Origin of the sequence: Duganella sp. Leaf61, from assembly GCF_001421905.1 — a bacterium.
GTDB classification, from domain to species: Bacteria; Pseudomonadota; Gammaproteobacteria; order Burkholderiales; family Burkholderiaceae_D; genus Rugamonas; species Rugamonas zoogloeoides.
Genome location: NZ_LMLM01000012.1, coordinates 574453 through 632123 on the forward strand (window position 1 = coordinate 574453; position 57671 = coordinate 632123).

General features: G+C 64.7%; 44 protein-coding genes and 1 tRNA gene (2 of these 45 only partly in view). 25 read left to right on the forward strand and 20 right to left on the reverse strand.

The window, feature by feature from the left end; genetic code table 11:
* Positions 1 to 311 carry the 3' end of a hypothetical protein gene (locus ASF04_RS11470; protein WP_156368609.1) on the forward strand. The gene continues 2620 nt to the left of window position 1, outside the view, so only the last 311 of its 2931 coding nucleotides appear in the window; the start codon falls outside the window, past its left edge; the stop codon is at positions 309 to 311.
* Here the strand turns inward: ASF04_RS11470 and ASF04_RS11475 are convergent.
* Positions 293 to 1540 carry an O-antigen ligase gene (locus ASF04_RS11475; RefSeq protein ID WP_162241436.1) on the reverse strand — a complete coding sequence of 416 codons (1248 nt, stop codon included), beginning with the start codon at positions 1538 to 1540 and terminating at the stop codon, positions 293 to 295. The two genes, ASF04_RS11470 and ASF04_RS11475, sit on opposite strands and share 19 nt — an antisense overlap.
* A gap of 51 nt (positions 1541 to 1591) precedes the next feature.
* Between ASF04_RS11475 and ASF04_RS11480 the strand changes: the two genes are divergently transcribed.
* The 4 genes from ASF04_RS11480 to ASF04_RS11495 all read left to right on the forward strand — a co-directional run bounded on the left by ASF04_RS11480 (position 1592) and on the right by ASF04_RS11495 (position 4914).
* Positions 1592 to 2407, forward strand: a complete 816-nt coding sequence (locus ASF04_RS11480) for a glycosyltransferase family 2 protein (protein ID WP_056141344.1) — start codon at positions 1592 to 1594, stop codon at positions 2405 to 2407.
* Positions 2404 to 3504: a glycosyltransferase family 2 protein gene (locus ASF04_RS11485; RefSeq protein ID WP_082488703.1), complete on the forward strand. Its 1101-nt coding sequence runs from the start codon at positions 2404 to 2406 to the stop codon at positions 3502 to 3504. The genes ASF04_RS11480 and ASF04_RS11485 overlap by 4 nt, the downstream gene beginning before the upstream one ends.
* Positions 3505 to 3506: 2 nt before the next feature.
* A complete protein-coding gene (locus ASF04_RS11490; protein WP_056141349.1) occupies positions 3507 to 4595 on the forward strand; it encodes a glycosyltransferase family A protein in 1089 nt (362 codons plus the stop codon).
* Positions 4596 to 4680: 85 nt separating this feature from the next.
* The gene (locus ASF04_RS11495; protein ID WP_056141351.1) at positions 4681 to 4914 is read left to right on the forward strand and encodes a DUF6139 family protein; all 234 of its coding nucleotides are present in this window, start codon (positions 4681 to 4683) and stop codon (positions 4912 to 4914) included.
* A gap of 119 nt (positions 4915 to 5033) precedes the next feature.
* Here the strand turns inward: ASF04_RS11495 and dnaE are convergent, their stop codons facing one another.
* On the reverse strand, positions 5034 to 8582 hold the full coding sequence (gene dnaE / locus ASF04_RS11500; RefSeq protein ID WP_056141353.1) for a DNA polymerase III subunit alpha: 3549 nt from the start codon (positions 8580 to 8582) through the stop codon (positions 5034 to 5036).
* 141 nt (positions 8583 to 8723) lie between these two features.
* On the opposite strand from dnaE, the gene ASF04_RS11505 reads away from it, so the two are divergent.
* Entirely contained in the window at positions 8724 to 9635 is a 912-nt protein-coding gene (locus ASF04_RS11505; RefSeq protein ID WP_056141355.1) for a sulfurtransferase, read from the forward strand.
* Between the two features lie 15 nt (positions 9636 to 9650).
* Here the strand turns inward: ASF04_RS11505 and ASF04_RS11510 are convergent, their stop codons facing one another.
* Both ASF04_RS11510 and ASF04_RS11515 read right to left on the reverse strand, forming a co-directional pair.
* Positions 9651 to 10295: a response regulator transcription factor gene (locus tag ASF04_RS11510; RefSeq protein ID WP_056141357.1), complete on the reverse strand. Its 645-nt coding sequence runs from the start codon at positions 10293 to 10295 to the stop codon at positions 9651 to 9653.
* Positions 10282 to 11898 (reverse strand): ATP-binding protein, encoded by a 1617-nt coding sequence (locus ASF04_RS11515; protein WP_229205017.1) that lies wholly within the window; start codon positions 11896 to 11898, stop codon positions 10282 to 10284. Before ASF04_RS11515 ends, ASF04_RS11510 begins: the two co-directional genes overlap by 14 nt.
* A 275-nt stretch (positions 11899 to 12173) precedes the next feature.
* Here ASF04_RS11515 and ASF04_RS11520 point away from each other — a divergent pair, with 275 nt between their 5' ends.
* Positions 12174 to 13130 (forward strand): VirK/YbjX family protein, encoded by a 957-nt coding sequence (locus ASF04_RS11520; RefSeq protein WP_056141359.1) that lies wholly within the window; start codon positions 12174 to 12176, stop codon positions 13128 to 13130.
* A 30-nt stretch (positions 13131 to 13160) separates the two neighbouring features.
* Here ASF04_RS11520 and ASF04_RS11525 read toward each other — a convergent pair whose 3' ends face one another.
* The 4 genes from ASF04_RS11525 to ASF04_RS11540 all read right to left on the reverse strand — a co-directional run bounded on the left by ASF04_RS11525 (position 13161) and on the right by ASF04_RS11540 (position 18878).
* A complete protein-coding gene (locus ASF04_RS11525; protein WP_229205018.1) occupies positions 13161 to 14486 on the reverse strand; it encodes a TolC family outer membrane protein in 1326 nt (441 codons plus the stop codon).
* Entirely contained in the window at positions 14487 to 15848 is a 1362-nt protein-coding gene (locus ASF04_RS11530; RefSeq protein WP_056141360.1) for an HlyD family type I secretion periplasmic adaptor subunit, read from the reverse strand.
* The gene (locus tag ASF04_RS11535; protein WP_056141362.1) at positions 15845 to 17635 is read right to left on the reverse strand and encodes a type I secretion system permease/ATPase; all 1791 of its coding nucleotides are present in this window, start codon (positions 17633 to 17635) and stop codon (positions 15845 to 15847) included. Before ASF04_RS11535 ends, ASF04_RS11530 begins: the two co-directional genes overlap by 4 nt.
* Positions 17636 to 17846: 211 nt before the next feature.
* The gene (locus tag ASF04_RS11540) at positions 17847 to 18878 is read right to left on the reverse strand and encodes a hypothetical protein (protein WP_056141366.1); all 1032 of its coding nucleotides are present in this window, start codon (positions 18876 to 18878) and stop codon (positions 17847 to 17849) included.
* Between the two features lie 210 nt (positions 18879 to 19088).
* Here ASF04_RS11540 and ASF04_RS11545 point away from each other — a divergent pair, with 210 nt between their 5' ends.
* The 11 genes from ASF04_RS11545 to ASF04_RS11595 all read left to right on the forward strand — a co-directional run bounded on the left by ASF04_RS11545 (position 19089) and on the right by ASF04_RS11595 (position 33062).
* Positions 19089 to 20342: a tetratricopeptide repeat protein gene (locus tag ASF04_RS11545; protein ID WP_056141370.1), complete on the forward strand. Its 1254-nt coding sequence runs from the start codon at positions 19089 to 19091 to the stop codon at positions 20340 to 20342.
* A gap of 163 nt (positions 20343 to 20505) precedes the next feature.
* Positions 20506 to 21300: an ABC transporter permease gene (locus tag ASF04_RS11550; RefSeq protein WP_056141373.1), complete on the forward strand. Its 795-nt coding sequence runs from the start codon at positions 20506 to 20508 to the stop codon at positions 21298 to 21300.
* Entirely contained in the window at positions 21300 to 22616 is a 1317-nt protein-coding gene (locus tag ASF04_RS11555; protein WP_056141375.1) for an ABC transporter ATP-binding protein, read from the forward strand. Before ASF04_RS11550 ends, ASF04_RS11555 begins: the two co-directional genes overlap by 1 nt.
* On the forward strand, positions 22616 to 23644 hold the full coding sequence (locus tag ASF04_RS11560) for an FkbM family methyltransferase (protein ID WP_056141378.1): 1029 nt from the start codon (positions 22616 to 22618) through the stop codon (positions 23642 to 23644). The genes ASF04_RS11555 and ASF04_RS11560 overlap by 1 nt, the downstream gene beginning before the upstream one ends.
* Positions 23641 to 24834, forward strand: coding sequence for an FkbM family methyltransferase (locus ASF04_RS11565; RefSeq protein ID WP_056141380.1), 1194 nt, complete (start codon positions 23641 to 23643; stop codon positions 24832 to 24834). Before ASF04_RS11560 ends, ASF04_RS11565 begins: the two co-directional genes overlap by 4 nt.
* A 3-nt stretch (positions 24835 to 24837) precedes the next feature.
* A complete protein-coding gene (locus tag ASF04_RS11570) occupies positions 24838 to 27957 on the forward strand; it encodes a glycosyltransferase (protein WP_082488705.1) in 3120 nt (1039 codons plus the stop codon).
* On the forward strand, positions 27954 to 28964 hold the full coding sequence (locus tag ASF04_RS11575; protein ID WP_056141381.1) for a glycosyltransferase family 2 protein: 1011 nt from the start codon (positions 27954 to 27956) through the stop codon (positions 28962 to 28964). Before ASF04_RS11570 ends, ASF04_RS11575 begins: the two co-directional genes overlap by 4 nt.
* Positions 28957 to 29385 carry a GtrA family protein gene (locus ASF04_RS11580; protein WP_229205019.1) on the forward strand — a complete coding sequence of 143 codons (429 nt, stop codon included), beginning with the start codon at positions 28957 to 28959 and terminating at the stop codon, positions 29383 to 29385. The genes ASF04_RS11575 and ASF04_RS11580 overlap by 8 nt, the downstream gene beginning before the upstream one ends.
* Positions 29382 to 30239 (forward strand): GNAT family N-acetyltransferase, encoded by an 858-nt coding sequence (locus tag ASF04_RS11585; protein WP_056141386.1) that lies wholly within the window; start codon positions 29382 to 29384, stop codon positions 30237 to 30239. The genes ASF04_RS11580 and ASF04_RS11585 overlap by 4 nt, the downstream gene beginning before the upstream one ends.
* A complete protein-coding gene (locus ASF04_RS11590; RefSeq protein WP_056141389.1) occupies positions 30229 to 30993 on the forward strand; it encodes a PIG-L deacetylase family protein in 765 nt (254 codons plus the stop codon). Before ASF04_RS11585 ends, ASF04_RS11590 begins: the two co-directional genes overlap by 11 nt.
* A gap of 5 nt (positions 30994 to 30998) precedes the next feature.
* Positions 30999 to 33062, forward strand: coding sequence for a hypothetical protein (locus ASF04_RS11595; protein ID WP_056141391.1), 2064 nt, complete (start codon positions 30999 to 31001; stop codon positions 33060 to 33062).
* A 19-nt stretch (positions 33063 to 33081) separates the two neighbouring features.
* On the opposite strand, the gene ASF04_RS11600 is transcribed toward ASF04_RS11595, so the two are convergent.
* Positions 33082 to 35121, reverse strand: a complete 2040-nt coding sequence (locus ASF04_RS11600) for an acyltransferase family protein (protein WP_056141394.1) — start codon at positions 35119 to 35121, stop codon at positions 33082 to 33084.
* 125 nt (positions 35122 to 35246) lie between these two features.
* Complete coding sequence (locus ASF04_RS11605) at positions 35247 to 36845, reverse strand: DEAD/DEAH box helicase (protein ID WP_373922133.1); 1599 nt, start codon at positions 36843 to 36845, stop codon at positions 35247 to 35249.
* Between ASF04_RS11605 and ASF04_RS28490 the strand changes: the two genes are divergently transcribed.
* Together ASF04_RS28490 and ASF04_RS11610 are read left to right on the forward strand one after the other, a co-directional pair.
* Positions 36839 to 36973: a hypothetical protein gene (locus tag ASF04_RS28490; RefSeq protein ID WP_255360911.1), complete on the forward strand. Its 135-nt coding sequence runs from the start codon at positions 36839 to 36841 to the stop codon at positions 36971 to 36973. The genes ASF04_RS11605 and ASF04_RS28490 overlap by 7 nt on opposite strands.
* Positions 36974 to 37399: 426 nt before the next feature.
* The gene (locus ASF04_RS11610) at positions 37400 to 40459 is read left to right on the forward strand and encodes a diguanylate cyclase (RefSeq protein WP_229205020.1); all 3060 of its coding nucleotides are present in this window, start codon (positions 37400 to 37402) and stop codon (positions 40457 to 40459) included.
* Here ASF04_RS11610 and ASF04_RS11615 read toward each other — a convergent pair.
* The 5 genes from ASF04_RS11615 to ASF04_RS11635 all read right to left on the reverse strand — a co-directional run bounded on the left by ASF04_RS11615 (position 40456) and on the right by ASF04_RS11635 (position 50051).
* Entirely contained in the window at positions 40456 to 42534 is a 2079-nt protein-coding gene (locus ASF04_RS11615) for a TonB-dependent siderophore receptor (protein ID WP_056141399.1), read from the reverse strand. The genes ASF04_RS11610 and ASF04_RS11615 overlap by 4 nt on opposite strands.
* Positions 42535 to 42641: 107 nt before the next feature.
* Positions 42642 to 44354: a methyl-accepting chemotaxis protein gene (locus tag ASF04_RS11620; RefSeq protein ID WP_056141402.1), complete on the reverse strand. Its 1713-nt coding sequence runs from the start codon at positions 44352 to 44354 to the stop codon at positions 42642 to 42644.
* 179 nt (positions 44355 to 44533) lie between these two features.
* Positions 44534 to 46768 carry a TonB-dependent receptor gene (locus tag ASF04_RS11625; protein WP_056141404.1) on the reverse strand — a complete coding sequence of 745 codons (2235 nt, stop codon included), beginning with the start codon at positions 46766 to 46768 and terminating at the stop codon, positions 44534 to 44536.
* Positions 46769 to 46877: 109 nt separating this feature from the next.
* On the reverse strand, positions 46878 to 49175 hold the full coding sequence (locus ASF04_RS11630; RefSeq protein WP_229205021.1) for a bifunctional diguanylate cyclase/phosphodiesterase: 2298 nt from the start codon (positions 49173 to 49175) through the stop codon (positions 46878 to 46880).
* A gap of 270 nt (positions 49176 to 49445) precedes the next feature.
* A complete protein-coding gene (locus ASF04_RS11635) occupies positions 49446 to 50051 on the reverse strand; it encodes a LysE/ArgO family amino acid transporter (protein WP_056141407.1) in 606 nt (201 codons plus the stop codon).
* A gap of 86 nt (positions 50052 to 50137) precedes the next feature.
* Between ASF04_RS11635 and ASF04_RS11640 the strand changes: the two genes are divergently transcribed.
* Positions 50138 to 51034, forward strand: coding sequence for a LysR family transcriptional regulator ArgP (locus ASF04_RS11640; RefSeq protein WP_056141409.1), 897 nt, complete (start codon positions 50138 to 50140; stop codon positions 51032 to 51034).
* 155 nt (positions 51035 to 51189) lie between these two features.
* Here the strand turns inward: ASF04_RS11640 and ASF04_RS11645 are convergent, their stop codons facing one another.
* Both ASF04_RS11645 and ASF04_RS11650 read right to left on the reverse strand, forming a co-directional pair.
* Positions 51190 to 51882: an SOS response-associated peptidase gene (locus ASF04_RS11645; protein WP_056141412.1), complete on the reverse strand. Its 693-nt coding sequence runs from the start codon at positions 51880 to 51882 to the stop codon at positions 51190 to 51192.
* A gap of 3 nt (positions 51883 to 51885) precedes the next feature.
* Positions 51886 to 52248, reverse strand: coding sequence for a DUF5710 domain-containing protein (locus ASF04_RS11650; RefSeq protein ID WP_056141415.1), 363 nt, complete (start codon positions 52246 to 52248; stop codon positions 51886 to 51888).
* Between the two features lie 85 nt (positions 52249 to 52333).
* On the opposite strand from ASF04_RS11650, the gene ASF04_RS11655 reads away from it, so the two are divergent.
* Positions 52334 to 52999 carry a hypothetical protein gene (locus ASF04_RS11655; protein WP_056141418.1) on the forward strand — a complete coding sequence of 222 codons (666 nt, stop codon included), beginning with the start codon at positions 52334 to 52336 and terminating at the stop codon, positions 52997 to 52999.
* Between the two features lie 15 nt (positions 53000 to 53014).
* Here ASF04_RS11655 and ASF04_RS11660 read toward each other — a convergent pair whose 3' ends face one another.
* Positions 53015 to 54115, reverse strand: coding sequence for a Gfo/Idh/MocA family protein (locus tag ASF04_RS11660; RefSeq protein ID WP_056141421.1), 1101 nt, complete (start codon positions 54113 to 54115; stop codon positions 53015 to 53017).
* Between the two features lie 162 nt (positions 54116 to 54277).
* On the opposite strand from ASF04_RS11660, the gene ASF04_RS11665 reads away from it, so the two are divergent.
* From ASF04_RS11665 to ASF04_RS11675, 3 genes are all read left to right on the forward strand, one after another.
* Entirely contained in the window at positions 54278 to 54925 is a 648-nt protein-coding gene (locus tag ASF04_RS11665; RefSeq protein ID WP_056141423.1) for a M17 family peptidase N-terminal domain-containing protein, read from the forward strand.
* A 49-nt stretch (positions 54926 to 54974) separates the two neighbouring features.
* Positions 54975 to 55451, forward strand: a complete 477-nt coding sequence (locus ASF04_RS11670) for a DUF3016 domain-containing protein (protein ID WP_056141425.1) — start codon at positions 54975 to 54977, stop codon at positions 55449 to 55451.
* Between the two features lie 101 nt (positions 55452 to 55552).
* Positions 55553 to 55789, forward strand: a complete 237-nt coding sequence (locus ASF04_RS11675) for a hypothetical protein (RefSeq protein WP_229205022.1) — start codon at positions 55553 to 55555, stop codon at positions 55787 to 55789.
* Between the two features lie 61 nt (positions 55790 to 55850).
* On the opposite strand, the gene ASF04_RS11680 is transcribed toward ASF04_RS11675, so the two are convergent.
* Positions 55851 to 55929 (reverse strand) — tRNA-Ile (locus ASF04_RS11680).
* A gap of 104 nt (positions 55930 to 56033) precedes the next feature.
* Positions 56034 to 57671, reverse strand: partial view of an RNA polymerase sigma factor RpoD gene (gene rpoD / locus ASF04_RS11685; RefSeq protein ID WP_056141426.1) — the 3' portion only. Its footprint extends 618 nt past the window's final position; the window shows 1638 of its 2256 coding nt (coding positions 619-2256); its start codon lies beyond the right edge, outside the window — the gene reads right to left on this strand; the stop codon is at positions 56034 to 56036.

The window sequence follows — 57671 nt, forward strand, 5'->3', positions numbered from 1 at the left end:
TTGCCACCAATGTGCAGGCGGCCCATCCGGACTGGCTGTTCGACCTGCCCGGCAATCCGCTGCCGGCCGGCACCCGCATCAACTTCACCACGTCCAACGGCCGGCTGCTGTCGGCCGCCAGCGCCGTGGTGCAGAACACCGTGTCGCCGGACGCGGCCGGCTGGATCTACAGCGTGCAGATGGTCAGCGATGCGTCCAGTTCGGTCGGGACCAGCCTCTGCTCCAACGACGTCACCAGCGGTACGCTGACCATCACGGTCACCACCCCGAACGGTGTGGTCAGCAGCGTCTCCTACCCGGTCACCGACTGACGGGGCGCGGTCAGGCACAGGCCGGCCAGCATGAACAACATCAGCGCATAAAACACGCTGCTGTGGATGGTCCAGAAAATCACTTCGGTCAGGCCAAAGCCGAAGTAGCAGACCACCAGCAACATGCCAGCCAGCGCCGGCGCCGTGACATCGCGGCGCTGTGCCCTGCCACGGTGCAACTGACGGCGGAAGAACAGGAACGGCAGCAGCAGCGTGCCGGCCCAGGCCAGCAGTCCTACCACGCCGCCGAACACGGTGGCGTGCAGCGCGTCGTTGTGGAAGTGGTCGAATTCGAGCACGTATGGCGGCGCTTCGCCACGGGCCACCATGGCCTGCTTGGCGCGGTCCACCGCCGCCACGCTGCGGCCCAGCCACGGGTGCTCGGAGATCAGCTCGGTGGCGGTGTGCCACAGCTCCAACCGCACGCCCATATTGGTAAACGTGTTACCACCTGCGAAATATTGCTCGACATCGGCCACGCCCTGCATGGCCCGTTCGCGCGCACCGGTTTGCGGCACCAGGAACGACATCGCCAGCAGCACCGGCACCAGCAGCGCTGCGCCCTTGCGGTAGCGGCCACCCAGCACATTGCCATAGCGCAGCAACAGCAGCACGGCCAGGATTGCGGCTACCCAGCCGCCACGGGTGCCGGTAGCGACCGAGCCGATCAGGCCCGCCAGCGCGCCCAGCACGGGCCACAGCACGGCGCGGCCGTGGAAGTCGCGCGAGGCCGCCAGGCACATCAAGCCCATGCACAACGAAATATCACCGAAGGTAATTGCGTTGATCAGGCCGCCGGGGCGATCCATGCCCAGCACCCAGCGCTGATAGCTGATGAACACCGCGCCGGCGACCGCGCCGGCAATCAGGCCCCACCACAAAAAGCGGCGCGATGGCCGCCACACCAGCACCACCAGCAGCGCAGCAGCGGCAGCCAGCGAGCGTACCGGGCGCTCGAGGTCGCGCAGCCGCACTTCGGGGTCGAATACGTAGTATCCGAGGGCCAGCAACAGGGGAAAAGCAAAGGCCAGCAGCAGCGGTGCAACCTCGCGTATGTGCGGTGTGGCAACAGTACGGACGGCGCGCCAGCTGGCGACGGCCACCAGCAAGTAGACCAGGCTGAACAAGCCGGTACCGCCGCGTGCGATCAAAAACAGGAATGGTGGCGCAAACAACAGGCTGTTGAAAAAGACAGTGCTGACAGGCTTTTGCGATAAGGTATTATGCATCATTCTTCTTGTGGTTCTTTCCGCGAGAGATCACCCTGCCCGCCTCCATTCATGCAACAAACAATCAATATTTCAGTCGTCATTGCGACCTACAATCGCCCGGATGCACTGCGCGCAGTCATCGAGGCATTCTTTCTCCAGGACGAGAAAAATTTCGAGCTCATTGTCGCCGATGACGGCTCGACCGACAACACGCGTGCCTGCGTGGCGGAGCTGCAAGCGCGCTCACCGGTACCGCTGCGGCACATCTGGCAAGAGGATGTCGGCTTCCGCCTGGCGCGGGTGCGCAACCTCGGTATCGCGGCAGCCAAAGGTGACTATCTGATCTTCCTCGACGGCGACTGCATCCCGCAAAGCAGCTTTATCAGCCAGCATCGGCGCTTGGCCGAGCCAGGCTGCATGGTAACCGGCAGTCGCATTTTGCTCAGCGAAGCGCTGACTGCGCAGGTGCTGGCGGGCGCGATTCACCCGCTGCAACTGTCGCCGTGGGGCCAATTGAAGCTGCGTTTGAATGGCGGGATGAACAAATTGTTACAACTTTGGTGGCATTTTCCAGACATCAAGCGCACATCGGACCGCTTTACCTGGCGCCGCATCAAGGGCTGCAATATGGCGGCGTGGCGCAGCGACATCGAACGCATCAACGGTTTCGACGAAAGCTTTACCGGCTGGGGCCACGAGGATGCCGATATCGTGCTGCGCCTGTTTAACGCCGGCATCCTGCGCAAGGATGGCGCGTTTGCCACCGAAGTGCTGCACCTGTGGCACCGCGAAGCCGTGCGCGACCAGGCCAGCAGCAACAAGGCGCGAGTGGAAGCACGCATGCTCGATAAAACCGTGCGCGCCACGGTGGGGCTGGCGCAATGAACGGAACCCTCAGATTGAGCATCGTGGTGCCTGCCTACAATGTGCAGGACTTTATCGTTGAAACGCTCGATTGCATCCTGCCGCAAATGCGCGACGGCCACGAACTGGTGCTGATCGACGACGGCTCCACCGACGCCACCGTCGAGCGCGCGCGCGGTGTGTTTGCCGCGTGGCCGCAATGCGCGGCGCGTATCGTGCAGCAGACCAATGCCGGCGTGGCCGACGCCCGCAACAACGGCGTGGCGCAGGCGCGTGGCGACTACATCCTGTTCGTCGATAGCGACGACCTGTTGCAGCCAGGCGCGCTGGACGGCATCGACGCTGCCATCGCCCAGTATGCGCCGGACGTGATCGCCACCGATTTCTGCATCTGGTACCCGGGCCGTACCGCCAAGCCGCTCGAATACCACCATTTGGGCTATCCCCCCAACGTGGTGGTGGAAGGCCCCGAAGCGATCCTGTCCACGTATTTCGCCGACCGCCACATGTATGTGTGGTGCAAGATCATCCGGCGCGACATCTACCTGCAACTGGGGCTGCCGCTGTTCCCGTCGGGCCGGCTGTTCGAGGACATGGCCATCGTGCCGCGTCTGCTGGCCGCCTGCCGCACGCTGGTATACGTGCCGCTGGTGCTGCTGCATTACCGCCAGCACCCGGTCAGCATCACGCGCGTGATCACGCCGCAGTGGTGTACCGATTTCGTGCTGGCGCTGGCCTCGGCCAGGCCATACCTGGAAAGTGCCGGCGCAACCGACAGCGCGGCCATGCGCGCCGAGTTCGATGGCGCCGCGACCCTGTTCTACCTGTGTGCCATCAAGACCTCGTTCCAGTTGCCGGCCTCGGCCAAGCCGGACCAGGTGCGCGCCGACGTGCGCAAGATTTACCTCGGCAGCCTGTTCGGCACAGTGGAAAAAACGCTGCACAACCTGGAAGCTGGCCAACTGGCGTCGGTCACGCTGCGCAACGGCCGCCGCTGCGCGCGCCAGGTGCGCCAGGCGCTGGCCGACAGCACCGTGTTCAAGTGGCGCCAGACCATCAACCGCGCCTACAAAACCTGGCAAATGGCCAGGCAACAACGCCTTAGCAAAACCAACTGACCATGTCCGCCCCGTTTTCCATCAGCATCATCGTCCCCGCCTACAACGCTGCCGGTTTCATCGACGAATGCCTGGCCCACATCGTGCCGCAAATGGGGCCGGCCCATGAACTGATCGTGATCGACGACGGTTCGCGCGACGACACTGCCGCCCGCGTGCAGGCGCACGCCGCCGCTGCGCCGCAATGCGCGCTGCGGCTGATCCGGCAAGCCAACCAGGGCCTGGCACAAGTGCGCAACGTGGGCCTGCAGGAGGCGCGCGGCGACTACATCCTGTTCATCGACAGCGACGACCTGCTGCAACCCGGCATCCTGGCCCGGCTCGACGCGATAATCGCCAGCCATCATCCCGACGCGATCGCACTGGACTTTGCCATGTGGCACCCCGACCGGCCCGACAAGAACCGCGCCGTGCGCATGGGCTACACGCCCGACACGCTGATCACCGACGCCGACACTATCTTGGGCGTGTTCTTTGCCGACCGCCACCTGTACGCGTGGGCGCGCGTGATCCGGCGTGACATTTATGCGAGCTTCGAGCAGCCGCTGTATCCCACCAAGCGCCTGTTCGAGGACGTGGCCGTCACGCCGCGCCTGCTGGCGCGCTGCCGCTCGCTGTATTACCTGCCGCAGCAGTTGCTGGCCTATCGCCAGCACCCGGTCAGCATCACCAAGTCGGTCAGCGCCGACTATTGCCGCGATTTTACGGCCGCACTGGGTCTGACCAAGCCGGCGCTGGAACAGGCTACCGTCAGTGCCGGCGTGCGCGATCACTTCGATGCCGTGGTCAGCTATTTCTATATCGGTGCGGTGAAGAACTCCTACCAGTTGCCAGCGGCGACCGGGCGCGTGGTGCGGCGCGAGTTGAAAGAGATTTACCGGGCCACGCTGTTCGGTACGCCTGAAAACGTGCTGGACAAGATGGAACAAGGCAGCCTGCGCTCGACCAGCCGCCGCGACGACCTGCGCGCCGCGCGCCAGGTCCGGCAGGCATTGGCCAACAGCCTGGTGTTCCGCTTCAAGCAGACGCTGAGCCGCAAGGTCAAACTGTGGCAGCGCCAGGCGCGGGTACGGGCCCTGGGGAAAGCATAATTTCCTTACTGCACCTGGACTTTAAGCGGACGCGCCGGGTAGGAAAAATCCGCTACCATGGGTTTTTGGCCCAAGGAGGTTACTCATGCGTGTAGATATTTATTACCGAGACGAAGCAGAAGGCAAACACACCTACCTGGCTGTACCGGAAGGAAAAACCATTCCGGAAGAAGCGACCAGCACCGACTGGCATGTGGAAGCCGAGAAGGTCGAGGTCGATGACGACAACGGCGACCTGTCCCGTTACCATATCGCCGATCCGCTCGCGCAGATCGGCTCGAAAGGTTACGCCATTACCAGCGTGACCGCGCAACTGTAAGTTCTCGCCTACCTGCCACGCGGCCAGTTACCGCCGAACCGAAGCTCAGCGTACTGTCGTACGCCGGTGCTCCCCAAGGCGGTATCGGGCCGCTCGCTGCCGTGTTGCGAGGTGCCTGGTCAATACTCGATCAGCACGTCCTGCGCGCCCAACTGCTGGCGCAGCGCCTGCTGCAAGTCGTCCGACGGCGCCACGCGCCACCCTTCCCCCAGTTGCACCGTGCACGCCACGCCCTGTGGCATGATGCGTGCCGACACCGGCAAGCCATCGGCATGGCGGTGCGGCGCCAGGACTTCCGCCATCTTGCGCACATCGAGCGTGGCAGGCAGCGCCATTGCCAGCTGCTTGCCGTGCTTGACGCGGGCGCTGACGATATCGAACACTTTTTCCGCCGAGATGCGCAAGCCGCCCGAGAAGCGGTCTTCCGAGACCTTGCCGATCACGGCCAGGAACTCGTCTTCCTTGATCATGTGCTTGCACTCTTCGAACACCTCGGCGTACACCGTCACTTCCACCACCGCGCTCTTGTCGTCCAGCGTGACGATCAGGAGTTTACCGCGCTGTGTCATCTGCGGGCGGATGCCGGTGATCACGCCGCACAGGATGCGCGGATCGCGCGACGGTTCCAGGTCGGCCAGCTTGGTGCGCGAAAAGCGGCGCGCTTCGGGTGCGAACGAATCGAACATGTGGCCGGACAGGTAAAAGCCCAGCGCCATCTTTTCCTCGGCCAGGCGCTGGCGGTCGGTAAAGATATCGGCCTTGACGTAGTCCGGTGGCGGTTCCAGGTCGCTGTCGTCGCCGCCGAACAGGCTGACCTGGTTGGCCGATTTCAGTTGCTGGTCGGCGTACTCCATGGCGAAGCTGACCGATGCCAGCAAGATCGCGCGATCGACGTTCAGGCAATCGAACGCGCCGGCGCGGATCAACGATTCGATGGTGCGGCGGTTGATCTGTTTTTTATCGACACGCTTGCAGAAGTCGAACAGGCTGACAAACGGACCATCGGCCTTGCGCGCGGCGATAATCGCCTCGATGGCGTTCTGGCCCGCACCCTTGCAGGCGCCGAGGCCGTAGCGGATCTGCGTGACTTTTTTACCGGTAACCGACGGCGCCGGGCCGTCCGGCACGAAGCGGTAGTCGGACTTGTTGATATCGGGCGGCAGGATAGTCAAACCGCAGATATCGATCGCGTCTTCGACCAGGATTTTTACCTTTTCCGTGTCTTCCATCGCCAGCGACATATTGGCTGCCATGAACGCGGCCGGATGGTGGGCCTTTAAATACGCGGTGTGGTACGACAGCAGTGCGTACGCGGCGGCGTGCGATTTATTGAAACCGTAGCCCGCGAACTTTTCCATCAAGTCGAAGATCTCGTCGGCCTTTTGCGCCGACAGGCCATCCTTGGCGGCGCCGGCGCGGAATATCTCGCGGTGCTCGGCCATCTCTTCGGCCTTCTTTTTACCCATCGCGCGGCGCAGCATGTCGGCGCCGCCCAGCGAGTAGCCGCCGACGATCTGCGCCATCTGCATCACCTGCTCCTGGTACACCATGATGCCGTAGGTTTCGGACAAAATGGACTCGGTACGCGGATCGGGATAGTCGAATTTTTCGCCGTGCTTGCGCTTGCAGAAGTCCGGGATCAGGTCCATCGGGCCCGGGCGGTACAAGGCCACGAGCGCGATAATGTCCTCGAAGCGGTCGGGCCGCGCATCTTTCAACATGCCCTGCATGCCGCGCGACTCGAGCTGGAATACCGCGACCGTCTTGGCCTTGGTGAGCAGCTCGTACGACGGCCGGTCGTTCAGCGGCAGCTTGGCCAGGTCGAAATCTTTTTCGACCGGGTCGAGCGCCTTGATGTAGCGGACCGCGCGGTCGAGAATGGTCAGCGTGGTCAGGCCCAAGAAGTCGAACTTGACCAGGCCCACGGCCTCCACGTCGTCCTTGTCGTACTGCGACACCACGCCGCCGTCGCCACCCTGGGTGTACAGCGGGCAGAAGTCGGTGAGCTTGCCCGGGGCGATCAGCACGCCACCGGCGTGCATGCCGATGTTACGGGTGATGCCCTCGACCTGCTGCGCCAGGTCCAGCAGTTGCGAGACTTCTTCCTCGTTCTGCTGGCGCTCCTTGAGCATCGGTTCTTCTTCGATGGCCTCGGCAATCGACACCGGCTTGCCCGGCTTGAACGGGATCAGTTTCGAGACGCCATCGCAGAAGTTGTAGCCGAAGTCCATCACGCGGCCCACGTCGCGGATCGCGCCCTTGGCCGCCATGGTACCGAACGTGGCGATCTGCGAGACCGCATCGCGCCCGTACAGGTCTTTCACGTGCTGGATCACCAGCTCGCGCTTTTCCTGGCAAAAGTCGATATCGAAGTCGGGCATCGAAACCCGTTCCGGGTTCAGGAAACGTTCGAACAGCAGGTTGTACTTGAGCGGGTCGAGGTCGGTAATTTTCAGTGCATACGCGACCAGCGAACCGGCGCCCGAACCCCGGCCCGGGCCGATCGGCACATCGTTGTTCTTGCCCCACTGGATGAACTCGGCCACGATCAGGAAGTAGCCGGGGAACTTCATGTTGATGATGGTCTTGTTCTCGAAGTCGAGCCGCTCCTCGTAGCGCGGCCGCTCTTTTTCGCGCCGCACCGGATCGGGATACAGCTGCTCGAGCCGCTCTTCCAGCCCCTTCTTGGTTTCGGCGATCAGGAACTCGTCGATGGTCATGCCGGGCGTGGGGAAGTTGGGCAGCTGCGGCTTGCCCAGCGTGAGCGTCAGGTTGCAGCGCTTGGCGATTTCCACCGAGTTGTGCAGCGCGGCCGGCAGGTCGTGGAACAGCTCGCGCATCTCCGCTTGCGTAAGGAAACGCATCTGCTCGTTGAACTTGCGCACGCGCTTGCCGTTGGCCAGCATTTCGCCCTCGGCAATACACACGCGCGCCTCGTGGGCGATGAACTCGTCCTTGGAAATGAACTGCACCGGGTGCGTGGCCACCACGGGCAAGCCCAGCTTGGAGGCCAGCGACACCGCGTGGCGCACCTGCGCTTCCTGGTTGGCCTGGCCGGCGCGCTGGATTTCGATATAAAAATGGCCGGGGAAAATCCTGGACCATTTTTGCGCGTTCTGCTCGGCCAGTTCCGGGTTGCCGTGTTCAATCGCCATGCCGACGTCGCCAAAATGGGCGCCGGACAGGGCGATCAGGCCATTGGCAGGCGAATCGCCGGGCAGCAATGCGTATTGCTGGTTGACCAGGTTGGCCAGCCACTCGGTGCGGATCTCGGCGCGGCCCTTGTACTGGTTGGTGAGCCAGGCTTGCGACAGCAGTTCGCACAGCTGCAGGTAGCCCATGCGGTTCTTGGCCAGCAGCATCAACCGTGACGGCTTGTCGCGGTTGTCGTCGTTGGTAATCCACACATCGACACCGACGACCGGCTTGATACCCTTGCCGCGCGCCGCCTTGTAGAACTTGACCATGCCGAACATATTGGACAGGTCGGTGACGGCGAGCGCCACCTGCTTGTCCTTGGCGGCGCTCTTGACCAGGTCGTCGATGCGCACCAGGCCATCGACGATCGAGTACTCGGAGTGGACCCGCAGGTGCACAAAAGCCGGCCCGGCAGGGACTACCGCGCCCTCGTCAGGAGCCACCACTTGTTCGTTTGCTACCATGTTCATACGCTACTCGATGCTGGTTCAGTAACCTGCTATTTTACCGCGCAACGCCCTGGCCCGGGCGGCGCCTGTGCTTGTCGTCCGGCATTTTGCGTATAATGTCGCCTTCCCTCTTTTTTGATCCTGAACCGATCGATAACCACCATGTCCGCTAATACTGCTTTACAAGCTGAAGCGCATGCTGGCGCTCCTGTCGCCGCTGCCGCTGTCGCTACCGATCTCGCTCCCCACGTCAATATCGCTGCCTATAAATTCATCACCTTCGACGATACCGAAGCGATGCGGCCGCAATACCAGGACATCTGCGCGCGCCTGGGCCTCAAGGGCACTATCCTGTTGACCCCGGAAGGCATCAATATGTTCCTCTCCGGCCCGCGCGCCAACATCGACGAGTTCCTGGCATGGGTGCGTAGCGATGCCCGCTTTGCCGACCTGGAAGTGAAAGAGAGTTTGTCTTCCGAGCAGTCGCACAAGCGCATGCTGGTCAAGATCAAAAAAGAAATCATCACCATGCGCATGCCGCTGATCAAGCCGGAAGAAGGCCGCGCGCCGTTCGTCGAGGCGCGTACGCTCAAGCGCTGGCTCGACAACGGCGTCGATGACCACGGCAAGCCGGTGGTGATGGTCGATACCCGCAACGATTTCGAAGTGGACGTGGGCACGTTCGACCACACGGTCGATTACCGCATCAAGAAATTCACCGAGTTCCCGGAACTGATCGCCGCCCACAAGGACGACTTCGAAGGCAAGACCGTGGTGACCTTCTGCACCGGCGGCATCCGCTGCGAAAAAGCCGCGATCCACATGCAGAATATCGGCTACGACAATGTGTACCAGCTCGAAGGCGGCATCCTGAAATACTTCGAGGAAGTGGGCGGCGCCCACTACACGGGCGACTGCTTCGTGTTCGACTACCGCACCGCGCTCAACCCGCAGCTGCAGCCGACCGAAACCGTGCAATGCTTCGTGTGCCGCGCCGTGGTCACCCCGCGCCAGCAACTGGCGCCGGAGTATGTATACGAAAAATCCTGCCCGGCCTGCTTCAAGGCCGAATAAGCGACAACGGTTCGGTCAGCTCTCGTTTTCGAGCATGCTGATGCGGACCAGGTCGGCGACATTGTCCACGCCCAGCTTGGCCATCAGGCGGGCTTTGTGGACTTCCACCGTGCGCACGCTGATACCGAGGGCCGGGCCGATTTCACGGTTGTGGCGGCCCAATACCACCAGGTCCATCACTTCGCGTTCACGCGGCGTCAGTTCGCCCAGCAGGCTGGCGTGACGGCTGCGGCGCTGCTGCTCGTGCTGTTCGCTGCGCGCGCGCGACAGCGCTTCGTCGATGGCGGCAATCAGCTTGGCGTCGTCGAACGGCTTTTCCAGGAAATCGACAGCGTCGGCCTTGAAGGCGGCGCGCGCGGTGCCCACGTCGCCGTGGCCGCTCATGATGATGAAGGGAATGCGGCAGCCCTGCCGCGCCAGTTCCTGCTGCAAGGCCAGTCCGTCCATGCCCGACATGCGGATGTCGAGCAGCAGGCAGCCGCGCCAGTTGGGCCGCCAGGTTTGCAGGAATGCTTCGCCGCTGGAAAACACGGCGGTACGGTAACCGCGCACGCCCAACAGCAACCCCAGTGCGTCGCGCACGGACGGGTCGTCATCGACTATATAGACGGTCAGGTTGTGGGCGCTTTGTTCGAAGGCGTCCGGATTATGCAGCGACATGATGCTCTGGCTCCTCGGCGCGTGCCAACGGCAGCGCCATTTTAAATATTCCCTTGTCTCCAACCTCGGCCCACAGTGCACCGCCGTGGGCCTCCATGATGGCCCGGCTCAGCACCAGGCCCAGTCCCAGTCCGCTGGCCTTGGACGAGACGAACGGCTCGAACAGGCGCGCGGCCAATGCCTGCGACACGCCCTTGCCGCTGTCCTCGATCATCAAGTGCAGGCAGGCGCGCCGTTCCGATGCCTGGCGGCCCCTGGCGCCGCGCCCACCCTTGCCGGCCGCGTCCACCCGCCAGCCCGACACCGTGATGCGGCGCGCACCGGCCGGCTGTTCCTGCACCGCTTCCAGTGCATTGGCCAGCAGGTTGCGCAGCACCAGCTCGACCTGCAGCCGGTCCACCTGCACCTGCAAGGCCGGTACCGCCTCGATATTGAGCACCACCTCGCGCTCGCGCAACTGCGCCATGAACTGCTGGCTCACGCCCGCCACCAGGTGGCGCGCATCGACCGCCTCGAGCTTCATGGCGCCGGTGCGGAAAAAATCGCGCAGGCGCCGCACCACTTCGGCAGCACGGCTCGACTCGGCGATCATGCGCTGCACCACGCTCTTGAGCATGGCGCCGCTCTCGCCCCGTTCGAGCAGGAATTCGCAGGCCTTGCCGTAAGTCCCCAGCGCGGTCAGCGGCTGGTTCAGCTCGTGCGCCAGGGCGGCCGCCATTTCGCCGGCCGCCGCCAGCCGCAGCGACTGCTTCAAGTCGCTCGACACCTGGCGCAATTCATCGACCACGATGCCGATGGAAAAGCCCACCAGCGCCAGCACCGCGTCGAGCATTTGCAGTTCGTGCACGGCGATATCGCCGGCGTGGTTGAGCTTGACCAGCGCACCGATACCCGCCTGCAAGACGAACACCATCAGTGCCGTACCATACAGGCCCTGGCGCGACGCTGCCCACACGACCGGCAGGAACAGGAAATAGAAATCCTTGAATTCCGACGTCGCGATGCTGCCGAACACCAGGTACAGCACGCCGATCGCCAGCGCCAGGTAGCCCAATGTTTCCAGGTTCCACACCGTATCACGCAAGCGCTGACGGGTCGGTGCGCTGGCCAGCATCCAGATCAGCGGCATCGACACCACCACCCCCACCATGTCGCCGATGCCAAAGCGCAGCACTGCCGTGCTCCAGTTGCCGGCCGGGATCAGGCCGGTGGCGGACAGCAGGCTGATATACACGAGGTCGTTGAGCAGAGAGCCCACGGCCACGATCGCCACCCACTGGAACAGGCGCCCCCGGCTGTCGAACAGGCCGTCGCTGCCGAAGGTACGGCGCAGCGCTTCGCCCATCAGTCCGTAGCCTACTGTGAGCCACACCGACAGCAGCACCGTGAGCAGCAAGCCGGCCGGCATGCCGCGCACCAGGATTTCGCCGAGCGTCAACGCGATAAACCAGGGCAGCGCCGCGCGCCAGCCATGGCGCAGCCAGAACACCAGTCCCAGCGACGGATCGGGATTCCAGGGCGTAATGTTGAGACCGTACAAGGGGTCGATATAGGTGGCCCAGTCGAACAGCAAGTACAGCGCAATAAAGGCTGGAAACTGCAAGGAGCGAAGGGAAAACGCGGACCGCGACCAGGACATAGTGTAAAGATTTGTATCGTATTGTAGCATTATGCCTCGCCGCCCACCAACGCGCAGCGCTTTTTACAACTAAGGGTTACCCTTAGCAACACCTGTTTCTGCCCCTCACACCGTCCCGCGCAGTCTCCATCGACATACGGGAACCCCCTTACGCTGGCGCCCCAATTGTCAGCCCCGGGGTGCAGGCCTACCATCGGTTCCTTGCGGTATGAACACCGCGCATACCACAAGGAAACATGATGTCGATCACATTGCACTCAGGCACGGTAGGCCTGACCGGGTTGCGCCGCTTGCGCGAGACCATCAAACTGTCCGCGCGCGCGCTGCTGCACCGCGAAGCGGTCGAGGGCTGGTTGCAATTGCTGAACTCGGCGCCATTGTTTTCCGACCTGGTCGCGGACCATCCGCGCATGGTCTACAAGGTGTTCCGCCCCTACTTCAGTAATACCATGGGTTACCATGCCCGCCTCACTCTGTTAAGAGAACACTACCGCTTCATCCTGCGCCAGGGCCTGGGTCCGCTGACGGCGCTGGCGTCGAAAGACAAGGTGGTGCTGGCCCGCGTGACCGGCAAGAACGGCCTGCCTTATCATATCCAATTGGCGGCGGTCGAGCCGATGGAGCGCGAAGGCGAACTGGTCCTGCAGTTGGTGCAGGAAGATGAAGTGATCTACAACTGCGCGTTCTCGTTCCACCAGGGTGAGCGCGGCATGGTGCTCGGCGTCGGCTGCATGCAAGGCCCGCGCGGCGACCACGGCCTGCAAGTGATCAAGGATGCCACCCGCGAACTGCACGGCCTGCGCCCCAAAAACATGATGATCAAGCTGCTGGGCCAGATCGGTGTCGTGCTCGGTTGCGTCGAACTGCGCCTGGTGGGCAATGCCAACCGCACCGTGTGCCGCTCTTTACGCCAGGGCAAGGTGCATGCCGACTACGACGCGCTGTGGCAGGAACTGGACGCCACCCCGCGCGCCGACGGCGACTACCGCCTGCCGTGCCTGCCACTGGCAGAGTTGGACCTGGCAGCGATCCCGTCGCGCAAGCGTTCGGAAGCGCGCAAGCGCCACGAGACCTTGACGGGCCTGGCCGACGACATCACCGCCAGCCTGCGCGCTTCGCGCCAGCCTATCGCCGGCAGCAAGGGCAGCGCGCCTGCCGCTGTCGTCCATGAACACGAGGGTTACGCGCTGGCGTAACCGTTCACCCCGCTGCTTGCATCCGATGCATCAGCGGAAATACGCCGCCACTTCGCGCAAGGCGTCGGCATCGAGTACGCCAGCCGCCGCCCGTAATTTGAGCATCGCCAGCAAATAGCTGTACCGCGCCTGCGCCTGGTCGCGCCGGCTCGTGTACAGCTGCTGCTGGGCGTTGAGCAGGTCGAGGTTGATGCGTACGCCGCCCTTGATGCTTTGCTCGGTAGCCGTCACCAGCATGGCGCCCGACGCCACTGCCTTGTCCAGCGCGCGCAGCCGCGCCACGCTGGAAACCACCACTGCGTGTTGCTTGCGCAATTCCACCAATACCTTGTCGGTCGTCGCCTGCTGGTCGGCCTTGGCCTTTTCGGTGGCGGCCACCGCCTGGCGCGTGCCCGCACTTACCGCGCCGCCTGAATACAGCGGCACATTGATCTGGAAGCCGATCGACTTCTGTTTCGAATCCTGGTTCAGGGTGTTGAGCGTGTCCGAATTGTTCTTGGCGTAGCTGGCCACCAGGTCCACCCGTGGCGTGTGGCCGGCGCGGGCCTTGTTGATTTCCTCGCGCGACGACGCCACCGCGAACTGCATGGCGATGATGTCGGGATTCTGGCGCAGCGCGATGTCGCGCCACTCGTCGAAGCGGATCGCCGCATCGGGCGCCAGGCGGAATTCGGCCGCCACGTCATCGACCGCCTTCACTTCCTGGCCGACGATGGCCGACAGCGCGGCCAGCGTGGTTTGCACATTGTCTTTAGCTTCGAGCACCTGCGCTTCGGCCAGGTCGAGCCGGGCCTCGGTTTCCAGCATGTCGGTCCTGGTGCCCTCGCCTTTTTCGAACAGGCGGTTGTTGACCGCGCGCTGCTCGAGATAGACGTCGCGCTGCACTTCGGCCAGGCGCAGCTGGGTGTTGGCAAACAGCGCCTCGGTATAGGAACCGGCCAGGCGCAGGATCAGCTCCTGCTTGCGCGACGCAAACACCGCCGTGGCGTAGTCGGTCTGCCACAGCCCCTGGTGGTAGCGCGCGATCGCTTCCAGGCTGAACACGGGCTGGCGTACTTGCACCACCGCCGACTTGCTGCGGTACTCGAGTTCGCGCGACGGCGTTTCGATGCCGTTGGTGATGTACACCACGTCGGCCTCCACCCGGCTGTTGGAATAGCTGGCCGACACGCTGGGCAGCAAGGCCGAGCGGCCCAGCACTTCGCTTTCGATGCCCGATGCATACTCGTGGGTGGCGGCGCGGTAGGTCGGGTCGTTTTGCAGCGCCGACTGGTACGCCTGCATCAGGCTGATGGCGTGGGCGCTGCCTGCGTGCAGCAAGGTCAAAATGAAAATCGTTGGAGCGACAGGCTTCACTCAGTCCTCCGACAGCGAGGTTTTGGCGCGGTCGATCACCGGTTTCAACAGGTAATTCATCATGGTGCGCTCGCCCGTTTTCACAAAAATCTCCACCGGCATGCCGGGCCGCACATCCATGCGGTGCTGGGCGATCATGCGGGTGCCGGCCGGCGTCACTTTTACCCGCACCTTGTAGGTGGCCGCGCCGGTGCGCTCATCGACCGCGCGGTCGGCTGCCACGTGTTCCACCACGCCGTCGATATGCGGCGTGCGGTTCGAGTTGAAGGCCGAGAAAATCAGCTCCACCGGCAGCTTGGTATGCACGCGGTCGATCAGGTTGACCGGCAGCAGTCCTTCCACCACCAGGCCGTCGTCGGCCGGCACGATGTCGAGCAGGCGCGCGCCGGGGGCCACCACGCCGCCCCTGGTAAACACGTTCAGACCCACCACGATGCCGCCCACCGGTGCGCGGATTTCGGCGTTGGCCAGGTCGTAGTCGAGCGAGAGCATGCGGCCTGCGAGGGCGTCCGCTTCTTTCTGGGCGTCGTACAGCGCCGAGCGCACTTCCTTCTGGTATTCCTGGGTGCGCTGCACGCGGCGCAGCGACAACTCCAGCACCTGGCGCTGGCCCCGGCTGATGTTGCCGATGTCTTCCGAAATGGCGCCGTTGACCTGGGCGTAGGTGCGCTCCACTTCCAGCAGGCGCGACCGGGCGATATAGCCCTCCTTGGCCAGGTCGCGCATGTTCTCGACCTGCTCCTTGAGGAACGCCAGTTGCTGCACCTTGGATTCGCGTGATTCTTCCAGGCCCCGGGTCTGGGCGCGCAGGCCGGCGATGTTTTCATCGACCGCCGCCAGCTCGTTCTTGAGCGCCGACTCGCGTGCGCTTTTCAGTTGCTGCTGCACTTCGAATACTTCGGCCGTGCGCGGGTCTGCCTTGTACGCTTGCAGCGACGCCGGGAACGCGATGGCCTTGCCGTCGCGCTCGGCCACCAGGCGCGCCTCGGCCGCGCGCGCGGCCAGGTACTGCACGCGCGCCACTTCCACCTGCGACTTCGGTGCGATGTCGCTCATCCGCACCAGCAATTGGCCGGCCTTGACGATATCGCCGTCCTGCACCAGGATCTCGTTGACGATGCCGCCGTTCTGGTGCTGGATGGTCTTGCGGTTGCCTTCCTTGGCCACCGTGCCCGGCATCGGCACGCCCTTTTCCAGCGGCGCCAGCGTGGCCCACAGGAAGAAGCCGCCCACGCCCAGCAGCACCACCAGCCAGCCCAGCTTGCCGTAGCCGCTGGCGTCCGTGTGCACGGTCAAGGGCGACACATCGTGGCTGACCACATCGGAGGCCAGCGCTTTCGAGTCCGAATTCAATAATTTCATGGTTGCTCCTGGGCGGACGCCGGCGCGGCTGGTACTGGCGGTTGCGGCTGCGCCGGGGCGCTTGGCTGCTGGGCCTGCGCATGCGCCTGCATCTGTTTCTGGTTTTTCTCTTGCAGCGCCTGCAGCACCTGCTTGGTCGGGCCGAACAGCTCGACCGCGCCGTCGCGCAGCAGCAGCAACTTGTTGGTAATGCCGATGGCGCTGGTACGGTGGGTGATCAGCACGATGGTCTTGCCGCGTGCGCGCAAGTCGTTCACGGCCGCCAGCAAGGCATGCTCGCCGGCATCGTCGAGGTTGGAATTCGGTTCATCGAGCACCAGCACGGCCGGGTCGCCATACATGGCGCGCGCCAGGCCCAGGCGCTGCTTCTGGCCGCCGGACAGGCCGGCGCCGCCATCACCGAGCGGGGTGTCGTAGCCTTGCGGCAGGCGCAGGATCATGTCGTGTACGCCGGCGCGCTGCGCCGCCAGCACCACCTTGTCGGCCGCCACCTCGCCGAAGCGGGCGATGTTCTCGCCCACCGTGCCGGCAAACAGTTCGATATCCTGCGGCAGGTAACCGAGGTGTGGGCCCAGCTCGGCCTTGTTCCATTGATAGATGTCGGCGCCGTCGAGGCGCACCTTGCCCAGCGCGGCTGGCCACACGCCCACCAGCAGGCGCGCCAGCGTGGTCTTGCCCGAGCCGCTGGGGCCGATCACGCCAACCACGTCGCCGGGCATCAGGCCGAACGACACACCACGCAGCAGGGTCACCTGGCCGCCGGGAGCGACGGCGCTCACGCCTTCCACCGTCAGCATGCCGGTAGGCTTGGGCAGCGGCATGCCCGCCTTGCGCGCCGGGTTACCGTCGAGCAGTTCGAGCAGCCGGCCGTACGAGCTGCGCGCGCCGGCATAGGTTTTCCATACCGCGATCACCTGCTGCACCGGCGCCAGCGCGCGGCCCAGCAGGATCGAGGCGGCAATCATCATGCCCGGCGTGATCTTGTTTTCCAGCACCAGCAAGGCGCCATAGCCCAGCACCAGCGATTGCAGCGCGATCTGCACGAACTTGGTGGCGGCCGCCACCAGTCCCGCCTTTTCGCTGGCCTCGCCCTGCAGGTGCAGGAATTTGCCGTGCAGCTTGAACCAGCGGCCCATCAGGTTGGGCAGCATGCCCATCGACTCGATCACTTCGGCATTGCGCAGGTTGTTGGTCGCCAGCGAGGCCGAGGCGATCGATAGGGTATTGGCTTCGGCCAGCGGCTTTTTCGACACGCGCTCATTGAGGAAGGCCAGCGCCACCAGGATCGCGGTGCCGCACAGCGCAAACACGCCCAGGCCCGGCTCGAAGATGAAAATCACGACCAGGTAGATCGGAAACCACGGCGCGTCGAAAAACGCGAACAGCGCGCTGCCGGTGAGGAACTGGCGGATATTGGTCAGATCGCTCAAGGCTTGCCCGGCGTTGCCGCCTGTGCGCCGCAGGTTCTGCTCAAAGGCCGCGGTGTACACCCGCTTGTTCAGTTCCATGTCGAAACGGGCGCCGACGCGCACCAGGATGAAGCTGCGCACCAGTTCGAGCACGCTGATCATCAGGTAGGCGCCCAGGATCATTACCGTGAGCATCAGCAAGGTGGTCTCGTTGCGGCTGGTCAGCACGCGATCATAGACTTGCAACATGTAGAGTGACGGCGCCAGCATCAGCAGGTTGGTGATGGCGCTGAACGCGCCCACCGTGAAAAAGGCGCGCTTGAGCGTGGAGAGGACGTCGGTGATTTCGTTACTGGGCGGAGAGAATTTGTTTTTCATTATGGGATAAGTTGTGACGAATCAACTCCACTGGATCGGCGGGGCCATTATCGCTCACAAAATTCCCTGAAAATTCACAATTTCCCACACGGGCCGCCATAGACACGCCCAGCCTCAATTTACTTGGAGCATCTGTTGGAAATTGGCACAATTTGATGCGCAACGGCCCCGCTTTCCTGGGAAAGACGGGGCCGCCAGTGGATACGGAAGCTTAACGGGTAGTCGTCGTACGCCAGGTGGCCACGCCGGAAACGGTCCGGGTCGGAGTCAAGGCGCCTTCGAAGAGGTAAGTTGCGCCGCCATTACCTCCCAGCGCGCCATTGACCTGCATTGCGCCCGGCTGCGCGGTACGGGTGACGCTGCCGAACTGGCCATCCTTGGCCAACTGGCCAGCGGCGGACAGCCGGTAGCTGGCGTCCTGGTCGCGTACATTGACGCTGGTGGCAAACGTGGCCTTGGCGAAATCGACCGTCAGGCGGCCGTCGGACAGGCTGGCGGCCGTGCGCTGGCCGGTGCCGGCGTCGCGCACGTAGGCTTCGCTGGCAGCCAGGGCGAAGCCGGCGCTGCCGCGCGCCGGCGTCACGTACGGCGTACCGTCTTCGCCACGGAACAGCACATAGACCTCGTTGGCGGCCAGGCGCCGGGTGCCGCTGGTCGCGACGGCCCCGGACAAATTCTCGAGGGTGGCGTTGGGCGCGCGGTCGATGACTTTTTCCCAGCGCCCCCAGCTGACCACTTGCGGCTGGGCGGCCAGGTCAGGTGGGCGCACATTGCCGGTGGCGCCGAACTGCGGCAACTTCGCTTGCAGGTCGCCGCTCTTGCGGGCGTCGAGGTCGGGGTTGACACCGGTGGCCACCATGGTGCCAGCCATGGCCGACGACTCAACCCGGGCGTTGGCCGGACCAGCGACCAGACCAGCGGTATTGGCAAGGTTAGCAAGATTGGCAGTGTTGAACGCAGGCGTGCCCAGGTTTCCCTGCGTAGCCGTAGTGCTCATTTCGCGGGCGAAACGCGCTTCGGTTTCGGGCCGCACGATCACCAGGCGCTGATCGGCCGTGCGGATATACAGGTAGCCGTCGCCACCGGTGCGCACGCGGTCACCGTCTTGGACCGTTGCGCCGACGCGGGCGGGATCGCCTTCCACCTCGGCCTGGCCGGCGACAAACACGATTTGTCCCGGCTCGGCGGCATGCGCCTGCGCTGCCAGCAGCGCCGCGATAATGAAGGTGAGTTGACGCGCCATGATGGAATTCCGGTGGATGATGCGAACGCCCGGATCTCGGACGTACGCCATGACGCGTATTTTACCGAAATTAATTTCTGACAAGACAGTCGTTACACTTTGTATCAATCCTTGTAACCAGCCGTGACCGTCGATTCGGCAATTCCAGGCGGGTACGTTATACTGCCCGACCATTGCGCCGATTCCGGGGCGGCCAGTATTTACCCATCGATGACACTGCCAGGCTTCCTCCACCATCCGCTGTCGAAAACCGTCCCGCAGGCGATCTGCGCGCTGGTTATGCTGGCCGTGACAGGCGGCGCTGCCCGCGCCCAGACTGCGGACCTGGTGCAGGACCTGTACCGCGACGCCCTGCGGTCGATCGCCGAAGGCCGCCGCGACGACGCCACCGATGCGCTCGAACGCGTGATCGCCCAGGAGCCGCTGCACGCAGGCGCCTGGCTCGATTTGGCGCTGGTGCGCTGCGACCTGGGCAACATGGCCGGGGCCGAGCGCCTGTTCCAGGCCATCGAGCAGCGTTTTGCGCCGCCACCGGAAATCCGCGAACTGATCGCCCAGGCCCGCGCCGGCGGCTGCGCCGGCTGGCAACCGCGGCCGTTGTACAGCATCTCGGTCGGACGCGGCCTGAGCCGCAACGTCAACCAGGGCGCCAACAGCGCAACGTACCAGCCGGTGGACGGCGGCGACGGCCTGGTGCTGCTGCCCGACTTTTTGCCCCGGCGCGACCAGTTCACGGCGTTGTCCGCCGACTATATCCGCGACCTCACGCCCAACGGCACCCAGGGCTTCGTGCAGTTCCAGGGCCGCCGCCACGACAGCCTGCACGACTACGACAGCTATTCGCTGTTCGCCGGCATCGACACGCCGTGGCGCATCAAGCGCTGGAAACTGCGCACCACCGCCACCGTCGGCTACGCCACGCTGGGCAGCCAGTTGTACCAGCGTCAGCTCCAGCTGCAAGCGCAGTTGATGCCGCCGCTACCGCTCCCCAAGACCTTGCAACTGTCGCTGCACACGGGCGTGACCCACGTCGATTACCAGACTCTCGACAATTTTCGCGGCACCACCGGCGAAGTGCGCGGCCAGCTGACCTGGCGCAGCGGCAACCAGTACGCCAGCGCCAGCTTCGGCCTGCTCGACGACAAGGCCGCCGAACAGCGTCCCGGCGGCAACCGCCACGGCAACAGCCTGTCGCTGCAATACCGGCAACTGCTTGGCGCCGGCACGGGCGAGCTTGGTTATACGCGCCAGACCTGGCGCAGCGCCAGCGCCTATGCGGAGGGCCTGATCGACGAGACCCGGCGCCAGCAAGCGCATATGTTGCGCGGCGCTTATACCTACCCGTTGAGCAAAAGCCACAACCTGGTGGTCGAGGCGCGGCGCATCCACAACCGCGAAAACATCTCGATCTTCCAGTACGACGATACCCAGTTGCAACTGAGTTGGCAGTGGCTGGGACCGTGATCAGCCCCTTCCCGGAGATTTAGTTACAGCGCGTAACAAGCTGTTACAACATATTAAGCTGGCAACTGGCTGCTATATAATCTTTCGATCATTATTGCAGGACTCCTATGGTCGTCGCCCCTCCACCACTGTTGCTGCCGCCTTGCGCCGGCGCCATGTTTTCATGAGCGTCATGCTGCGCGCGCTGTGGCACAGCCGTGGCTTCATCGGGGGCAGTGTCCAGCGCGACTTCCAGGCCCGCTACCGCAACACCATGCTCGGTGCCGCCTGGACCGTGCTCAACCCGCTGGCGATGATCGTGGTCTATACCGTGATTTTCTCGCAGGTGATGCAGAGCAAGCTGCCAGGCGAGGTCAGCCGCTTCGGCTACAGCATTTACCTGTGCGCCGGCATCCTGTCGTGGGGCCTGTTCGCCGAGATCGTCACGCGCGCGCAGAACATGTTCATCGACAACGCCAACCTGCTTAAAAAGGCCAACTTCCCACGCATCTGCCTGCCGGCCATCGTGGCCAGCAACGCGCTGGTCAACTTCGCGATTATTTTCGGCCTGTTCACCGTCTTCCTGCTGGTATCGGGCCAGTTCCCCGGCGCCGTGTTCGCACTGCTGCTGCCGCTGCTGGTGCTGGAAGTGGCGCTGGCGATCGGCCTGGGCCTGGTGCTGGGCGTGCTCAATGTGTTCTTCCGCGACGTCGGCCAGTTTTTCCAGATCTTCATCCAGTTCTGGTTCTGGTTGACACCGGTGGTGTACCCGGCCGCGATCTTGCCGCCCGCGCTGCGCGACTTGCTGGTGTTCAATCCCATGGCGGCAGTGACGGGGGGGTTCCAGGACGTGCTGCTGCACGACCGCGCGCCCGACTGGGCGGGCCTGCTGCCAGCCACGCTGTGCGCGCTGGTGCTGTGCGTGCTGGGCCTGCGGCTGTTCCGCAAGCGCGCCGGCGAAATGGTGGACGAGCTGTGATGGGAGCCATTACCGTTACCGGCCTGGGCAAGGCCTATAAACAATATCCGACGCGCTGGGCGCGCCTGGCCGAGTGGCTGCTGCCATGGCGCGGCCCGCGCCATCGTGCCCACTGGATCTTGCAGGCCATCGATTTTCATATTGCCGCCGGCGAAGCGGTGGCGCTGATCGGCATCAACGGCGCCGGCAAGAGCACACTGTTGAAACTGATCACCGGCACCACCCTGCCCACCGTGGGCAGCGTGGCCACGCATGGCCGGGTGGCGGCCTTGCTGGAACTGGGCCTGGGTTTCCACCCCGATTTTACCGGCCGCCAGAACGTGCTCATGGCCGGCCAGCTGATGGGCCTGGACGCCGACCGCATCACCACGCTGATGCCCGAGATCGAGGCGTTTGCAGGCATCGGCGACTACATTGACCAGCCGGTGCGCGTGTATTCGAGCGGCATGCAGATGCGCCTGGCGTTCAGCGTGGCCACCTGTGAGCGGCCCGATATCCTGATCGTCGACGAGGCGCTGGCGGTCGGCGACGTGTTCTTCCAGCAAAAATGTTTCGACCGCATCCGTGGCTTCACGGCGGCCGGCACGACGTTGCTATTCGTCTCGCACAGCATGGGCACGGTGATGAATATCTGCGACCGCGCGCTGTATATCCGACAGGGCCGGCTGGCCTTCGACGGCGCCCCGCGCACCGCCGCCGACCGCTACCAGGCCGAGCTGCTGGGCCATGCGCCGGTCGATGCCGCCGACGCGGCGGCCTCCGCACCGATACCGGTTGTAATTTCTGCCGACGCCCCGGCTGCGCCACCGGTCGATGCCGACCGTCTGCGCACGTCCGTCGCGCTCTCCGGCAGCGACGGCAGCATCGTCACCGCGCACGCCGATTGCGTGGGCGCCGCCTTTGTCGATGCCGACGGCGTTGCGCTGACCAATATTGGCGCTGACCAGCAGGTGCGCCTGCGCATCGATTACCTGGCCCACCGCGACCTTGACGATCCGCACGTGGGCTTCAAGATCCGCAACCGGCACGGCATCGTGCTATTTGAAACCAATACCTATTGCATGCACCAGACGCCGGGGCCGGTCAGCGCAGGCGGCGTGCTGTCGGCCAGTTTTGTCTTTGCCATGCGACTCGCACCGGAGGAGTACACGCTGACGGTTGGTTTGGGCAATGGCGGTTATGATGAAGGCAACTTCCGCGAGGTGCTCAATTACCTGCACGAGGTCAGCGCCTTTATGGTGCTGCCCGATGCTGCGGCGATCCGCTGGTCCGGCATGACCAACCTGGCGCCGCGGCTCGAATGCGCCACGCTGTAATGGAATCCAGAAAGAGTATCGTGACTTATTCCTCCCTTGAAGCGCAGCACCTGGTGCGCGCCCTGTATCGCGCCCTGCTGGGCCGCGAGGCCGACGCCACCGGCCTGGCCTACTGGACCGACACCCTGGTGGACGGCCGCCTCGACCTGGCCGCGCTTACCACCACGCTCGCCGCCAGCGATGAATACCGCGCCACGCTGGCCCACCAGCACACGCAAGCCGGCCTGCGCACACGCGTGGCCGCAGCCGCCACCACCGCGCTGGCCGATTCACCGCTGCGCATCGTGGACGTGGGCGCGCAAATCCTGGCCGACGAGCAGCATGTGTATGCGGCCCTGGCCGGCCACGGCCTGCCCTGCCACATCGTCGGCTTCGAACCGATCGCGGACAAGCTGACCGAACGGCGCCAGGCCGACGGCGCCACCGTGCGCATGTACCCGGACTTCATCGGCGACGGCAACAACCATACGTTCCACCTGAACGTGCCTGACGCCACGTCGTCGCTGCTGCCGTTCAATACCGGGCTCACCGAACAGCTGGTGCACCTGAGCCAGCTACGCACGGCGCGCACCGGGCAGGTCGCCACCAGCACCCTCGACGACGTGCTGGACGATAAAGCCACGGTGGACTTCCTCAAGCTCGACATCCAGGGCTTCGAATTGCCCGCGCTGCGTCATGCCGGCGCCGTGCTGGCCCGTACCAACGTGGTCCACTGCGAAGTCTCGTTTGCCGAGCTGTACGAAGGCCAGGGCCTGTTCTCGGAGATCGAACAACTGCTGCGCGGCCACGGCTTCGAATTCATCGACCTGGCGCACAGCTGCCGCTATGCCTACCACGGCCCGTTCGAAGGCAGCCGCGACCGCCTTGGCTGGGGCGACGCCGTGTTCTTCAGGCGCGCCGCCGGCCTGGCCGGGCGCGACTTGCTGGCCCAAGCGGCGATTGCGCTGCTGGTCTATGACAAGCCGTCGCTGGCGGCCGCGCTGGCCGGGCCGGCGCACGCCGCGCTGTTTGCGCCGGAGGCGGCATGACCCTCATTTCGTACGCGCAGAACGGCGAAGACGTGCTGTTGTGGCGCGCACTGGGCCGCATACAGAACGGCTTTTATATCGACGTCGGCGCCAACGACCCCGAGGAAAATTCGGTCACCCGGATTTTCTACGACGCCGGCTGGCGCGGCATCAACATCGAACCGATGCCGTCGTACCACGAAGTCTTCCTGCGCGAGCGCCCGCGCGACATCAACCTGGCGCTGGCCTGCGGCGCTGCCGACGGCAGCATCACGCTCTACGACACACCCACCGTCAACGGCTGGGCCTCCACCGATGCCGCCACCGCTGCCCTGCACCGCGCCGACGGCGTGTCCATCATCGAGCACCAGGTACCGCTGCGCACGTTGGCCGGCATCTGCGCCGAGCATGCGCCGGACGCCATCCATTTCCTCAAGATCGATGTCGAAGGCTTCGAGGCGGAAGTGTTGCGCGGCATGGACCTGCAGCGCTGGCGGCCGTGGGTGCTGGTGATCGAAGCCACGCTGCCCGGCAGTCCCGTCACCAACCACGAGCAGTGGGAAGCGCTGGTGACATCATGCGACTACCGGTACGCCTATTTCGATGGTCTCAACCGGTATTACGTGGCGGCCGAGCAGGCGCAACTGTTGCCCGCGCTGGCCGTCCAGCCCAATGTGTTCGACCATTACATCGTGCGCGATCTCGACCGCGCCCTGCACCGGGTGCAGGTGCTGGATGCCGAACTGGGGCGCATGACCGGGCTCGAGGCCGAACTGGTGCGCCTGCAGGGTGTCGCAGCCGAACTGGCCGAGGCGCGCGCGCGCCATGCAGAACTGGTGCAAGTGCACGACGGCCAAACCGCGTGGGCGCGCCAGCTCGAAGCGCAGTTGCAGGCGGCCCACGGCAGCTGGTCGTGGCGCCTGACCGCGCCGCTGCGCCTGCGCACGCCTGCGCGTGTGCGGCCGCAGGTGCGGCGCGCGCTGATGTGGCTGGCGCAGCGGCCGGCGCTGCGTGGCGCCGCGTTTTCCGTGCTGCGCCGCGTACCAGGGCTGGAAGCGCGCTTCCTGGCCTGGTATGCGCGGGTGCGCGGCAATCCCGACGCCGTGGTGCCGATGCTGGCCGACGTGCCGCCGGCGCTGGCGCACTTGCCGCAATCGGCCCGCCGCGTGCTGGCCGATCTCGAGCGTTCCGATTCCCTTTCCAGTCACTGAAGCATGCGTATCGCGATTGATTTACACCCGAGCCTGGACGGCGCCACCCTGGCACAGGTAACGAGCACCGCAGCCGGGCTGGCCGCTGCCGGCCACACCGTGGTGGCGCTGCTGCACCATGCGCACGGTGAGCGGTCCGATGCCGCGCGGCTGGCGCTGGCGCCGCTGCTGGCAGCCCATCCCGCGCAAGTGCAAGTACGGGTGCTCGACACCGCGCGCGGCGCCGACGCCTGGCGCCGGCGCGCGGCCACGCTGTTGCGCGACACCTTGCTGCGCGATGTGCAGGCCGACGTGGCCTGGCATCCGGGCCAGTCCGCGCCGGGTGTCGGCGACCGCAGCGGCAGCGACAGATTCCCGGCCGGCGACAGCGACAGCGACAGCGACAGCGGCGGTTTCCCGGCCATCCCGGTCATTCACGGCATGGCCACCGCCGGCCTAGCCGCCGTGCAGCAAGCGCTGCTGGCGGCCGTGCCTGACACCGACACGGACATCGGGGGCAGCGGCGGCGTTGTCGGCGGCGGCGGCGCCGGCAGCATCGCTGGCGCCACCGCCGTCAAACCGCGCATGGCCTACCTGTCGCCGTTGCCGCCACAGCATTCCGGCATCGCCGACTACAGCGTGGAGCTGTTGGCCGAGCTCGAGCACTACTACGACATCGAGCTGATCGTCGACGCCGCGCCCGATGCCCACCTGGCGCAGCGCTACACGGTGCGCGACTGCGCCTGGTTCGAGCAGCACGGCGGCCAGTACCAGCGCGTGCTCTACCATTTCGGCAACAGCCCGGTGCACCAGCACATGTTCGCGCTGTTGCAGCGCCACCCCGGCATCGTGGTGCTGCACGATTTCTTCCTCAGCAACCTGCTCGACGCGATGGAACACGACGGCTACGCGCCGCAGGCGCTGGCGCAAGCGCTGTATGCCTCGCACGGCTACGGCGCCTTGCAGGCGGCCGCGCGCGATGGCCGCAACGCCGCCGTCTGGGCCTATCCGTGCAACTGGCAGGTGCTCGAGCACGCCAGCGGCGTGATCGTCCATTCCGATTTTTCGCGGCGCCTGGCGCAGCAATGGTACGGCGCCGACACCGGCGCCGACTGGCAGACCTTGCCCCTGATCCGGGGCCTGCCGCGCGGCCATGACGCCGGCCGCGCCCGCGCTGCGGCACGGTCCGCACTCGGCCTGGCCGAGGACAGCTTCGTGGTGTGCAGCTTCGGCATGATGGGCGTCACCAAGCTCAACGACTTGCTGCTGGAAGCGTTCCTGGCCAGCCCGCTGGCAGCCGACCGCCGCTGCCACCTGGTGTTTGTCGGCAAGGCCGATCCCGACCGCTACGGCAGCGCCATTGCGCACCGGATCGCCAAGGCGGGAGTGGCGGCCACCATCCACATCACCGGCTTCGTTAGCAGCGAGCAGTACGCCACCTGGCTGGCCGGCGCCGATGCCGCCGTCCAGCTGCGCAGCCGCACGCGCGGCGAAACCTCGGCGTCGGTGCTCGACTGCCTGCTGCACGGCCTGCCCACCGTGGTCAACGCCCACGGCTCCAACACCGACCTGCCCGCCGACGTGCTGGTGCAACTGCCCGACGTGTGCGACGCCGCCATGCTGGGCAGCGCCCTGACCGGCCTGCACCGCGATGCCGCCCTGCGCGCCGACCTGGCCAGCCGGGCGCGCGCCTACATGGCCGCCCACCACACGCCGCAACAGGTGGGACCGCGCTTTCACCAGGCCATCGAAACCCTGGCCGCGCACCAGCCGCACCGGCACTACGCGGAACTGCTGGACGCGCTGCGCCGCTTGCCGCCCGCACCCGCCGGCGCCTTGATGGAGACCGCCGCCGCGATTGCCGCCAACCGCTTGCCGCGCGGCCCGCGCCAGCTGTTCGTCGATGTCTCGGCACTCGTGCATACCGATCTGCGCACCGGCATCCAGCGCGTGGTACGCAGCATCCTGCTCGACCTGATCGCCGCACCGCCGCCCGGCTACCGCATCGAGCCGGTGTACGGCACCAGCGGCGGCGCGCCCTACCGGTACGCGCGCGCCTATACCTTCAAATTGCTGGGCTTGCCGCCGGTAGCGCTTGAAGACGCGCCGCTGGAGCTGCGCGCCGGCGACCTGTTCCTCGGACTCGACCTGTTTGCCGGCGTCACCATTCAAAGCCGTTCGCAGTTGCTCGATATGCGGCGCCGGGGCGTGCGCATGCATTTCGTGGTGTACGACCTGCTGCCGGTGCTGCAACCGGCCATGTTCCCGGCCGGCACCGACGATTATTTCCGCGATTACCTCGACACCATCGCTGCCGTGGCCGACGGCCTGGTGTGCATCTCGCGCGCCGTGGCCGACGAATTGCACGACTGGCTGGCGCAGCGTCCCGCCTTTGCACCGGGCGGCCGCGCCGCTGCGGACCCGTTGCCGATCGCTTACTTCCACCTTGGCGCCGACATCAACGCCAGCGCCCCCAGCACCGGCTTGCCGGCCGACGCCAGCGACATCCTGGCTGCCATCGCTGCCCGCCCCAGCCTGCTGCTGGTGGGCACGCTGGAACCGCGCAAGGGCCAGGCCCAGGCGCTCGCTGCCGTCGAGCTGTTGTGGCAACAAGGCGTCGATGTCAACCTGGTCATCGTGGGCAAGGCCGGCTGGATGATGGAAACGCTGGCGCGGCAACTGGAACAGCATGCGGAACGCGGACGGCGCCTGTTCTGGCTGGCCGGCGTGTCCGACGAAATGCTGCTCAAGCTGTACCAGGCCTGCTCGGCGCTGGTGGCGGCCTCGAATGGCGAAGGCTTCGGCCTGCCGCTGATCGAGGCCGCCCAGCACGGCCTGCCCATCATCGCGCGCGATCTGCCCGTGTTCCGCGAAGTGGGTGGCGCACACGCCAGCTACTTCAGCGGCACCGCTCCGGCCGACCTGGCGCAGGCACTGCGCGACTGGCTGGACCTGCACGCGGCTGGCGCCGCGCCCGGCTCTGCCGGCATGCCGTGGCTGACCTGGAAGGCCAGCACGGCGCAGTTGCTGCAAGCGCTGCAAGTGCCGCATGTGCCGCATGTACCCGATGGCCGGCAACCGTATCGCGTGCTGACTTCCCTTCCATCCGGCGCGCCGGCCTTTTCTTCCTTAGGTGCTGCATGAACCCGATCGACCTGTACTCCCCCGACGCCGACCGCATCGCGGTGGTGATTCCCAGCTACCGCGTGACGCGCCACATCCTCGGCGTGCTGGCCGCGATCGGCCCGGAAGTGGCGCGCATTTACGTGGTGGACGACTGCTGCCCCGACCAGTCCGGCGCGCTGGTGCGCGCCGAGTGCCGCGACCCGCGCGTGGTGGTGGTGCAGCTCACCGAAAACCAGGGCGTGGGCGGCGCCGTGATGAGCGGCTACCGCGCCGCGCTTGCCGACGGCATGCGCATCATGGTCAAGATCGATGGCGACGGCCAGATGGATCCGGCGCTGCTGCTGCACTTCGTCGCGCCGATCCTGAACGGCGAAGCCGACTACACCAAGGGCAACCGCTTCTTCGACCTCGAGAAAATCCGCCAAATGCCGGCCATGCGCCTGTTTGGCAACGCCGTGCTGTCGCTGATGACCAAGCTGTCGTCCGGCTACTGGGATCTGTTCGATCCCACCAACGGCTACACCGCGCTGCACGCGGACGCCGCGCGCCACCTGCCGTTCGACCGCATCAGCAGCCGATATTTTTTCGAGTCCGACATGCTGTTCCGCCTCAATACCATCCAGGCGGTGGTGGCGGACGTGCCGATGGATGCCAGTTATGGCGACGAGGTGAGCAACCTGAAAATTTCGAAAATCGTCACCGAGTTCATGGTCAAGCACGCACGCAACCTGGGCAAGCGTTTGTTCTACAACTACTACCTGCGCAATATGTCGCTGGCATCGCTGCAACTGCCACTGGGCGTGTCCATGCTGCTGTTCGGCAGCGTGTATGGCGCCTGGCACTGGGTGCAGGCGGCCGCGCACGGTGTGGCCACGCCGGCCGGCACGGTGATGGTGTCGGCGCTGCCGGTGCTGATGGGCATGCAACTGATCCTGGCCTTCCTGGCCTACGATATCGCGGCGGTGCCGCGCCGCGTGGTTCAGAAGAAATCGGTGGCCCGGGCTGCGGTGGTGGTGCGTGAATAAATTGATGCACGCGCTGCGCCAACGCCAGTTCCTGGTGTTCGTGGGCGGCGGCCTGCTGTGCACCGCGCTTGACGTGGGCGTGATGCAGGGCCTGCTGCTTGGTATCGGCTTGAGCGTGACAGCTGCAACCACCGCCGGTTTCGCCACGGGGCTGCTGCTCAATTACGCGTTCCATGCGCGCGTGACCTTCGGCCGCCTGCACAGCGCCGGCGCCTTCCTGCGCTTTTTGTGCGTGGTGGGGCTCAATTACCTGCTCACGATTGCCTGCGTGAGCGCCGCACTGGTGCTGGCCCGCGCGGGCATGGGCGCCGGTGCCGCCAGCGAAGCCACAGCTGGCGTCGCCTTGATTGGCAAACTGGTGTCGCTGCCGCTCGTGGCGTGCAACGGCTTTTTGCTCAGCAAATACTGGATCTTCCGATGACTACTTTATTGCCGATCCGCACCGACGACGACGCGCTGACCAAGTATGCGCAACTGCTGTCGGCTTGTTTTCCAGGCACCGACAAATTTACCCGGGCCTATTTGCAATGGCTGTACCGCGACAACCCGGACGGCGTGGCGGTAGGCTTCGACGCCTGGGACGGCGACCAGCTGGCGGCGCACTACGTGTGCATTGCGGCGCGCGCCGACATCAACGGCGTCACGGTGCCAGTACTGCTGTCGCTCAATACCGCCACCCACCCGGCGCACCAGGGCAAGGGCCTGTTCACCAAGCTGGCGGCGCTGACGTACGAGGCCGGCGCCCGCCATGGCTACCACGGCGTGTACGGGGTAGCCAACGCCAACAGCACGCCCGGCTTTCTACGCAAGCTCAACTTCCAGCTGGTGCGCCCGCTCGAAGCGCGGATCGGCTTTGGCACCTTGCCGCCGCCGCGCCCCGGCCCCCGTTCGTTCGCGCGGCGCTGGGACCAGGCCAGCCTGGCCTGGCGCGCGGTCTGTCCCGGCAAGCCGCTGGGCGCGCGCCGCCACGGCGACCTGTGGCAATTCCATGCGCCGGCCATGCCGCTGGTGCACGCGTATGCCGAGGTGGCCGCCGCCAGCCTGCCGCCGGTCATCGCCCTGCCCGCGGCGGGCGCCACCGCACCGGCCACGTTGCGCCTGTTCCTGGGCCTGCGCCCGGACGCCGACGGCGGCTATGGCCGCTACGTGAATGTTCCGCAGCGGCTGCGCCCTTCCCCGCTCAACCTGATCTGGCTGCCGCTGGCCGGCAGCGACCAGGGCCGGCTGGCGCCGGAAGCGATCGATTTTTCCTTCCTCGACTTCGATGCCTACTGACACCGCCCTGTTCCTGTTCGCCCATCCCGACGACGAATTCGGCGTCTGGCAAACCATGCTCGATTGCCTGGCGCGCGGGCTGCGCGTGCGCTGCGCCTATTTTACGAACAGCCCGACAAACGACCTGTCGGCCCGCCGCGCGGCCGAGTCGCGCCGCGTGCTGGGCGCCATCGGCGTGGCCCAGGACGATATCGTGTTCCCCGGCGCCGAGCTGGCCATCCTCGACGCCAGCCTGCCCCATCACCTGGCGCCGGCGGCGGCCTGGCTGGCGCGCTGGTGCCGCGAGGCGGGCACGCCGCAACTGCTGTGCGTGCCGGCATGGGAAGGCGGCCACCACGACCACGACGCGCTGCACGCGCTGGCGGTCGATACTGCGCAGGCGGCCGGCCTGCTGGCCGTCGTGCGCCAGTATGCGCTGTACAACAGCGCCGGCATCCCGAAGCCGTTCTTCACGGTGCTGCGGCCACTGGCGGCCAATGGCGTGGTCGAACGCACCGCCATACCCTGGCAAAACCGCCTGCGGTTTTGCCGTTACTGCCTGTCATATCCATCGCAGGCGGTGACCTGGATCGGCCTGTTCCCGTTCGTGCTGTGGCACTACCTGCGGCGCGGCGAGCAAACCCTGCAACCGGTAGCACCCGCGCGGACCTTGCAGCGCCCGCATGCGGGCGACCTGTACTATGAGCAGCGCCGTTTCTTCACCTGGCCGCAGATGCAGCAACAACTGGCCGCCTGGCGCGCCGATCGGAATTGACCTCCATGAGCACTAATACCCGCTTCACCTCGCGCCTGTCGCACTATGCCCTCCCCTTGGGCGTGCTATTGATCCTGCTGTACCTGCTGATCCGCAACCATGGCCTGTACCCGGTCGTGTTCCTCGACGAGTGGGCCTACAGCCGCTACTCGCGGCTGGCGCCGCTGGGCGAGGCGATGGTGCCGTCGTACCTGTACTTGTGGCTGTTCCGGGCCACCAATGCGTGCGGCCCGGAATTCCTCGAATGCGCGCGCCTCGGCAATACTGTGTTGTACCTGCTGGCAGCACCGTTCATGTACCGGGTGGCGCTGCCGCTCGCCGGTCGCACGGCCGCAATCATGATCACGCTGACGGTACTGCTCGGTGCGACCAATATCTACACCTCGTTCTTCATGCCCGAGGCCACGTATTTCCTGTGCTTCTGGGTGCTGACCTGGCTCATGCTGGGAGAAGTTGGCGGCACCGGTGCGCGCGGCGCCGTGTGGGCCGGGATGGCGCTTGGATTGATGAGCCTGGTAAAAGTCCACGCGCTGTTCCTGCTGCCGGCCATCATGCTGTACACGGTCTGGCGCAACTGGCGTGACGGCCGCGCGGCCGCCGGCCTGCTCGCTGCCGTGGTCATGGCAGCATGCATGCTGGCGGTGAAATGGGGACTGGGCTGGCTGCTGGCCGGACCGCCCGGGCTCGACATGATCGGCAGCTTCTACAGCGGCCATGCCGGCGCCGGCAGTTCGCCGCTGCGCCTGCTGCCGCCGGCACTGTGGAACTTTTACGGCCACGCGATGGCGCTGGTGCTGATGTGGGCGTTGCCGCTGGTCGCCGTGGCCGCTGCTGTCACCAGTCCGACCGCCCGCACTGCCGCTGGCAAACCCGGCATCAACGCCCTGGTGTACACCGTGCTTACCCTGGGCGCCACCATGGCCCTGACGGTCGCCTTCACCGCCTCGATTGCCCAGGCCGGCACCATCGAAGGTTCGCGGCTGCACCTGCGCTATTACGGCTTCGTACTGCCGCTGCTGCCGATGCTGGCCGCCTCGCCGCTGCTGACGGCCAACCTTGGCCAGCGCCTGCGTACCGCGCTGGCGCTGGGATTTGCCGCGCTGATCGCGTATGCGATGGTGAACCTGTTCAGCCACTTCCCGCATTCGATCGTCGATTCGCCCGAGCTGGCGAACCTTGGCGTATTCAGGACCGGCTTCTATATCCTGATGACGGTGCAACTGCTGCTGGTCATCGTGTGGGCCTGGCGCCCGGCGCTGGCCCGCCAGGGCTTTATCTGGGTGCTGCTGCCCATGGTGGCGATCAATTCCGCCGCTACTTCGACCATCATGCTGCTGGTGGCGGCCACCCATCCGCTGCCGGCGGACCGGGCGGGCCACGCGATGTACCGGCAATTCACGCCGGCGCAGCGCGACCGCATGCTGCTGGCCGGCGACGACGCCGCCCTGCTGTATCGCGCGCAGTTCCAGGTGGACCGCCATGCCAGCCAGGTGCTGATATTGCCGCCCGGCGCAGCGATCAACGCCAGCATGCTGCCCGCCGGGGTCGAGACGCTGGTGGTGCTGAGCAAACACGCGCTGGCGCCGGACCTGGCGCCACAGGTAGTCACCCCCGATTACACGCTCACGCGACTGACGCCCACGCCGGTGGCGGACCGGATTGTCACCACGGTATCGTTCAAGCGCGCGCCGCCCGCCAGCCTGGTAACAGTCACCGGCCTGTCGGCGCCCGAGCCGTGGGGCACCTGGTCCGACAGCAGGCAGGTCGTGGTGCGCTTTGCCCAGCCGCTGCCGCGCCACATGCTGCTGACCATCGAAGCCCAGGCGTTCGGCCCCAACGCCGGCGCGCCGGTCAAGCTGACCGTGGGCACAGCAACACGCGAGCTGGCATTCGCCGGCGCCATCGGCCAGCGCACCGTGCGCATCGATACCGATGGCCGGCAGACCGAACTGGTCTTCGACGTACCGCATCCGACCGCGCCCAGTGCCTTGGGTGGCGGTAATGGCGATGGACGGACGCTCGGCATCGGCCTGGTGAGCCTGACCGTCGGCGCCTTGACCGCGCCATAAAGCCAGGACTGTTGCCTGATTATTTACCCCGCCGCGCCTGCTGCTGGCGGGCAAACAATTCGCCCATGTACAGGTCGCCGCGATAGCTGAGATGGTGGTTGTCGCGGTACATCAGCGTGGTGCCGATCATCGCGTGGCAGCGCTTGGCGTCGCATAATGGCGCGGCGGTGTCGAACACCTGTACTTGCGGGAATTCCCTGAGCAGCGCATCCCATGCCGGCTTGTGCGCCGCCACGTTCTGGTCGAACACGGCGCGCGGCATCGCGCAATCGATGTTGGTGCGCGAATTGGCCACGCCGGCCCGCCGCAGGCAGCCGCGCGGCTCGAAGTCGAGGGCCGGCACATCGTAGACCAGGATCACTTCGCGACCGGCCGCCAGCAACTGGCGCACGGTTTCACGCATGGCAGCCACCAGCGCCACACCGTCGGCGTTATAGGTGTACAGCTTGACGTTGGTGGACACGATCACGGTCTTGATGCCGGGGGTTTCCAGCGCCAGCTTGAGCATCATCGGGGTGGCTTTCTGGTAGCCGTCGCCGCGATCGGGCATGCCCAGGAATGGCGTGCGGGTGCCCAGGTACCAGAGGTTTTCGCCCTGCGAGCGGTAGTAGCGGGTCAATCCGGCCACCAGGTGATAGCCATGGCTGTCGCCGATCAGCAGCACGGTCGGGTCCCGGGCCGGCTGGTCGAGCAGGCAATATTCGTACAGCGAGGCAAAACCGTAGCGCTGCTTGCAGGCGGCCGCGTTGGCCTTGTCCTCGACAATTACCAGGTCCTGCTGCTGCAGGGCGTTATCGACCACGCTGGCGCGCTGCGGCCAGCCATTGCCGGCATAGATGGCAGCAGCCACCGCCACCAGCGCCAGCATGGCGGCCGCCAGCACGGCCACCTTGATGCGCCCATTGCGGGCGCCGCGCAGCGGCCGTTCGACCAGGCGGTACGTCAGCCACGCCAGCACCATGGCCGCCAGCACGGCGCACACGCGCACTTTGGCCGACGGCAGCCCCGACTCGACAATGCGGGCAAACGCCAGCAGCGGCCAGTGCCACAGGTACAGCGGATAGCTGATCAGGCCTAACCAGACGGCCACCCGATTGGACAGCAGCAGGCGGTTGCACAGCGCTTGCGGTCCGGCCGCGATCAACAAGGTGGCGCCCAGCACCGGCAACAGCGCCCAGCCGCCGGGAAAATGGCGGTCGGCGCGCAGCAGGGCCAGCGCCGCCATGATCAGCAACACCCCGGCGACCGACGCCATGTTGCGCACCCGTGCGCTGCCCAGCTCGAACAGCGTGGTGCGTTCGCCGGCGTGATCGTGATCGTGCCCGTGCCGGCGCGCACCGATGAACAGCCTGATCCGGTGCACCGACAGGTAGGCCAGCACGGTGCCGAACAACATTTCCCACACCCGGCTGGCCGGCGAATAGAAGGTCGCGCTCGGGAACTTGTGGACGCCGGCCAGGTTGATGGCAAACGACAGCACCAGCACCACCAACGCCAGCCTGAGCACGCTGACACCACGCCGCCACGCCAGCCACATCAGCACCGGCCAGACAATATAAAACTGTTCTTCGATGCCCAGCGACCACAGGTGCAGCAGTGGCTTGGTCTCGGCCGCCGTGTCGAAGTAGCCGACTTCGCTCCACAGGAAAAAATTCGAGACGAAGCCAGCGCCGGCCAGCACGTGGGTGCCCAGCATCTTGTATTCATCGGGGAACAGGGCAAACCAGCCGAACAGCATGGTCGCAGCCAGCACCAGGATCAGCGCCGGGAAAATCCGGCGCACCCGGCGCGCATAAAAATCGCCGAACCGGAAGCTGCCCTGCTCGACGCCAGCGATCAGGATGCTGCCGATCAGGAAGCCGGAAATGACAAAGAAAATATCGACACCGGCAAAGCCGCCGGGCAAGCGCGCCGGAAACGCGTGGTACAGCACCACCGACAACACGGCCAGCGCGCGCAGACCGTCGATATCGGCGCGATAGGCCGGGTGCAGCATGGAGGCTGGGGTGGCCGGGGAAGAAGGCAAGGCCGCAGGCAGGGAGGACGTATGAGGTGTCATGACGCAAACCGCTGATTAATTTCCAGCGATCAAGCATAAAAAAAAGCCATTGTAGTCGAAACCACAATGGCAATATAGTCGTGAAATTTTCACTAACCCGCTAAGGTTGATGTACAGCCTGGGCTTTATTGCTTGGGCACGCCGCCGAGCAGTACTGCCAGTTTTTGCTTGGGCTTGGCCGAGGCATTGCCGGCGGGGGCGCTGGCTGGGGGCAGCGTGCTGCGGGCCGGTTCGTACGGTTTGAGGAACCACGGATCGACCTTGTCGCGGCGCGGGGCCATGCCCATGCCGCGCGGGGCGCGGTCGGTCGGACGACTGGCCGGGCCACGGCTGCTGTCTTCCGGGCGGCGCGGATGGCGGTCGCCACGTTCACTGCGCTCGCCACGGTTGCCGCGCTCTTCGCCGGCGGGAGCGGGGCCGTAGGCAGGCGCAGGATTGAAGCCTTGCAGTTCGCCGCGCTTGATGGTTTGCTTGATCAGCTTCTCGATATCGGCCAGCAGGCGCTCGTCCTTGTCGGAGTAGATCGAGATGGCGTCGCCGGAAGCGCCGGCGCGGCCGGTGCGGCCGATGCGGTGGACGTAGTCTTCGGCGTTATACGGCAGATCGTAGTTGATCACGCACGGCAGGTCGGTGATGTCGAGGCCACGGGCGGCCACGTCGGTGGCGACCAGGATGTCGGTCTCGCCCTTTTTGAACGCTTCCAGTGCGGCCATGCGCTCCTGCTGGGTCTTGTCGCCGTGGATGGCAACCGCCTTCATGCCTTCGCGCTCGAGTTCGCGCGCCAGGCGCGAGCAGCCGATCTTGGTGTTGGAGAAGATGATCACCTGTTTCAGCTCGCGCTGGCGCAGGATGTGCGCGGTGACCGCGTGCTTCTGGTTCTCCGCGACCTTGTAGACGACCTGGGTCACCTTGTCGGCGGTCTGGTTGCTGCGCGCCACTTCAATGGTGATCGGGTTGCTGAGGAAGGTGTTGGCCAGCTTTTTGATTTCTGGCGAGAACGTGGCCGAGAACATCAGGTTCTGGCGCTGCTTCGGCAGCAAGTTGATGATGCGCTGCAAGTCCGGCAGGAAACCCATGTCCAGCATGCGGTCGGCTTCGTCCATGACCAGCATTTGCACTTGCGACAGGCTGATATTCTTTTGCTCGATATGGTCGAGCAGGCGGCCAGGAGTGGCGATGACGATTTCCACGCCGGCCTTGAGCAGCGCCGTTTGCGGCTTCATGTCCATGCCGCCGAATACCACGGTGGAGCGCAGCGGCGTGTGCTTGGCGTAGGCCTTGACGTTATCGGCCACCTGCACCGCCAGTTCGCGGGTAGGCGTGAGGATCAGCGCGCGCACCGGGTGGCGCGCCGGCGAGGTGCTGTGGCTGGCGTTGGCCAGCAGCATCTGGATGATGGGCAGCGAGAAACTGGCGGTCTTGCCGGTGCCGGTCTGGGCCGCGCCCATGACATCGCGTCCTTGCAGCAGCACGGGAATCGCCTCAGCCTGGATCGGCGTCGGATGCTCGTAACCGGCTTCGTCGAGCGCGCGCTGGATCAGCGGCGACAGGCCAAAGTCGGCAAAGCGCACGCTGGCGACCGGCGCTACCGGTGCGGCTGGCGCAGCCGGAGCGGCTGGTACAACTGGGGCAACCGGCACCGCTGCGACGGCAACCGCCTCGGCTGCGGGCGCAGCAGAGGCTACCGGTGCTGGTGCTAGCGCCGCAGGTGCTGCAGATGCCACGGGTGCTGGTTGCGCAGGTGCGGGGGCCACAGGTACGACTGGTTCCACCGGTGCTGCTGTTGCCACAGGCACTACTGGTGCTGCGGGTACTGCTGGTGCTGCAGAAGTTGCTGGTGCTGCTGGCGTGACTGGTGCAGCAGGTGCATTGGGGGCAGACGGGACGTCAACAGACGGGGTAGTGATCTCGGATTCGGACATAGTGTGTGGGCCGGCCCCTGGGGGACAACCAGCTTTCTTCAATAAACAACAGAATCCGCACCGGGGAAAAGGGACGGGTGCGGTGGCGGCGCTCTATACACGGCAGGCAGCACCGTAAACTATACCCTAAAAAGCGGCAAGTGCGCGAAAACACTGACTATTATCCAGAAATAATTGCATCAATGGCATGTATAATGCCAACCAAACCATAGAATTATAAATAATCCATTACTCTCCTCCTGCCGGACGGCGTTGACCGGCGCCTCGAAAACTCCACCATGCCCGCGCTCCCTTCGTCCGCTTTGCCCTCCTTGCGCCCAGCCTTCGCGCTGCTTTGCCGCCTGTTGCTGTCCTGCTTGATCTTGCTGTCGATTCCGTTCGCTCCGGTGCTGGCAGCGGACTGGCCGATTTCTCCGGAGGCGGTCACGCCGTCGCTGCGTTTCAAGAAGCTGGGACCGCTGGGCGGGGACGAACCATCGATGCTGGCACTGCTGCAGGACCGCCAGGGTTATGTCTGGGTCGGCACCCATACCAACGGCCTCTACCGCTACAACGGTTACCAGGCGGTACGCTATGCCCACAACCCCGCCGATCCGCACAGCCTGCCGCACGACCGTGTCTCGGCCATTTACGAAGACGCCAAGGGCCGCATCTGGGCCGGCACCCAGAACGGCCTGGCGCGCTTCAATCCGGACACCAACAACTTTACGGTGATGGCGCCAGCCAAGGGGCCCAACAACCATCGCATCATCAAGCGCATCATTGCCGACGGCCGCGGCGGTATGTGGATAGCCAGCTGGGGCGGCTTGCAGCACTACCATCCGGACACCGGCAAGTTCACCGTGTATGCCCACGATGCCAAAGATCCCGGCAGCCTGGCCAGCAACGACCTCAACGCGCTGGCGCTCGATGCCGGCGGCGGCGTCTGGGCCGCCACCTGGCCCGGCGGACTCGACTACCTGGCGCCGGGCGCCGCCAGCTTCCGCCACCACCAAGTGGATCCGGCGGTCCGCGCCGATGCCCGCGTCAATATCGTGCGTGCGCTGCAATTCGATCGCAACGGCGAGTTGTGGATCGGTACCGAGGCCGGCGTGGTGCACTGGGATGGCAAGCGCGAATGGAGCACGCGCACAGCCGTGCCCTCGCCCGCCAGCCGCATCACCGACTTCAACCTCGACAACCAGGGCCGGTTGTGGGCGACCACCCTGTCGGCGGGATTGCTGCGCTGGAACCGGGAACGCGGCGCCTTCGACCAGTTTGTCCATGCTGCCGACGATCCGTACAGCCTGCCCGGCGACAACTTGCGCGCCGTGATGCAGGACCGGGGCGGCATGTTGTGGATCGCCTCGTTTACCGATGGCATTGCGCTGGCCAATCTCAGCAGCGAAGGCTTTACGCGCCACGTGCCATTTCGCATCGACCGCCGTGCCGCGCCGGCCAGCAATGCGCTGCTGAGCCTGTCACGGGCGCCCGCGGGCCGGCTCTGGCTGGGTGGCAATGTGGGCATGAGCTTGTACGACCCCGGCACCCGCACGGTCGTCAAGACCTGGCAGGCCGATGACCGGACCCCGGGCAATCTGAGCCACTCCATCGTGTACAGCATGTACCAGCAGGACGATGGCAAGGGACCGCTGTGGCTGGGCACTTCGAACGGCCTCAACCGGCTCGACCACGCGGACGGCACATTCCAGTCCATCCACTTCGGCAACACCGCCAGCGACTACATCAACCTCATCGCACCCGGCGCGGGCGGCGCGCTGTGGCTGGCCACCGGCAACAGCCTGATCCGCTACGATCCGGCTACCGATGCCCGCAAGATCTATTACAACGACCCGCAGGACCACGCCAGCCGCAGCGTGGACGGCGCCTCCGCCGTGCTGGAAGACAGCAGCGGCCGGGTGTGGGTGGGCTCGGAATGGAATGGTGGCGGCCTCGACTGGCTCGATCCCGCCACCGGCATCTTCCGCCACTTCCGCCACGACCAGGCCGACGCCACCAGCATCAGCGACAACAACATCGTCAGCCTGCACGAGGACGCCAGGGGCCGCATCTGGATCGGCACCAGCAAGGGGTTGAACCTGGCCGTGTTCGAGGCCGGCGGCAAGGTGCGTTTCACCTCGTACGCGGCGGCCATGCGGGCGCAAAAAATCCTCGCCATCGAACACGACCTTGATGGCAATATCTGGTGCAGCACGCTGGCCGGCCTGTTCCGCCTCGACCCGGAAACAGGCAAGGTCAGCCTGTTTACCGCCGCCGATGGCCTGACCGAAGGGTTCACCGTCAACTCGTCCGCGCGCGGCGCCGATGGCACGCTGTACTTTGGCGGCGTACACGGCATGACAGCGGTCACACCATCGAAAGTGCGCAGCAGTTCGGTGCCGCCGCAGGTGGCCATTACCGATATCACGGTGTTCAACCATTCGCTGCAAAACGGCAAGCCGCGCGCCGACGTCAAGGCCGAAGGGCCGGTCACCGCGCCCACCGCGCTGACCCTGTCGTCGGAAGCGTCGGTGTTTTCGATCGAATTCGCCGCACTCCACTACACCGACCCCGGCCAGAACCGCTACGCCTACCAGTTGCAGGGTTTCGACCGAGAATGGGTGCACACCGATGCCGCCCACCGCAGTGCCAGCTACACCAACCTCAACCCGGGCCACTATGTGTTCCGGGTCAAGGCTGCCAACCACCTGGGCGTATGGAACGAGGAACCGGCCACCTTGCGCGTGACCATTACGCCGCCGTTCTGGCAGCGCTGGTGGTTCCGCATGCTGGGCGTGGCGCTGGTGGTGTTCACGTTGGCGCTGCTGTACCGGATCCGCATCGACCGCCTGACGCGCCACCAGGTGCAGCTTGAAAAAGTGGTGGCGGCGCGCACGGCCGAACTGGAGGAATCGAACCGCAAGCTCGCTGCGCTCAGCACCACCGACGGCCTGACCGGCGTAGTCAACCGGCGCGGCTTCGACCTGGCGCTGGCGGCCGAATGGCGCCGCGCCGCACGCACCGGGCAGCCGGTGGCGCTGTCGATGCTCGACGTCGATTTCTTTAAAAAATACAACGACCATTACGGCCACCAGGCCGGCGACGCCGCCTTGCGCGCCGTGGCCGACCTGATCACCCACCACGGCCGGCGCGCCACCGACATCGCGGCCCGCTATGGCGGCGAAGAATTCGCCCTGCTGGCGGCCGATACCGGTGCGGCCGATGCCTTCGAGGCGGCGCAGTCGATGTGCGCCGAGCTGGCGCGGCGCCAGTTGCCGCACGAGCAGTCGCCGTTCGGCATGCTGACGATCAGCATCGGGGTGGCAGTGCTGGTGCCGGGCGACGACAACTCGCCGGACATGCTGGTGGAAATGGCGGACCGGGCGTTGTACAAGGCCAAGCAGCGCGGGCGCAACATGGCCTTGCTGGCAAATTAAAGCTCGACTCTGACCCTGGCCGCCACGCTGCGCTCGGCGCCGGGCGTAACGTACAGGCCGGCCCACGACGACGTGTAATACGTGCGGTTGAACAGGTTGAGCACGTCGAGCGACAGCTTGACCTGCCGGGTCACCTGCCAGTAGCCGAGCAGGCGCGCGGTCGTGTACGACGGCAGCGAGTAGGTGTCGGCATTGTTGCCAGAACGCTCGCCCACATGGTTGACGCCGCCGCCCACGCCGTAGCGGCTGCCGTCAGGCAGGCGGTCTTCGCGGATCGCCAGCAGGCCGGCGCTCCATTTCGGCACGTTCATCAGGCGCGTGCCGGCCGCCAGGGTGCGGTCGCGGGTGACACGGGCGTCGTCGTAGGCGGCGTTGCCGCTCACGCGCCAGTGACGGCCAAACTGCCCGGTCACGTCCGCTTCCACGCCGCTGCTTTTCACTTCGCCCGCCGCCACCGAAAAGCCCGGCACATCGCTGGCCGTAAGCACATTGGTCTTGGTGATGTCGTACACGGCGACGGTGGCGCCCAGGCGCTGGTCAGCGCTTTGCAGCTTCCAGCCCGCTTCGTAGGAACGCGATTTTTGCGGGTCGAAAGCGTTGCCGTTGACGTCGATGCCGGTATTGCCACGGAACGATTTGCCGGCCGACAGATACAGCGAACTCCAGCTATTGGGCAGGTACGTGACGCCCGCGCGCGGCGACACCGCGCTCTGCTTGCGCTGCAACTGGCTGCGGGCCACGCGGTTGACCAGATCCTGGCTGTACTCGTCCCAGCGCAGGCCGGCCAGCAGTTTCCATTGTGCCGACAGGCTGACCTGGTCCTGGGCGAACACGGCTTTCACGCGCTGGCGTTCGTCCGAGCTCGTGGTGAGCGAGGTCAACGGTCCGGCCGCGCGGCCGTACACCGGTGCGTAGATATCGATTGGCGTGTTGGCCGAGCGCAGGATTTCCATGTTCATCCACAGGCGCGAAGCTTCGGCGCCGACCAGCAGCGTATGGTCCAGGCCGCCGGTGGCAAACTTGCCTTCCAGCTCGCCGTTGACCGAGGTATCGCGCGATGGCAGCGTGCGCCAGGTGGCCTGGCGGTTCAGGGTGCGGTTGTCCGCCGCCAGCGACGTCGCTTCCGTGTAGTCGCCTTCGAATGTGCTTTCCTTGTAGCTCGCGCCCAGGCGCGCGCGCCAGCCGTCGGCCAGCACCCGGTCCAGCGTCAGTTGCTGGGTCTTGCTGGAGAGGCGCATGTTTTTGTCGGTCGGCTCATTGAGGATGCGGTCGCGCGGCAGCAGGCCCAGCTGGCCGCGCACATTGATCACGCCGCGGTCGAGCGGGGTGTCGGATTTGAGAATTTCCGCTTCGTAGTTGAGCGTGGTGCGCGGGTCGATCTGCCAGGTCAGCGCGGGCGCCACCAGCATGCGCTTGTTATGCAGCAGCGCCGAGCGCGGATCGCCCTCCTCCGTCATCAGGTTCAGGCGGTAAGCGACAGTGGAACTCAATGGCCCGGTGGTGTCCACCGTGGCGCGGCGCAGGCCGCGATCGTTGAAGCCCACCTCGGCCACGCGGCGCGCGGTAAATGCCGGCTTCTTGGTGACGATGTTGATGGTGCCGCCCGGCTCGCTGCTGCCGTAAATCGCGCCGGCCGGCCCCTTGAGGAATTCGAAGCGCTCGACAGTGGCAGTGTCGCGCGGCGGATTATAGCCGCGCGCGCCGGGAACGCCGTTGACCAGGAAACCCATGTCGGTGCTGGAAAAGCCGCGGATGCCGAAGTTGTCCCAGGTACCGCCAAAATCGTTCAGCCGCGAAATGCCGCTGACGAAATCGACGGTATCGGCCAGGCGCATGGCGCCCAGGTCCTCGAGCTGCTCGATGTTGACCACGCGCACCGATTGCGGCACTTCGCGCAGCGGCGTATCGGTGCGGGTGGCGCCCCGGCTGGCGCCGGTGTTGTAGGCGGCGCTGCGCTCGGCCACCACGTTTACTTGTGGCAGGGCGACGTCACCGGCGGCACCATCTTGCGCGTGGACCAATGGCGTGGCGGACAGCAGGCCGAGGGCCAGCCAGGGCTTGAGGGGACGTAACATGGTGCTCCGTATCGGTTTTGAAAGTTGCAGCACTATAATCGAGAATGATTATCATTTGCAATCTATCAGAACGGATAACAAGCTGTTACATCCGGTTGGTCACCTTGTTAAAAGGTTTCCCACTCGTCGCCTTCCACCGTTTGCTTCGCGGGCTTTTTCGGCGCAGGCCTGGACGCAGCCGCAGTGGCCAGGCGTGGCGCAACCTTGGCGGGTGCCGATGTCGCCACCGCGCGCCGGGCAGGCGTGGGCGCTACCGCCGCGCGCGTGCTCGATGCGTGGATCTTGAACACGCTGACCACGTCGCTCAGCTGCGCCGCCTGGTTTTGCAGCGATTCGGCCGCAGCGGCCGACTCTTCCACCAGCGCGGCATTTTGCTGGGTGACCTGGTCCATCTGGGTAATCGCCGTGTTGACCTGCTCGATGCCGTCGCTCTGCTCGTTACTGGCGGACGAAATCTCGGCCATGATGTCGGTCACGCGGGTGATGCTGGTGACGATCTCGCTCATCGTGGTGCCGGCCTGGTTGACCAGTTCCGAGCCGGCCTCCACTTTTTGCACCGAGTCGGAAATCAGTTGCTTGATGTCCTTGGCGGCAGCAGCCGAACGGTGCGCCAGGTTGCGCACTTCGCCCGCCACCACCGCGAAGCCCCGGCCCTGCTCGCCGGCCCGCGCAGCTTCCACGGCCGCGTTCAGCGCCAGGATGTTGGTTTGAAAAGCGATGCCGTCGATCACCGAAATGATGTCCTCGATCTTGCGCGACGATTCGTTGATCGAGGCCATGGTGCCCACCACCTGCCCCACCACTTCGCCGCCCCGGGTGGCGATACCGGAGGCCGACTGCGCCAGCTGGTTGGCCTGGCGCGCATTGTCGGCGTTCTGCTTGACGGTGCTGGTCAGCTCTTCCATCGACGAGGCGGTTTCTTCCAGCGAACTGGCCTGCTCCTCGGTGCGCGAGGAGAGGTCCTGGTTGCCGCTGGCAATTTCCGCCGAGGCGGTAGCGATCAGGTCGGTGCCGCTGCGCACCTGCGCCACCAGCGCCTGCAGGTTTTCGGTCATGGTTTTGAGCGCCTGCATCAGCTGCCCCGTCTCGCACGACGACTTGACGGCAATGTCGCGCGTGAGGTCGCCTTCAGCCACGGCGGACGCGGCCGACACCGCTTCGCGCAGCGGCGCCGAGACGATACGCGCCACCGCCACGGCCAATGCCAGGCCGATGCCGATATTCAGTGCCAACAGCACGATCGACGTGACGCGCGCCGTGTTGTAGGTAGCGGTCGCGGCATCGCTGGCAGCGTCGCCGCCGTCGATATTGAGTTTGACCAGCTGGCCCGTGACGTCGGTCAGCGCCCCCAGCACCTTGGCCGACGCGCCGCGCGACAGCGCCCGCGCCGCCTCCTTGTCGCCGGCGGCCGATAGCGCGATCATCTTGGTATGCTCGGCCAGGTAGGCGGTCCAGTTCTGGTCGAAGGTGGCTACCAGCGCTTTTTCCTCGGGGCTGCTGATCAGTTTTTCGTAGGCCTCGCGGTGCGTCTTGATGGCGGCCAGCGTGGTGGCGATGCGCTGGTTGTAATCGGCATACAAGCCGGCCTCGTCGTTGAGCAGGTGCGACAGCTCCCAGCGGCGCAGGTCGCTGACATCGCTGCGCAGCTCCATCGCCATGCGCACGCTCGGCATCCAGTTCTCGGCCAGGTCGCTGGACGCCTGGTTGACGCGCGCCGTGGACAGGATGGAACTGACGCCCATGAACAAGGTCAGCAACAACACCACGCCAAACGAGACCAGCAACTTGGTGGCAATCTTCAAGTCATAAAACCATTTCACGGCGCGCTCCTGGGAACATACACGGGGTTCCCAGTATGCAGCGACCACTGGTCGCTCGCCAGCACCATCCGATGCTTGTATCTATGCAGCAACAGAGCTCATGATATCGAGTAAATGTTGCACATAAAAAAGCGGCGCCCGGGTGACGGGGCGCCGCTTTTGATGGTGCTGGGTTGGTGTTACAGCTTGCCGCTCAGGGTCAGGAAGACCTGGCGTGGCGCGCCGGTGAGCAGGGTTTGCGCCGTGCCGTTCGGATCGCGGGCCTGGAAGCCGTTGGTGCCGACGGTGCTGATGTACTGCTTGTCGAACAGGTTGCTCACGTTCACTTGCAGCGACAGGTCTTTCATGAAGCCCAGCGACTTGAGCTTGTAGCCGGCCGACAGGCTGCCGATCCAGAACGCGTCGACGCTGGCGTCGTTGGTGTAGGTGTAGTAGCGCTTGCCCGTGTACTTGCCGCCCAGGCGTGCGAACCAGGCGCCGCTGTCGTACGACGCTTCCGTGCTGAACAGGGTTTTCGGTGCGCCGGCCACCTGCTTGCCGTTCACCTGGACCAGGGTGGTGCCGTCCAGGTAATCGGACTTGTACTTGGAGTCGTTATACGTGGCCGAGTTGAACCAGCTGATCTGGCGGTTGATTTTCCACACGGCGATGGCTTCCACACCCCTGGTATCGACCTTGCCGACGTTCACGAAGGTGGACGGGCAGCCGACGATGCCGGCGCAGGTGGCCACGGAGAGCTGGCGGTCGTCGAAGCGGGCGCCGTACACGGCCAGCGAGCCTTGCACCGCATCGCGCTTGAAGCGGTAGCCGAGGTCGATATTGGTCGAGGTTTCCGGTTTCAGGTTGCCCACGCCGGCGTCGTACGCAGTCTGGGTTTGCGAGAACGGACCGCCCACACCCGGCTGGTGCGCGCGCATGTTTTTCGCGGCCGAGGCGAAGATTTCGTCGTCGGCGGACAGCGCGTAGTTGGCGCCGACCTGCGGCAGGAAATTCTTCTCGGCCGTCAGCTTGCCGGCGGCGCGGTTGCCGATGATGTTACGGGCGGCAATGTCCACGCTCATGCTCTTGAAGCCGGCGTTCACTTTCAGTTTGCCATCCATCAGTGCCAGGCTGTCCTGCAGGTAGAACTGCGAGGTGGTGGTGATGAAGTTCTGCTTCCAGTCGATCTGGAACGGGTTCGACAGGTAATACATGGTGTCGGCCGGGCCGGTGACCGCGTAGTAGGCGCGGGTGCCGGTGTGGTCCGAGCGCTCGCCCCAGGCGCCGAAGGTGACGGTGTGATTGCCCGCTTCCCACGTGGCGTCGGCCATGATGCCGTTGCGGTTGATGCGGTATTCGGTGGTGCGGATCGACAGCGGGTTGGCGGCGTTGGTGGCGACGTACGGCGTGTACCAGTGGCCTTCGCCCTTGTTGTCGTGGTGGTAGCCGGTGGTCTTGAGGTTGAAGGACGGGGTCAGGTTCAGATCCAGGATCAGGCCGCTCAGGTTGTCCTTGCGCAGGCCGCCGGCCGAATAATAGGCGTCGTCGAGGCTGGTGACGTTGCCGCTGAACTGGCCACGGGCGGCATTCAGGGCGCGCTGCCAGTCGGGCTGGTAGTTGTCCCAGTCGTAGCCGAGGCGGCCCAGCATTTCCTTCGACATATCCTGGTAGTCGACTTCCTTGCGGTCCGAGTAGTTGAAGAAGCCGGTCAGGCTGTTGCTCTCGCCAAAGTTGAAGACAAAGCGGGCATTGACCTGGTCCTGGTCCTGGCCGCCTTCACCCTTGGTCTTGTCGCTGCGCTGGCGGGTGCCGCTCAGCGATGCCTTCATGGCGCCGCCGATCAGGCCGGTATCGACGCGGGCAAAGGTGCGCGACGTCGAATCGCTGCCCACGGTTTGCGACACGGTCAGGGCGCGCTCGTCGCTGGGGGCCAGCGTGAAGAACTGCACCGTACCGCCCAGGTTGCTGGTGGACGCAGTGGCCAGTGAGCCGGCGCCCTGCGATACCTGGACGCGACCGATGTTTTCCGACGATACGGCACGGCTGATGTGCAGGCCGTTGTTGTTGGCGTAGCTCATGTCGCCGAGCGGAATGCCGTCAAGCGTGAAGCCTAGCTGGCTCTGGCTGAAGCCGCGCAGGCTGAACGACGTCGACCATTCGTAGGCGCCAAACGGATCGGCCGACTGGAAGTTCACGCCGGGCAGCTTGTCGAGCACTTTCAAGGGGCTGGTGCCCGGCAGCGCTTCGGCCAGGTCGGCCTTGTTGATGTTCTGCACCTGGCGCGACTGGCCGCGCCCCGTGATTTCCACGGTCTGGACCGGACCGGCCACGGCGGCCACGGTGGCGCTGTCGGCCGCTTCTTCCGCGTGAGCGTGGATGGCCAGGGCTTGCAGCACGAGCAGGCACAAAGGTTTCAGGGGGAAGCGCTGGGACATGGCTGTTCTCTTTCTTGCTGGGTGAGTTGGTATCAATCAGCAAGATTGTAAGAACAGCATGTGACGTTGCGATGACGCGGCGATGACAGTTGAGTGACACTGCAACATTCTAGGCGGCCTCGGCCGCCCTGCCCACGGCGAAGTCGAGCAACGCCTCCGGCGCGATCGGCCGCGAGATATGGTAGCCCTGCAAATAGTGGCAGCCCATCTGTTCGAGGATGGCGGCCTGGCCGGCCGTCTCCACGCCCTCGGCCACCAGTTTCAGGCCCAGCGAATGGCCCATGGCAATGATGGCGTGCACCAGGCTGTTGCTGCGGTCGCTGTGCTCGATGTCCATCACGAATGCGCGGTCGATCTTGAGCGTGTTCAGGTGGAATTGCGTCAGGTAGCTCAGCGACGAGTAACCGGTGCCGAAGTCGTCGAGCGACACGCCCACGCCCAGCGCGCGCAAGCGGTCGATCACGCTGTGGACATGGCCGCCATCGTCGATCAGCACGCGCTCGGTCAACTCCAGTTCGAGCTGGCGCGGCTGCAGGCCGTGGCGCGCCAGCGTCTGCTGCACCAGCGCCACGAAGAACGGATCGGCCAGTTGCCATGCCGAGACATTGATGCTGACCGTGACCGCGCCCAGCGGGCCGTCGCGCCAGGCCGCCATCTGGCTGCACGCCTGTTCCAGCACCCAGGCGCCCACCGCCACCACCATGCCGCTGTCTTCCGCCACCGGGATGAAACGGTCGGGCGGCACGTGGCCCAGTTGCGCGTTGTGCCAGCGGATCAGCGCCTCCACCTTGGTCAGCGTGCCGGTGCGGGCATCGACAATGGCCTGGTACACCAGGCGGAATTCGTTGTTGTCGATCGCTCCGCGCAGCGCGCCGTCGATTTCCAGCGCGCTCTTGGCGGCGGCGTTCATCGAATCGTGGAAGAAGCGCAACTCGCCGCGCCCGGCCTTCTTGGCTTCGTACATGGCGATGTCGGCATTGCGTATCAGGGTGTCGCTGTCGCTGCCGAGCGCGGGGTAGCAGGCCACGCCGATGCTGGCCGACACCCCGATCGCATGGTGCAGCAACTGGAAGCGCGCCGACAGCGCACTCAGGATGTGCTCGGCGCAGCGGCGCGCGGCCGGCTCCGCGCTGCCCGCCGCCAGGTCGGGCAGCACGACGATGAACTCGTCGCCGCCGAAGCGCGCCAGCAGGTCGTTCGGCCCCAGCAGGCCACGCACGCGCTGCGCGGTCTGGCGCAGCAGGTCGTCGCCGGTGGCGTGGCCGAAGGAATCGTTGACGCGCTTGAACTTGTCGAGGTCGAGGAACAGCACCACGCATTCGCGCCCCTGTTCGCGGCACTGCGCCACCTCGCGGGCCAGCGCCTCGGACAGCGCGTGGCGGTTGAAACAGCCGGTGACGGGGTCGATGCGTGCGGCCTGGTTGAGCAGGTCGTCCTTCTTCTGGCGCTCGGTAATATCGAGCAACTGCACCAGGCAGTACAACTGGCCGCGCTCGATATACGGCGAGCCGGCCATTTCCAGCGGCAGGCGCGCGCCGGAATGCAGGGTAACCACGGCGGTGTCGGTCATCGGGTATTGCACGCCGGGCGCCTCGAAACGGCGGAAATAGTCATCGGCCATGGCAGGGGTGAGCCTGGGCAAAATTTCACTCAGGTGCTTGCCCACCAGGTCGGCCGCCTGTTCGAACCCCAGCAAGCGCGCGCCGCGCTCGTTGGCGACGTGGATGATGCCACGGCGGTCGCGGATCAAAAAACCGTGGCTGAGGCTGTCGATGGTGCGCGCGTAGCGCTGCTGCATTTCATCCTGCACCGCGTAAATCAGGCCGAGCATCGACAGGGCTTTCAGGATGGACGTGCCGGCAAACCACAGCAAATACCATTCCGGCGGCAAGGTGGCGGCACTGACCAGGTTAAATACGCCGCGCGCCATCAAGGTGCAACCGAGCAAGCGGTAACGGCGCTGGGCGCGGACCAGGCGCACGCCCATCCACACCATCACCAGGCCCAGCGCGGCGGCGCTGCCGGGCGGCACCCAGTGCGGATGCAGCTGCCAGAGCAGATAAAATCCGGCCGTGGCAACGACCATGGCCGCCATGATCGGACGCCAGTGACGCCGCCGCAAATCGCCGAGAAAATATTGCGTGCCACTGTAGTAACCGGCCATGCCGGTGACCAGCATCAGCGCGCACACAAATAAACGCCAGGACGGCGATAAAACCGCCGCGCCGGCAAACCAGGCCAATCCGCCGGCCATCACGGCCGCCTGGCCGATACCCCACAGCAAGGCGTGCTTTTCCTTGCGGTGCATCAGCCATAAAAATACCAGCAATGCCACCAGTATGGCGTCCACCGCAAAGGCGGACGTCATCAGCGACAAGTTCACGTATTGTTCCGGCAGTATGCTCATCACCTGGCGCCGTTGGCGTGCTAACTATTTCTTGATAACACCTATTGTATGCCAGTAACTGGGGATATTTATATGCAAGCTGAAATTTAGGGGTGTAAGGCGCAGCGCTGGATAAAACCGGATTTTTATGCTGTATCCGGCTGCCGGGACGTCAACGCAGTGCCTCTCCACCATACAGTCGCGCCAAAAATGAGCATGATGATGCCATTTTTTAGCTTTTTTGCCACGGCGGCATGCGCCCTGGCGGCCGGTTCACCCGCGCCGGTCGTTTCACAGGAAGAGCGAGACGGCCAGCAGCCACATCACCACCGCAATCGCCCCATCGAGAATACGCCAGGCCACCGGCCTTTTAAAAATCGGAATTAAATACTGTGCACCCAATCCCAGGCTGAGAAACCAGATAATCGACGCCAGCATGGCGCCGAGGGCAAAATACCATGGTCCCTGGCCCGGTTGCTGGCCGCCGATGGAGCCGAGCAATACCACAGTGTCGAGATAAACATGTGGATTGAGCAGGCTGAAAGCGAGCATGGCGGCAACTACCTGGCGCTGGCTCACGGCAGTGGCCTGTTTATCAAGTTCAAAACTGGACGATTTAAATGTCGAAAGCGCCGCGCGTACGCCGTACCAGAATAAAAACGCCGCACCGGCGATTTTTATCCAGAATAAAAGACCGGGCATATTATTAATGACTTCGCCCATTCCCGCCACGCCGGCGCCAATCAACAATACGTCGCACACGATGCAAATGGCAACACAGGTATAGACATATTCGCGCTTCAACGCCTGGCGCAGCAGGTAGGCGTTTTGCGAGCCGATCGCGATGATCAGGCCGCCGCCCAGCCCCATTCCCTTCAATAAAGCGCCCAGTCCCATGCTTGCCTCCTGCAAAAAAACCACAGCTTAGCGGCGCTTCAAAGATAAGTATAATTAATAACACTGAACAAATATTAGGGATGCTAATGAGCCGTATCGACTACCGGGGCCTGGCGGCGCTCGACGCCGTGGTAGAACATGGCAGTTTCGACAAGGCCGCCGCTGCTCTTTCGATCACGCAATCGGCGGTATCGCAGCGCTTGCGCATGCTGGAAAACCAGGCAGGCGAGCTGCTCCTGCTGCGCAGCCAGCCGCCGCAAGCAACTGCAGCCGGCCACCGCCTGATTGCCCATTACCGCCAGGTGCGGTTGCTGGAAGCCGCCCTCGATAATGCCGACAGCTCCGGCGCGGGACGCCCGGAACTGGCGATTGCCGTCAACGCCGACAGCGCCGTGACCTGGCTGCAGGAGGCGGTCACGCCGCTGATGACCGCCGGCGACTGCATGCTGCACATCACCATGGACGACCAGGACCATACCCTGGCCATGCTGCGCGAAGGCCGGGTGTTTGGCTGCGTCACCAGCGAAACCGCGCACGTGGCCGGCACCACCGCCACGCCGCTGGGGCTGATGCGCTACCACTGCATGGCCAGCCCGGGGTTTGCCGCGCGCTGGTTCCCCGACGGCTTGACGGCAGTCAGCGTGCAATCCGCGCCCGCGCTCGACTTCAACCGCAAGGATGCGCTGATGGCGCGCTTTATCGCCCAGGCCACCGGCTACCAGGGCCGTTACCCGCACCATTCGTATGCATCGTCGGAGGGTTTCGTGCGGTTCCTGGAGGCAGGTTTTGCGTACGGCATGGCGCCGCACCTGCAATGCGCGGCACAACTGGAGGCCGGCACTCTGGTGGACCTGGCGCCGGGCCTGGTGCTGGACGTGCCGTTGATCTGGCATATGTGGGATATCCAGACGCCGTTTACCAGGGCGTTGTCAGAGCAGGTGATCGCCACGGCGCGGCGCTGGCTATTGCAGCCGACGCGTTGAGAACCTGTCGCGGCAGGGAGTAAGGCGCGGCTTGCGCGCCGCGACAGCGGGGCCGGCGTGGCGCGTCATTGCATGACCCGGCCATGCCTTTTCCTCGCGCGTTTATGGCTACCGAGGCATCGCAATCCGCTGCCCCCTCCCTACCGGGATAGGTTCTAAAACAGGTCGATCTGGCTAGACTGCGGCTCCGGTGGCTGCACTTTCTTCTTGCGTGGCGGTGGCGGATCGAACCAGGCGCGCATCAGTTCGGGCGGGAACTGCTGGAAATAGCTGCGCGCGCGTTCGGGATCGCGGCAGCGCAGCCAGTCGTCGTATTCGTCGGCGGCAATCACAATCAGCGAACGCTTTTCGTCACCGGGCTTGTGGAAGCGCCGCATCAGCGGATGGTCGTCGGCGTTGATGGTCAGTTGCGTGAACGAGTACTCGGGACCGTTTTCACCGGGCCACTCGCGCCACACGCCCGCGACGGCAAACGGCGCGCCGTCGGCGCGGCCGATCTGCCAGCGCTGGGCCGCGCCCGACTCGTAATTCGGTTCGAAAAACCCGGTCATCGGTATCAGGCACAGTTGCCCCTCGCGCCAGCATTTCGCGTACGAGCGCAGTTGCGCCACGGTTTCGCTGCGGGCATTCATGGTGTCCCACGGCTTGACGCCAGGTGGAATCTGCCTGCGCGGCACCAGCCCGTAGGTGGCGGTGGTGCACACCAGCTGGCCTTGCTCGTTGTAGCGGATGATGGGCGCCGGGTAGTCTTTCCAGCTCTCTGCCGGCCAGTCGTCGCCCTCGAACAGGGTGAGCTGGAACAGGTCGGCCAGCAGGTCGCGCGACGTGGGCCGATAGTTGGTACACAAGATTTAACCCCGCAGGCCGACCAGCAGTTGGGCAACGCTGTCGTGGGTGGCGGTCCAGCCGGACGTGGCCAGCTTCGGTGCGCACACCGGGCAGGCCACGAACGGATCGCAGTCGTGCTCGAGATCGATGAACAGCTTGCCCATCACCGGTTTGCCGGCATAGGAATCGATGGTGACCGGGCGATTTTTCAGCGAGGTGGCAGCCACGGCCGGCACGAAATCGGCGCCGCCGGGCGGCAGCCAGCGCGAGAACGCTTCGGTCGGTTTGCCATCGGGCACATACCAGGACTTGCGTTCGCCATTCCAGCGCGCGCCCAGGGCCTTGGCCTCGTCTTTTTCCGCAAACGGAACTTTAAGAAACATCATGCGGCATACTCCGTGACGAACAGTGACAAAGTCGCTATTTTACGCGTCTGTGAGAAAATGAGCGCTTGAACTCCGGAGACACCGTATGCCCCTGATCGAACCATTGACCCTCACCCTGCCCGAGCTGGCCGAGCGCTGGCACATGACGCCGCAACAAATGCTGGCCGGCGCGGTGCCGCAAGTGCTGCCGATGTATTTCTATTTCGACGGCCTGGTGTTCGGCTTTGGCGACAAGTGGCTGCGCGTCAACGGCGACGCCGCCATCACGCAAGACCTGGACACGCACCAGACCCGCGCGGCATCGATCGAAATCGACCTGCAACGCCAGGCCCTGCACAAGCGCGGCCTGTTGAAACTGACGCAATGGGAAGAAGCGCTGAGCGACGACGAACTGGCCGAACACCAGGCCGAATCGGACCGCCTGGCCGGCGAAATCGTGCGCCTGACTGCCCTGCTCAAGCAGCGCCACGAAGAACGCCAGCAACATGTGCGCAACGGCCTGTTGCGCGCGGCGCCGCGCACCTTGAGCGACATCGCCCTGCACGGCAAAACCCGCTTCCCGCAATTCGCCTTCATGCCCAACACCCCGCCCGGCGCCGACAGCACTGAACGCGTGCCGCCCGGTACCGTGGTGGCAATGGAAGACGGCTTTCCGCTCAAGGACGTGCTGACCGATGCCGACCTGGTGATCTCGATGCTCGACATCAAGCTGGCCGAGGAAGCCGGGCTGCATCAACAATCCGGCCTGTAAGTTTTATTTCAGCGCTTACTTGAGCGCAATACGCTTGTGTTCGCGCGCCGAGCGATACACCGCTTCGATAATGCGGATATCGCGCAAGCCCTCCTCGCCTGCCACGATGGGCGTGCGGTCTTGCAGCACGCATTGCGACAGATGGTCGAGCTGGCCGGCGAACTGGTTACTTGACGCATTCGGCGGCGCCGTGATTTCATTCTTGCGCCCGTCGCCTACCCACAGTTTCTGGCCCTGGTAGCCGGTGGCCGGTTCCATCTCGATGCGGCCCTTGTCGCCCATCAGCAGGAACTGGTTGCGGTTGGCCGAATACATCGACATGCACGACCCAATCACGCCCGACGGAAACTCCAGCTGGAATTCCACCATGTCCTCGACGTCGCGGAAGCGCGGATCGGACCGGTCGGTGGTTTCCTTGGCATACACCGATACCGGTTCTTCGCCCGTCATGTAGCGCGCCGCCTGCAGCGCGTAAATGCCGATATCCATCAGCGAGCCGCCGCCCGACATCGCTTTTTTGGTGCGCCAGTTGTTGCCACCCGTGGTGTAACCATGCTCGGAACGGAAATAGCGCAGTTTGCCGATCGCGCCCGATCGCGCCAGCCGTCGCGCCTCGAGGTTGAACGGCTCGAAGTGGCAACGGTAGCCGATCATCAATTTTTTCCCAGCCTGCTTGCAGGCCGCGATCATCGATTCGCACTCGGCCGACGACAGCGCCATCGGCTTTTCGCACAACACGTGCTTGCCAGCCTTGGCGCCCCGGATCGTGTATTCGGCGTGCATCGATACCGGCAAGCAAATATAGACGATGTCGATGTCGGGATTGTCCTTGATGCGGTCGTAGTTCTTGTAATCGTAGATATTCGATTCCGGCACGCCATACTCGCCCGCCACTTTTTTGGCCTTGACAGGGTCGCCGCTGACCAGCGCGACCAGCTTGCTGTGCTGGCAATACTTGAATTGCGGGATGATGACGCCGAGCCCGTAGCCGCCGAGACCGACGATCGCGTAGCCGAGCTTGCGGTCGGGATTGGCCCACACGGGGCCGGCCACGGCCGTTGCCGCCAGTACGCCACCAGCGGTCATGACCAGATTACGCCGAGTAAAATCCATCATCGTCTATCTCCATTGTTAGTTTGTCTTTCTGATTCGGTAATTTTAGTACACATGTTAGCGCTACAGAGCATCTCGACCATGGCGCGCGCCATAAATTTCGGCAGGGGTGCGCGGGGCCTTTACACGCTAAGATAAGCAACCGTATTGACCTGGAGCCTGGCCATGAATGATCCGCTCACAACAACTGAACATACACCGGAACGCCTGCCCATCGGCACGCTGGACGGCGTCGAATTCGATGTCGCCGCCTGGGGACCGGCGCAAGCCGATGTCGACTTCAGCGTCGCCTGCATGTTCGAGCACGAGCAGGATGGCGCCCCCATGGCCGGCGGCCTGCTCGGCCTCGATACCGCGCTGGGCGGCCAGTTGACGGCACTGCGCGCCAGCGGCAACTTCCGTGCCCAGGAGATGGAAACCATCCTGATCAGCCTGCCGCCAGGCACCATTCCCGCCCGCGCGGTACTGGTGATCGGCCTCGGCAAACCCGAAACCCTGGACGGCGACCGCCTGCGCCGCGCCACCCGCGTGGCGATGCGCGAAGCGATCCGCCAGGGCGCCCGCTCGCTGGCCTTCGCCCCCAGCGTGCTCGACGGCGGCCACACCGACAACGCCGGCCTCGACATGCCACGCATGATGATGGACGGCATGCTCGGCGCCCTGCGCGCCGAACACGCGCTGGCCGCCGCCGGTCTGGCGCCACCACCGTCGGTCCAGCGCTGCACCTTCGACGTCGGCGCGCCGCGCCTGCACAGTTCGGGCGAGGCTTTTATTGCCGCCTTCAACGAGTTCGCGCAAGCGCGCGGTAGATAATTCTTCGGGTATATTGGGGACTTCACCACGCCCACCTACGGGAGTCGCCATGCACCACCTGATCCGTCCAGCCGTCATTGCCATGCTCGCCCTGGCGGCCAGCACCGCCTCGGCGGCCGTCACCGTCACCTACGTCAACACCGAGAAGATGACCGACGTGCCGCGCTTCGAGACCGACCGCAAATCCATGGAAATCAATTTCCGCGAGTTTTTCGAAGAACTGGCCACCAGGCTGCCCGCAGGCCAGGATTTAAAGGTGGAAATCCTCGACATCGACCTGGCCGGCGACGTGTTCCCGCGCGTGCCGATCCGCGACGTGCGCGTGACCAAGGGCAGCTACGACTTCCCCCGCATCCACCTGCGCTACAGCATCGAACAAGACGGCAAAGTGCTGCGCAGCGGCGAGCGTGAGCTGGCGGACCGCAACTACCAATTGAATGTGAATAGTTATCGTAACGAGATGTATAACTATGAGAAGCAGATGCTGAGTGATTGGTTCAAGAAGGATGTGTTGGCGAGTAACTAACGTGGCGCTCAGCGGCGACCTGCTATGCTGAGTCAGGCAGCCAGGTCTGTCTGCCATAGCCACTGACGTACACAGCTACGCGCCCAGATGAAAGAGTGTGAATGAGTAACACAGAAAAAACCATGATTGCCGAATTGGCGTTTCAACTCGGCAAAGTCACCAGACATGCTTTTGACAACAAAGAAGCCAAGGCCACCCCGGTCGAACTGGCAAAAATCGCCAATGATTTGCTGGAATCGGGACACGAGAAAATCGCCGCCGACTTGCTGATGCTATTTGTCGCGGGCTTCGAAGAAGGCGATCCTCCGGAAAGGCGCACTGATCCGGAAAGTCGCTGATAGTCCAATAACGACAAAGGGCTGGCACGCAGCCAACCCTTTGATATGCAAGACGAATAATTGGTAGGCCTCCCGTGAGTCGAACACGGCACCAACGGATTATGAGTCCGCTGCTCTAACCAAGCATGAGCTAGAGGCCCGAGGTGATACCTGTGCGCTGGAGGTCTTGCCGGCCCCGCTGACGCGCGTTCGTTTTTTGGACGAACGCGCGAGGATAAGGGTTAGCAGCAACGCACGTCAAGTCTTAGTTGGCTTCCAGGAAGCTTTTCAGCTTGTCGGAACGGCTCGGGTGGCGCAGTTTGCGCAACGCTTTTGCTTCGATCTGGCGGATCCGCTCGCGGGTGACGTCAAATTGCTTGCCGACTTCTTCCAGCGTGTGGTCGGTTGACATCTCGATGCCGAAACGCATGCGCAGCACCTTCGCTTCGCGTGGCGTCAACGAGTCCAGTACGTCCTTCACCACGCCGCGCATCGAGGCGTGCAGCGCTGCGTCGGACGGCGCCAGCGTGTTGTTGTCCTCGATGAAGTCGCCCAGGTGCGAATCGTCGTCGTCGCCGATTGGCGTCTCCATCGAGATCGGTTCCTTGGCGATCTTCATGATCTTGCGGATTTTGTCTTCCGGCATTTCCATCTTGATGGCCAGCGTCGCCGGATCGGGCTCGGCGCCGGTTTCCTGCAGAATCTGGCGGGAAATCCGGTTCATCTTGTTGATGGTTTCGATCATGTGCACCGGAATGCGGATGGTGCGCGCCTGGTCGGCGATCGAGCGCGTGATGGCCTGGCGGATCCACCAGGTGGCATACGTGGAGAACTTGTAGCCGCGACGGTATTCGAACTTGTCCACCGCCTTCATCAGGCCGATATTGCCTTCCTGGATCAGGTCGAGGAACTGCAGGCCGCGGTTGGTGTATTTCTTGGCGATCGAAATCACCAGGCGCAAGTTAGCTTCCGTCATTTCGCGCTTGGCCTTGCGCGCTTTCATTTCACCGGCCGCCATCTGGCGGTTGATGTTGCGCAGGTCCGGCAGCGGCAGCACCACGCGCGCTTGCAGGTCGATCAGGCGTTGCTGCAGTTCCTTGATGGTCGGGATGTTGCGGCCCAGGATGGCGCTGTACGCGTGGCCGGCGGCCACTTCGCCATCGACCCAGTCGAGGTTGGTTTCATTGCCCGGGAAAACCTTGATGAAGTGGGCGCGCGGCATGCCGCACTTGTTCACTGCAACGTCGAGGATCTGCTTTTCGATGTGGCGCACCTCGTCCACCTGCCCGCGCAGGGTGTCGCACAGTTTTTCGACGACCTTGGCGGTGAAGCGGATGCCCAGTAGTTCGGACGAGATCGCTTCCTGGGCCTTGTCATAGGCCTTGGAGTTATAGCCCTCTTTTTCGAAGGCGCGGCGCATCTTGTCGAATTGTAGCGAGATGGTGTCGAATTTTTCCAGCGCGGTGTTTTTCAGCGCTTCGAGCTGTTCAGCCGAGTAGCCGGCAGCGGCGCCGGCGGAGTTGCCCGCTTCTTCCTCTTCCTCTTCTTCCTCTTCCTCGGCTTCTTCGTCGTCCTCGTCATCGTCGCTGGCGGCGGCAGGGGCCGGCGCGGCAGCGGCGCCGTCGTCGCTTTCGTCCACTAAACCGTCAACGATTTCGTCGATCTTGATTTCGTCGGCGCGAATACGGTCGGAGGCGGCAATGATTTCGGCAATGGTGACCGGACAGGCGGAAATGGCCTGGATCATGTCCTTGAGGCCGTCTTCGATGCGCTTGGCGATTTCGATTTCGCCTTCTCGCGTGAGCAGCTCGACCGAGCCCATCTCGCGCATATACATGCGCACGGGATCGGTGGTGCGGCCGAAGTCGGAATCGACCGTGGACAGTGCGGCTTCAGCAGCGGC

Bases quoted from the DNA above. Each gene is read 5' to 3' on its own strand.
- ASF04_RS11600 (WP_056141394.1), bottom strand. From the start codon at position 35,121: ATGACACCTCATACGTCCTCCCTGCCTGCGGCCTTGCCTTCTTCCCCG.
- ASF04_RS11540 (WP_056141366.1), bottom strand. From the start codon at position 18,878: ATGGCGCGTCAACTCACCTTCATTATCGCGGCGCTGCTGGCAGCGCAG.
- dnaE (WP_056141353.1), bottom strand. From the start codon at position 8,582: ATGAACATGGTAGCAAACGAACAAGTGGTGGCTCCTGACGAGGGCGCG.
- ASF04_RS11505 (WP_056141355.1), top strand. From the start codon at position 8,724: ATGTCCGCTAATACTGCTTTACAAGCTGAAGCGCATGCTGGCGCTCCT.
- ASF04_RS28490 (WP_255360911.1), top strand. From the start codon at position 36,839: ATGCCACGGGTGCTGGTTGCGCAGGTGCGGGGGCCACAGGTACGACTG.
- ASF04_RS11640 (WP_056141409.1), top strand. From the start codon at position 50,138: ATGAGCCGTATCGACTACCGGGGCCTGGCGGCGCTCGACGCCGTGGTA.
- ASF04_RS11495 (WP_056141351.1), top strand. From the start codon at position 4,681: ATGCGTGTAGATATTTATTACCGAGACGAAGCAGAAGGCAAACACACC.
- ASF04_RS11570 (WP_082488705.1), top strand. From the start codon at position 24,838: ATGCGTATCGCGATTGATTTACACCCGAGCCTGGACGGCGCCACCCTG.
- ASF04_RS11650 (WP_056141415.1), bottom strand. From the start codon at position 52,248: ATGATGTTTCTTAAAGTTCCGTTTGCGGAAAAAGACGAGGCCAAGGCC.
- ASF04_RS11665 (WP_056141423.1), top strand. From the start codon at position 54,278: ATGAATGATCCGCTCACAACAACTGAACATACACCGGAACGCCTGCCC.
- ASF04_RS11535 (WP_056141362.1), bottom strand. From the start codon at position 17,635: ATGAAAAACAAATTCTCTCCGCCCAGTAACGAAATCACCGACGTCCTC.
- ASF04_RS11550 (WP_056141373.1), top strand. From the start codon at position 20,506: ATGAGCGTCATGCTGCGCGCGCTGTGGCACAGCCGTGGCTTCATCGGG.
- ASF04_RS11670 (WP_056141425.1), top strand. From the start codon at position 54,975: ATGCACCACCTGATCCGTCCAGCCGTCATTGCCATGCTCGCCCTGGCG.
- ASF04_RS11555 (WP_056141375.1), top strand. From the start codon at position 21,300: ATGGGAGCCATTACCGTTACCGGCCTGGGCAAGGCCTATAAACAATAT.
- ASF04_RS11675 (WP_229205022.1), top strand. From the start codon at position 55,553: ATGAGTAACACAGAAAAAACCATGATTGCCGAATTGGCGTTTCAACTC.
- ASF04_RS11590 (WP_056141389.1), top strand. From the start codon at position 30,229: ATGCCTACTGACACCGCCCTGTTCCTGTTCGCCCATCCCGACGACGAA.
- ASF04_RS11615 (WP_056141399.1), bottom strand. From the start codon at position 42,534: ATGTTACGTCCCCTCAAGCCCTGGCTGGCCCTCGGCCTGCTGTCCGCC.
- ASF04_RS11595 (WP_056141391.1), top strand. From the start codon at position 30,999: ATGAGCACTAATACCCGCTTCACCTCGCGCCTGTCGCACTATGCCCTC.
- ASF04_RS11490 (WP_056141349.1), top strand. From the start codon at position 3,507: ATGTCCGCCCCGTTTTCCATCAGCATCATCGTCCCCGCCTACAACGCT.
- ASF04_RS11630 (WP_229205021.1), bottom strand. From the start codon at position 49,175: ATGAGCATACTGCCGGAACAATACGTGAACTTGTCGCTGATGACGTCC.
- ASF04_RS11655 (WP_056141418.1), top strand. From the start codon at position 52,334: ATGCCCCTGATCGAACCATTGACCCTCACCCTGCCCGAGCTGGCCGAG.
- ASF04_RS11545 (WP_056141370.1), top strand. From the start codon at position 19,089: ATGACACTGCCAGGCTTCCTCCACCATCCGCTGTCGAAAACCGTCCCG.
- ASF04_RS11485 (WP_082488703.1), top strand. From the start codon at position 2,404: ATGAACGGAACCCTCAGATTGAGCATCGTGGTGCCTGCCTACAATGTG.
- ASF04_RS11530 (WP_056141360.1), bottom strand. From the start codon at position 15,848: ATGAAATTATTGAATTCGGACTCGAAAGCGCTGGCCTCCGATGTGGTC.
- ASF04_RS11510 (WP_056141357.1), bottom strand. From the start codon at position 10,295: ATGTCGCTGCATAATCCGGACGCCTTCGAACAAAGCGCCCACAACCTG.
- ASF04_RS11660 (WP_056141421.1), bottom strand. From the start codon at position 54,115: ATGATGGATTTTACTCGGCGTAATCTGGTCATGACCGCTGGTGGCGTA.
- ASF04_RS11475 (WP_162241436.1), bottom strand. From the start codon at position 1,540: ATGCATAATACCTTATCGCAAAAGCCTGTCAGCACTGTCTTTTTCAAC.
- ASF04_RS11565 (WP_056141380.1), top strand. From the start codon at position 23,641: ATGACCCTCATTTCGTACGCGCAGAACGGCGAAGACGTGCTGTTGTGG.
- ASF04_RS11635 (WP_056141407.1), bottom strand. From the start codon at position 50,051: ATGGGACTGGGCGCTTTATTGAAGGGAATGGGGCTGGGCGGCGGCCTG.
- ASF04_RS11560 (WP_056141378.1), top strand. From the start codon at position 22,616: ATGGAATCCAGAAAGAGTATCGTGACTTATTCCTCCCTTGAAGCGCAG.
- ASF04_RS11480 (WP_056141344.1), top strand. From the start codon at position 1,592: ATGCAACAAACAATCAATATTTCAGTCGTCATTGCGACCTACAATCGC.
- ASF04_RS11585 (WP_056141386.1), top strand. From the start codon at position 29,382: ATGACTACTTTATTGCCGATCCGCACCGACGACGACGCGCTGACCAAG.
- ASF04_RS11575 (WP_056141381.1), top strand. From the start codon at position 27,954: ATGAACCCGATCGACCTGTACTCCCCCGACGCCGACCGCATCGCGGTG.
- ASF04_RS11520 (WP_056141359.1), top strand. From the start codon at position 12,174: ATGTCGATCACATTGCACTCAGGCACGGTAGGCCTGACCGGGTTGCGC.
- ASF04_RS11625 (WP_056141404.1), bottom strand. From the start codon at position 46,768: ATGTCCCAGCGCTTCCCCCTGAAACCTTTGTGCCTGCTCGTGCTGCAA.